The organism is Dactylosporangium cerinum (assembly GCF_042653625.1).
In the GTDB taxonomy this organism is placed as follows: domain Bacteria; phylum Actinomycetota; class Actinomycetes; order Mycobacteriales; family Micromonosporaceae; genus Dactylosporangium; species Dactylosporangium cerinum.
Window position 1 is genome coordinate 91,135 of sequence record NZ_JBHSIU010000030.1, and the last position, 55,332, is coordinate 146,466.

The following is a 55,332-nucleotide window of genomic DNA, read 5'->3' on the forward strand; positions in this document are numbered from 1 at the left end:
GAGCGGGCCGCGCCGAGCGCCGGGATCAGGCCCGCGATCAGCGACAGCACCACCGCGGTCGGCACGGCGAGGAGCGCCTGCGTCCAGGTGGTGTGCACGTCCAGCAGCGCCCCGAGCGGCCCGGCGAGGGCGAGGGCACCGAGACCGGCGACGGTGCCGATGGCCGCGACCTCGCCGAGGACGGCGGCGAAGATCCGGTGCGCGGGCCAGCCGAGCGCGGACAGTGTCGCCAGTTCGGTGCGCCGGTCGCGGACCCCGGCGGCGACGGCATTGGCGAGGAAGAGCGCGCAGACGACCAGGACGAGGACGAACAGCACGGCGCTCTTGCGGTCGATCGCGGTGATGATGCTCGCCGCGACGCCCTTCTTCACCCAGTGCTCGGTGACGCGCAGCTCGGGTCGCTGATACTTGCCGGCGACCAGGGTCACGGTCTGCGGGGCGGGCGACGAGCCATACGTGATGTCGACGTCGAGGCCGGTCCGGGCGGAGATCTCCTCGGCGACCAGGCGGACCCGCTCGCGGGAGGTGTCGGAGAAGCCGTGCACACCGGCGACACGGACCCGGATGGCGCTCAGCGGCGCGTCCTTGTTGGTGCCCTGCGTGTCGCTGAGCAGGTCCGGCAGGTCGGCGATGCTGGTCAACAGCATCGGCGGCGAGGACAGGTAGCCGGCGGGGTTGCCGTTCGGCGCGAGGGTGCGGTCGCCGAGCAGGTCGCGGGTGTGCTGGTCGGCGCCGACGACCAGGGGTGGTTCGTAGGTCTCCATCGGCACCCGGCTGAGCGGGTTGAACGTGGTGAGCCGGGACGGGTCGAAGGTGCCGACGACGCCGAACTCGGTCGCCGTCGGGTCGCCGTCCGCGCGCACCGACACGTTGCGCACCGTGCGGAAGGACGTGTCGTCGATCTGCCAGGGCGCCGGGAAGCCGAACGAGTGCGGCAAGACGTAGGCCTGTGCGTCGTAAGGCACCGGCACGGCGGCGAGGCTGCCGTCGGGGGCCTGCAGGTAGGTGACGCCGCCGACCTGCAGGAGCCACTCGTGGCTGTACGCGAAGCCGTAGCCCTCGCCACTGCGGGCCACCTGGACGGCGGTGGTGTGCCGGTAGGCGGCCTCGGTGTCGAGGAGGGCGTCGCGGAGGTGGGTCGCCGGTGCGGCCGCCATCGCGGCGAGCACGCCGTCGGGGGCGCCCGCCGGCAGCGGGGTGTCCAGCCGGGCCCGGGAGAGGCCGATCGACGCGGTGGTGTCCGCATATCGGCGCGAGGTGGCCAGGACGGGCACCACCTTCCTTGATGGCATGCCACCCTCGGTGCCGGTCGTGCGGGGCGGCGCGTCGCTGAGGAAGGTGCCCTGGGTCGCGCCCCGGAGCCCGACGAGCCGGTCCTCGGACTCGGGGTCGACGGCGGCGATGAGCATCGGCTCCCGCCACGTAACGGAGATGACCAGGCGGTCCCCCGTCGGCGGTCCGTTCCAGGCTCCCGTCTCGAACCGCCCGTCGGGGCGCAGCCGGGCCAGGAACACGACCTGGCCGGTGGCGTCGGTGATCTGGCCCTGCTCCGGGAACGGGCACACCTGCCGGCCGTCCTCCAGGATGCCGATATTGCCGTCGCAGAACTGCTGGAACGGGATCTTCTGCCCGCCGGTGAACTCCAGGTCTGCGCCGCCACCCAGCTTCGGCCAGGAGACCTCGTGCTTGGTCACGTAGACCCAGATCGGGGTGGCCGGGGCCCGGCTGAGACCCCGGTCGGCGAGCAGGGTCCGGTCGACCCGGAAGACCTGTCGGTCCAGCGTCGGGTCGACGAGGTCGGTGATGTCGACCGGTGCGGCGACCCCGGCGTTGATCGAGCCGGCCATCGCGATCGGCGCCGCGACGTCGATGCCGGGCACGGCGCGGACCTTGGCCCAGTCGTCCATGGTCAGGCCGCCGTAGATACCTGAGACCGCGTTGGGTCGCAGCAGCGCCCGGTCGTCTTCGAGGGGCAGCCGGCTGCCCTTGGGGCGCACGAGAATGTCATACGCCGCGCGTACATTGGCGTCGACGGTGCCGGTGACCTCGAGGCGTGCGGTGGCGGTGGCGCCGGTGAGCACGGTGAATCCGGTGGTGGCGGTGAGCACCCCGACGAGGAGTGCCACCGACCTCCCCGCCCGCCCCCGTAGGTGTCTCCAGACGAATCGGATCACGTCCACACCTTGGCGCATACATTGTCACAATGCAAGGCCGGTTTTCCGTGATGGTGAGGTGCGGGTGGGTATTGCGCTGGGGTGACCACACCGATCGAGCAGGATGACGAGGCGGCCCGGCTGCGTGCTGACATCGCCCGGACCAGGGCGCGCCTCGTGGAGAGCGTCGACGCGCTCACCGCCCGCCTCGACGTGCCCGGCCGGGTCCACGACGCGGCGTCCCGGCGGGTCGAGCCGGTGCGACGGCTCGCCGACGCCGCCGCCACGAAAGCCGCCAAGGCCACCGGCGCCGCCACAAGAGCCGCGAACGCCGCCGGCAAAGCCAGGACCACCGCCGCGAAGGCGACGGGCGTCGCCTGGGGCCTCGCGCGGGACGGGGTCGGCATCGGTGTCGCCCTCGCCCGCTGGGGCGCCGGCAGCGTCGTCGACGCGTTGCGCGCCGCGGGTGACCAGAGCCGCGACCGGCCACCGGTGCCGCCACGAAAGCCGCGCGCATCGCACGACGGCTCACCCGGGACAAGGCGCCGGCAGCATGTTCACGCACCGCAGATGACCAAGGCCGCCACCGAGGCCAACCGGGCTGCGCACGAGGGCTCACCCGGGACCGGGTGACGGCTCACGCGGGACACGGTGCCGGCAGCGCGTTCACGCGCCGGGGGTGAAGCCCCGGGGGCGAGACGTCGGCAAGGTCGACGGGTGGGAGAACCGACGCCGCCCGGGCTCGGCCGGCGGCTCGCCGTCGAGCTGATCGGCACGTTCTGGCTCGTGTTCGCCGGCTGCGGCACCGCGGTGCTCAGCGTCCGCTTCGACGACGTCGGGGTGGGCCTGCTCGGCGTCGCCCTGGCGTTCGGGTTGGCGGTGCTGACCGGGGCGTACGCGTTCGGGCACATCTCCGGCGGCCACTTCAACCCGGCGGTCACCGTCGCGCTGTGGCTCGGCCGGCGCACCCCGACCGCCGACGTCCTACCCTATGTCGTGGTCCAGCTGGCCGGCGCCCTCGCCGCGGCGGCCGTGGTGTTCGCCGTCGCCGAGGGCCGGGCCGGGTACAGCCTCGCGCGGGACGGCCTGGCCACCAACGGCTACGGCACGCACTCCCCCGGCGGCTACGGCCTCGGCGCCGCGCTGCTGATCGAGGCCGTCCTGACGGCTATGTTCGCGCTGGTGATCCTCGGCGCGACCGACCGCCGGGCGCCGCGTGGCATGGGCCCGCTGGCGATCGGCCTGACCCTCACCGTCATCCACCTGATCAGCATCCCGGTCACGAACACATCGGTGAACCCGGCCCGTTCGACCGGCCCGGCGCTCATCGCCGGCGGCGCCGCGCTGTCGCAGTTGTGGCTGTTCTGGGTCGCGCCACTCGTCGGTGCGGTCATCGCCGGGATCGGATACCGGTACGTGACGGGCGGCACCGGCACCGTCGAAGCCGCCGAAGAGGCACAGGACGTCGACGACCGTCCACTGTGAACACAACGCGCGCGACCTGAGGGTGTCCTCAGGGGCGCTCTGGGGGATCACCCCAGGTCGAAGTCGGGGGATCTCCGGATCGTTTCGGGCCGGTTGACCGCCGAATAATCCAGCACATGACGGAAAAGCCCAGGTTCAGCGTCGTCATCCCGTGCTTCAACGAGGAGCGGTACCTCGCCGACGCGCTCCTCTCCCTGCGCAAGCAGGACTTCGACGGGCTGTGCGAGGTCATCGTCGTCGACAACAACTGCACCGACGAGACCGCGGCGATCGCCCTCGAGCTCGGCGCGCGGGTCGTGACCGAGCCGGTGGCCGGGGTGTGCAACGCCCGCCAGCGCGGCACGGAGGCGGCCCGCGGTGAGATCGTCGTCTCGGCCGACGCCGACACGGTCTACGACCGCGACTGGCTCAGCCGTATCGACGCGCACTTCCGCGCCGACGCGGGCGTCGTCGCGGTCGTCGGCCCCTGCACGTACGCCGACGGCCCACAGTGGGGCCGGCAGTACGGCCGGATGCTGTTCGCGGCGGTGGACGGCGTCTACCGGCTGACCGGCCGCGCCGTGTACGCCAGCGCGACGAACATCGCCTTCCGCCGCGACGCCTGGACCGGTTACGACACCAGCCTGACGCAGGGCGGCGACGAACTGGACCAGCTGCGCCGGCTGCGCAAGCGGGGCCGGGTCGTCTACGACCACGGCAACCCGACCTACACGTCGGGTCGCCGGCTCAGCCGTGGGCTCGCGTACAACCTCTTCGTGACCCTTCCCGTGCACTACCTGCTGACCTACGCCGTCAACCGGGCCGCGGGGCGCCGGGTGCTGGGATCGGCGCCGGCGTTCCGGGAAACCGTGGAGGTCCGGTGATCCTCCTGCTCGGGCTGGTGTCCCTCGCCGTGCTCGGCGCGGCGTACTGGCTGCTGATGTCGCCGTTCGCCCCGTCCGCTCGGGACTACCCGTACCATGGGCCGACCGGCGAGCGGCTCGTGGCGCTGACGTTCGACGACGGCCCGAACGAGCCGTACACCTCCCAGATCCTCGACATCCTGGCGGCGCACGACGTCCGCGCGACCTTCTTCCAGGTCGGCAGGTGCGTCGAGCGCCATCCGGGGACCGCCCGGCGCACCGTCGAGGCCGGTCATGTGCTGGGCAACCATTCGCTGAGCCACCGGTTCGGCACCTACCTGCGGCCGGGGGCGTACGAGCGGGAGGTCGGGCAGACCCAGCGCATCCTGGCCCGGGTCACCGGCCGGACCCCGGCGCTGGCCCGCACGCCCTGGCTGTGGCGCCGGCCGGCGCTGCTGCGCATGCTGCGCCGCGGCGGCCTGCACCCGGTTGCCGGGGAGTTCGGCCACGCGCTGGAGGTGTTCCAGCCGTCCGGTGTCCGCATGGCCCGCCGCGCCGTCGCCAAGGCGCGCCCCGGCTCGATCCTGATCTTCCACGACGGGTTCGACGGCCGGGGCGGCAACCGCGCCGAGACGGTCGTCGCGGTGCGGGAGACGGTCGAGGGGCTGCTGGCCCGGGGCTTCCGGTTCGTGACGGTGGACGAACTGCTGGGCGTGCCGGCGTACCAGGGCTGACCGTGGTCGGCGGTGCCGCGTCTCAGCCGTATGGGCGAAGCGGTCGCGTGGGTGCGGGGACGGTGCGGGATGGCGTGATCGTTCAGGTTCACCGCGGCCATGCCGATCTGACCTGCTGGCGATGATCAACGGCACCGGGAGGCACGACATGCGGCGGCCCCGGGGTGTCGACGCGCTGCTCCCGGCCGGCGCGACCGCCGCGGTCGTGGCGGTGCTCGCGGCGCTGATCCTGCCGTCGCGGGTGGCCGAACCGGCGATCGTCGTCGTCGACCTCGCGCTCATCAGCGCGCTGACCTACATGTTCCACCGCACGGCCCGGGTGCCGGGCCTGCCGCCGCCGACCGCGCGGTTCTGGGCCAGTCGGCATGGCGGTCGACCTCACCGCGCTGCTGGTGACGGCGGCCGGCGGCCGGACCGTGCCGATGTACGGCGCGCAGCTGGTCTACCCCGTCGCCGGCCTGCTCATCATGTACGCCGTGTTCAAGTACCCGACAACGGCACAGCACCGGTCGGAACGGCTGCGGCTGGGGCTGGACGCCGCCATCGTGCTGGTGGGCGTCGCCACCCGCCGCCCGTTCAGCGTCCTGCCCTACGGCGCCTCGGCCGCCGCGTTCGGACTGCTGGTGATCGTCGTCGGACCCGACCTGGACTGGCGCCGGTGGGGGGTCCTGGCCGGCACCGGCGTCCTGCTGGCCCTGGTCACGACGCGGCAGCTCACCGCGCTGCGGGAGAACGGGCACCTGCTCGCGCGGAACCGGCTCCTCACCGAGCAGCTGCAGCACCAGGCGTGGCACGACGAGCTGACCGATCTGGCGAACCGTGCCTACCTCGGCCGGCACGTCGAGGAGGCGATCCAGCGGTACACCACCACGGGCGCCGACACCGCGCTGCTGCTCATCGACCTCGACGGGTTCAAGGCCGTCAACGACACCCTGGGCCACGAGGTCGGCGACCGGTTGCTGTGCGAGATCGCGGACCGCCTGGTCAGCGTGGCGCACGAGGGCGTCGTGTGCCGGCTCGGCGGCGACGAGTTCGTCGTGCTCATCGAGCGCAGACCGGCCGGCCCGCTGGCCGACCGGCTGGTCCGGGCCGTCGCGGCCCCGGCCGTCATCGGCGCGCACACCACCAGGGTCGGCGCGAGCATCGGGGTCGCGTACATCAGCCACTCCCCGACCGGCATCGTCGACCTGCTGCGCCGGGCGGACGCCGCCATGTACGCCGTCAAGTCCGCCGGCAAGAACAACTGGCGCCTCAGCGAACCGGAACGGGTGTCGGCGTCCTAGGCCGCGCCCAGGTGCACCGTTGCGCCCCCGGACGGCGTAAATGCCGCGCGCCACCATCGCGCCGCGCATACCGTACGAATCCGCGCCGGCCCACAGGCGACCGGCATTGATCGAACGGGGCGGATCCATGCCGGAGGTCACCAGGCCCGGCGCGGCTGACCGCATGAGCGGGGACGCGGTGGCCGTTGACGGGCGCGCACCTGTCGGCGGGCTGCTGCGAACGCGGAACTTCGCCCTGCTCTGGATCGGGCAGTCCACCAGCGCGGTCGGCTCCGCGATCACGTCGGTGGCGCTCCCGCTGGTGGCCATCTCGACCCTGCAGGCCGGTCCGGCCACGGTCGCCCTGCTCACGGCCGCCACCTGGCTGCCGTGGCTGGTGATCGGGCTGCCGGTCGGCGTCTGGGTCGACCGGTGGCCGCGCCGGCGCACCCTGCTGATCGCCGACATCGTCTCCGCGGCGGTGCTCGTCGTCATCCCGATCGCGGCCTGGACCAACGTGCTCACCGTCGCCATGCTGCTGGTGGCCGCGCTGCTGGCCGGGACCGCCGGGGTCTTCGCCAACGTAGCGTTCAACGCGTTCCTGCCTCATCTCGTCCGCGCGGACGAGATGATGGAAGGCAACGCCAGGCTGCAGACCAGCGCGTCGGTCGCGCTGGTCGTCGGACCGGGCCTCGGCGGCCTGCTGGCCCAGGTGGCCGGCGCGGTCAGCGGTGTCCTCATCGACGCCGGCACCTTCCTGGTGTCGGCGGCCTGCCTGCTCGCCCTGCGGTCGGCGCCGGAGCCACGCCCCGCCCCGGGCGACCGCCCGGGCATGCTGCGCCAGATCGCCGACGGCATCGGTTTCATCATGCGCGGACGGCTGCTGCAGGCCATGCTGGTGGTGGCGGCGGTGACCAACTTCGCGATGCTGGGCATCACGGCACTGCGCATCGTCTTCCTGGTGCGCACCGAAGGCGCCGCGCCGGGCACCGCGGGCCTGGTGATCGGCGTCGGCAGCCTCGGTGCCATCCTCGGTGCCGCGCTCGCGTCGCTGGCGTCCCGGCGTTTCGGCAGCGCCCGCACCTACCTGGTGGCGAACGTCGCGGCCGCCCCGTTCGTGCTGCTGCTGCCGCTCGGCGGCCACGGCTGGCGCCTGGCGCTGTTCGCGGCGGGCTCCTTCGTCGCCCTGGCCGGGGCCACGATGTCCAACGTGATGACCATGACGTACCGCGGCACGTTCGTGCCCGCGCGCCTGCTCGGCCGGGTCACCGCCGCGTCGCGGATCTTCGTGTTCGGCAGCATCCCGCTGGGTGCGGCCACCGCCGGCCTGCTGGCCTCGGCACTCGGCATCCGGTCGGCCATGTGGGCACTCGCCGTCCTCTACGTCATCGCCCCCCTGCCCCTGCTCGCCACCGAGGCCCGCACACTGCGCGACCTCCCGGGCCGATCATCCCCCTGAGCCTGCCGACGTCGCGGGAAGCACCAGCTCGGCGACACGTACTGGCCCGCCAGACATCGACGATGTTAACCTGAGACGGCGCTCGATTGAAAGGTTTCAACCGCCGGAACCGTTCCGTGAAAGGACACCGCCATGTTCGTTCACACCCGGGCCGGACTGTGCCTGGCCGCCGCCGTCCTCGCCCTGCCGGCCGTCATCGCCCCGGCCCTGCCCGCCGCCGCGGCGGCCGCCGCGATCGCCGTCTCCGACCTGCGCGTCAACAACGTGACCGACCCGCTCGGCATCGACAACGTCCGGCCCAGCCTCAGCTGGCGGCTCACGTCGCCGGTCAACGGCGAGCGGCAGACCGCGTACCGGATCCTCGTCGCCAGCAGCCCGGGCCGGCTCAGCCCCGGCAGCGCGGACGTCTGGGACAGCGGCAAGGTGGCCGCGGCCGACTCGATCGCCGTGCCCTACGGCGGCCCCGCGCTGCAGCCGGCACGGACGTACCACTGGACCGTGCAGGCCTGGGACGCCGGCGACCAGCCGTCGGCGTGGAGCCCGGCCGCCCGCTGGGAGACCGGGCTGTTCACGACGCAGGACTGGAAGGGCGCCCAGTGGATCAGCCCCGACGCGGCCACAGCCGCGGCGCCGATGCTGCGGGCCTCCTTCACGCTGCCGGCCAAGGCCATCACCGCCGCCCGGGCGTACGTCGACGGGCTCGGCTTCTACGAGCTGCGGCTCAACGGCGCCAAGGTCGGCGGCCAGGTGCTGGCACCCGCGAACACGCCCTACGGCGAGCGCAACCTGTACAGCACCTACGACGTCACGTCGGCCCTGCGCGCCGGCGGCAACGCGGTCGGGCTGTGGCTCGGCGACGGCTACGGCCCGCGGTTCAGCCCGTACGGCTTCCGCTGGTCCGGCCCGAAGCAGGCGATCCTGCTGCTCGACGTCACGTTCGCCGACGGCACCCACCAGACGGTCACCACCGACCCGTCGTGGAAATGGCAGACCGGCCCGATCACCGCGAACGACCTCTACGCCGGCGAGGCCTACGACGCGCGGCTCGAGCGCGGCGGTTGGGACCAGCCCGGCTACGCCGACGCGGGCTTGCGGGCCGTGCGCGCCGTCACCGCACCGTCGACCGCGTTGACCGCGGCCGCGCTGCCGCCGGTCCGGGTCGTGGCCACGCTGCCGGCCGTGCGCCTCAGCCAGCCCCAACCCGGCGTCTGGGTGTATGACTTCGGCCAGAACATCGCCGGCTGGGCGCGCCTGCGCGTGCAGGGCGCGGCCGGGACCACGGTGCGGCTGCGCACCGCCGAGGAGCTCCTGCCCAGCGGCCTGCTCGACACCGCCACGAACCGCAGCGCCGCGTCCACCGACACCTATGTTCTGGCCGGCACGGGCGGCGTCGAGACCTGGGAGCCACGGTTCACCTACCACGGCTTCCGCTACGTCGAGGTCACCGGCTACCCGGGCACGCCGGCCATCGGCAGCCTCGACGCCCGCGTCGTGCACGCCGACGTGCGGTCCACCGGCACCTTCAGCTCGTCCGACCCGCTGCTGAACCAGATCTGGCAGAACAACCGCTGGGCGATCCTGAACAACTCGATGAGCATCCCGACCGACAACCCGGTCCGCGACGAGCGCACGCCGCCCGGCATGGACGTCCAGGCGTATCACGACGCGTCGATCCGCGAGTTCGGGATGAACGGCTTCTACGCCAACTACCTCGCCGACATGCCGGCCGGCACGGCGCTGCCGAACGACGCCGGCAACGCGCAGCAGCCGGACATGGGCGGCAACCAGGTCGTCCTCGCCTGGGCGCTGTTCGAGCAGTACGGCGACCGTGACACCCTCGCCGCCACGTACCCTGCGATGCGACGGTTCGTCGACACCAACGGGGCGAAGATCTGGACCACCGGGTTCGGTGACTGGTGCCCGCCGGACCTCGGCCCGAACGCCAACGGCGGCCAGGGCAACCCGAGCGCCGGCGCCTGCCAGAGCGAGGTGTCCATTGTGAACACCGCGCTGTCGTTCCGGCAGGCACAGGCCGTGGCGAAGGCCGCCGCTGCGCTGGGCCAGACCGCCGACGCGACCCGCTACAACCAGCTCGCCGGCAGCATCAAGGACGCGTTCAACGCCCGGTTCCTCAACGCCGACGGCGCGAGCTACGGCAGCGGCCGGCAGACCACGAGCGTGCTGCCGCTCGCGTTCGGGCTGGTGCCGGACGCCAACGTGACCGCGGTCGGCGCGCGGCTCGTCGACACGATCCTCAACCGCAACGGCGGGCACCTCGACACCGGCATCTTCGGCACCCGGTTCCTCATGGACGCGCTCGTGCGGGCCGGCCGCGTCGACGTGGCGATGACCGTGCTGGACGCCACGTCGTACCCCGGGTTCGGCTACGAGATCGGCCGGGGCGCCACGACGCCGTGGGAGCAGTGGACCTACGTGTCCAACATGGAGACGCACGACCACGCCATGTTCGCCGGGATCAACGCCTCCCTCTACACCCAGCTCGCCGGCATCCAGCCGACCGGGCCGGGATACGCCACGCTGGTCGTCGACCCGCAGGTCCCGGCCGGGCTGCAACGCGCCGCCGCGTCCATCGACACGGTGCGAGGCACCGTCGCCAGCTCCTGGACCGTCGCCGGCAGCCAGTTCGCGCTCGACGTCACCGTGCCGGTCGGGGCGACGGCGACGGTGCACGTGCCGAACTTCGGCCGCGGCGCCGCCACGGTGAGCCCGTCCGCCGGCGCGACCCAGATGTCCGCGGACGGCCGGGAGACGGTGTTTGCCGTCGGCTCCGGCGGCTGGCACTTCACCGGATCGGTGGCGCCGGCCGGGACGTCGGCGCTGCCGGGGGCGTGGCCCCGCTGCGCGGCCGAGACCGGCACCTGCGCGTTCACCGGCGCCCAGACGGTGGCCTTCGGCGCCGCCGGCCGGTTCGGCTACGCGACGCTCACCGGCGGCACCACGTGCGGCAACGGGGTGTTCGGCGACCCGGCGCCGAACGTCTCCAAGGCCTGCTACCGCACCGCTCCCCCGCCGGCCGCGGACACCTGGACGCAGTGCGCGACCGAGACCGGCACCTGCGCGTTCGCCGGCACCGCCACGGTGGCGTACGGCGCGGCGGGCCAGTTCCGCCACGCCACCCTGACCGGTGGGACGGCCTGCACCAACGCGGTCTTCGGCGACCCCATTCCCGGCACCGCGAAGGCCTGCCACCTCACCGCCCCGCCGCCGGGGACCACGACCTGGACGCCGTGCGCCGACGAGACCACGACGTGCGCGTTCACCGGCACCCGCGAGGTCGCGTTCGGCGCGGCCGGCCGGTACACCTACCGCCGCGTCACCGGCGGCACACCGTGCACCAACACGGTCTTCGGCGACCCGGTCCCGGGCACCCCGAAGGCCTGCTACGTCCAATGACGGGGAATCGGCTTGGTCCGCTCGTCCGTGGGCCGTAGCGTGCTCGGCATGCAGACGACGCTGCACGGCGCCCTGGTGACGCTGCGGCCCGCCACGGCCACCGACATCCCCGCGCTGGCCGGCATCCGCGCCACGCCGGAGGTCTACGAGCGCTGGCGGGGCGGTGCGGACCTCGCCGCCGCGGTGGCCGAGGACCTCGCCGACCCGGACACCCACCCTCTGGTCATCGAGCACCACGACCAGGTGGTCGGCATGATCCAGTGGAGCGCCGAGACCGACCCTGACTACCGGCACGCGGGCATCGACATCTACCTCGATCCCAAGGTCCACGGCCAGGGACTGGGCACCGACGCCGTCCGCACCCTGGCCCAGCACCTGTTCGCCGACCACGGCCACCACCGCATCGTCATCGACCCCGCCGCCGACAACACGGCCGCCATCCGGTGCTACGGCAAGGTCGGCTTCCAGCCCGTCGGCGTCATGCGGCGCTACGAGCGCGACCCCGACGGCAGCTGGCACGACGGGCTCCTCATGGACCTCCTGGCCGACGAGCTGACCGGCGCCTGATCCCGCCGCCGTACTCATCCGCGACCGGGCAGGGTACTCAACGGCGCCCCGGCGGCGTGCTCAGGCCCGCCGCCGGGTCCGGCTGCTACAACCGAGTCATGCGCGAAAGCATGATGGATGTCGATCGGGAGGCGCCCGGCGCACCCGCCCGGCCGGACGTGGTGATTCTCGTTCACGGCACGTTCGCGGGGCCGAAGGACGACACCGACGACGAACCCGGCGATGCCTGGTGGCAGCGGGACAGCGACTACTGCCGGTGGCTGCGGGCGAACCTTCCGCCGGGTGCCGCCCTGCCCGACGACGTCCAGGTGTTCCGCTGGACGGGGCACAACAGTCAGGTCCGCCGTCTGGAGGCGGCCAACCGCCTGCTGGCGTTGATGATCGAGCTCGAGGCTCAGGGTCGCGGCTACCACCTCGTGGGCCACAGCCACGGCGGCTCGCTCATCTGGGAGGCGCTGATCAGCGCCGAGGTGCCCCGGACGCACGGGGTGGTCTACGCGCAGCTGCGCCGGGCGTTGAACGACCCGTCGGTGCGGCTGGCCCCCGAGCCGATCATACCGTTGCGCGACGACGAGCACGCGCCGTGGTTCGTGAAGCACAAGACGCGGTACCTGCCGCGAACGTCGGAGTTCCGGGCGATCGAGGCGGCGATCCAGCTGCGTGGCCTGCGCAGCTGGACGACGGTCGGCAGCCCGTTCCTGCGGTATCTGCCGGCGCGGCGCCCGGCCGTGCCCGGCTGGGGCAGCCAGGCGCTGTCCCTGCGCCCGGCCACCGGGTGGCGCGCCGTGCGCCGGCAGCTGCTCGACCTGCTGGTGACGACGACCATCACGGCGCCGTTCTCCTTCCTGGCCGTGTTGATCGTCGCGGGAGCGATGTTCCACGCGCGCTGGCCGGGCGCCGTGATGCACAGCGGCGTGGCCAACGCGCTGGCGCTGCCCGTCGTGCTGTGCTGGGCGGCGGCGTACTGGCTGCTCGGTGCCCAGGGGTACGCCAACACGCTGCTGGCCCGGGAGCGCGCGGCGCAGCGGGCCTTCCGCCGGCACGCACCACGGTGGCTCGGGCTCTGGGCGCCGACCGACGAGGCCATCAACGTCCTGTCGGCCTCGGCGCCGACCGGCGTCGACTACGAGTGGTTGTGCGCGCCGGCCGACCGCCGCGACCGGCGCGACTTCGGCGCACCGTCCGATCCTGTCCCGTTGCCGCGGCTGAGGATCCGGGCGCCGCGCTCGGCCACGCATCTGCTGCCGGACGTCGTCCGGATCGCGCCCAGGCGGGCCGCCGTGCCGCTGGTGTGGCTGGCCAACCGGCTGCTGGAGCCGTGGTGGCGCCGCCGGATCGCGGCGGCGCTGCACGGGATGGCGCAGGGCTCGGACCTGCCGGCGGCGGTGCTCGCGTTCGCGTCGCCGTGGCCGCTGCCATTGCGCGGGGCACGAACGGTGACCGGCCTGCCGGACGAGGTCGCGGCGCGGCTCGCCGACCGCGCCGCCGGCCAGAACGCCGCGCTCGGACCGGCCCTGCGGGAACTGCTGATGGCGGCGGCGCTCGACGGGGTCCCCGCGGCGATGCGCGGCCTGCACGGTTCGCTGACCGAGGCCGGCGCGATGGTCCACACGTCGTACTTCGCCGACCCCGACGTGCGGGAGTTGATCCGGCTGCACATCGAACGGACGTGCACGATCTCGCGGGACACCACCGCCGGCCCGCTCGCGGCCTGGCTCACGGAGCATCAGGCCGCCGTGGCCGCACGGGTCGCGGCGTTCGCCGTGACACCGCCCTCGCCGTGACACTGCCCGAGAGGCCATGACGGGCGACGGACCCGCCGGAGGGGGCTGCCTCCGGCGGGTCCTGCCTGATCAGCACCAGCCGGTGGACACCGGGGCGCTCTGGAACGTTCCGGAGACCGCGGACACCGTCGTGCGGCAGTCCGATCCCCAGGTCTCGGCCGTGAACGTGACCTCGGCCGTGCCGGCCTGCGCCGGGACCGTGATCTGCCGGTCGACGTAGTAGGCACGGTAGAGCTGGCCCCAGCGCGGGTCGGTGTACGGCTCCCAGTACTGCCGGGTGATGGTGACCCGGAAGGACGTCTCCTCGACGGAGTTGTCCTTGAAACCGATCACCGTGGTGCCGTCCTGCGCCCTGGAGATGGTGCGCGGGTTGCTCGGGGCGGCGGGGACACCGGTGTACGTCTTGCAGCCGAGCAACGGGTTGCCCGGGTTCGGCGCGCCGGCCGGCACCACGCTGATCGCCCACGCACACACCTGATGGGTGCCGAGGCCGGCCGGGACGGTGGCGTCGTAGCCGCGGTAGGCGCCGTAGGCCGGGTAGGCGTCGGCGACGTCCTGGCGGTACACGTCGGCGGTGAGCGTCCGCTTCCACGCACCGTCGACGTAGATGTCGACGACGAGCGGCGCGCTGCCGCTGTCGCGGTCGATGCCCCAGCCGCTGACCCGCACGGCGTTGCCGACGTAGGTGACCGCGTCGAGCGTGCCGTGGACGGGGGTGTCCCGCGGCGCCGGCGGCGGGTCGTCCCCGCCGCCGTCACCACACGCGGGCGGCGGCACCGGCCGGTCGCACATCGGCTCGGCGCTGGCCGGGCCGGACGGGATGACGACCGCGCCGAGCAAACCGGCCAGCGCGACCGCGCCGGCTCGAAGAAGGTGTCGTTTCACGTTGTTCTCTCCTCTGGACCAGTCACCCGTAGTGATGACGGAGGGAATCTAGAAACCCGGCCCGGCCGCCGATCCGGTCCACCGTGGACCCTGGCACGAACTGGGGAGAGGTCCCGGCTGCCGGGACACACGTCGGGACACAACTCGGGACAACTGTCCCTGTTCACCCAGGTCAGGCGGCTGTTCTACTACAACGAGCGGGTCCGGCGATCCACTGTGGACTCCATTGTGGACCCGGCGTGGATCCGTCCATGCCGGCCGGCGAGCCAGGCCTGATCCGATTACGGACGGTAATCTGATTGGCGAGGGGTCGCGACGGATAACATCCACGGGTGGAAATCTTTGACGGCAACGACGGCGCCCGGCTCGCGTACCACCGCATCGGCGCCGGCAGCCCGCTCATCTGCGTGCCGGGCGGCCCGATGCGGGCCTCGGCGTATCTCGGTGACCTCGGCGGGCTGTCGGCGCGGCACGCCCTCGTCCGGCTGGACCTGCGCGGCACCGGCGGGTCGGCCGCCGCGGACGACCCGGACGGCTACCGGTGCGACCGGCTCGTCGAGGACGTCGAGGCGCTGCGGGCGCACCTCGGCCTGGACCGGATCGACCTGCTCGGGCACTCCGCCGGATCGGCCGTGGCGGTGCTGTACGCCGTGCGCCACCCCGACCGGATCGGCCGGCTCGTGCTGCTCAACCCGTCCCCGCGGGTGGTCGGCCTGGACATCAGCGACGCCGACCGCCGCGAGGTCGCCGAACCGCGCCGCGGCGAGGCGTGGTTCGCGGACGCGTTCGCCGCGTTCGAGCGGATCTGGGCGGGCACGCAGACCGTCACCGACTGGGACGCGATCACGCCGTTCACCTACGGCCGGTGGGACGACGCCGCGCGGGTGGACGCCACCCGGCAGAAGGACGACCGCAACGACGCCGCCGCGGCCGCCTACTACACCGGTTACGACCCGGCCCCGGCCCGGGCCGCCGTCGCCGACCTGCGGACCCGGGTGCTGCTCGTCGCCGGTGAGCACGACGTGGCGCTGCCACCGAAGGTCGCCGCCGAGTACGCCGGGCTGTTCCCGCACGCGGAGGTCGCCGTCCTGGCCCGTGGCGGGCACTCCCCCTGGCTCGACGACCCGGCCTGGCTCGCCACGACCGTCGCCGCCTTCCTCCGCTGAGCCACCATCCGGCCCGGCCGCGCAACGACGCCGGCCCACGACGACGCCGACCCGCGACGACGACGGCCCACGACGACGCGGGCAGGCCGGCATCCGCAGCCTCCCGGTGCGGGCGTCACACCGCCGGGTCGACCCGCTGCATCACGCAGAACTCATGACCGGCAGGGTCGGCCAGCACGACCCAGTGCACGTCGCGCTGGCCGATGTCGACGCGGGTCGCGCCGAGCGCGACGAGCCGCTCGACCTCGTCGGCCTGGTCCCGGTCGGTCGGCCAGAGGTCGAAGTGGATCGGCGTCTTGCCCCGCTTGGGGTCGGTGTTGCCGATCAGCAGGATCGCCGGGCTCGACGGCGGGCCGGCGATGGCGACGCCGGTCTCGTCGCGCTCGGTGATCCGGTAGTCCAGTGCCGCGCACCAGAACGCCGCGGAAGCCTCCGGGTCGGCACAGTCCATGATGATGTCGCCGATCTTCGATGCCACGCCGACGATTCTCGCAGACGTCACCCGCTGGGTAAGCTCGAAGCGGCACCGGCACCCCCGCGACGTGAGGCAGACGAACGATGGATGAGCGGGAAACGCTGGACTGGCAGACGTTCGGCACCGCCTCGCGAGCCCTCGCCCAGGCGGTCGCCGACGACGGGTTCCGCCCCGACGTGGTCCTGTGCGTGGCGCGCGGCGGGCTGCTCCTGGCCGGGGCGCTGGGATACGCACTGGACGTGAAGCACCTCGTGATGATGAACGTCCTGTATTACACCGGCGTCGACGAGCGGCTCGCCGCCCCGGTGGTGCTGCGGCCCACGCCCGACGGGGAGGATCTGGCCGGGAAGCAGGTGCTCATCGCCGACGACGTGTCCGACACCGGGGCGACACTGCGGGTGGTTCGCGACTTCTGCGTCCAGCACGCCGCGGACGTGCGCTGCGCCGTGCTGTACGAGAAGCCGCAGACCACCGTCCGGTGCGAGTACGTGTGGCGGCGCACCGACCGCTGGATCAACTTCCCGTGGTCGGACGAACCACCGGTGGTCCAGTCTCGCTGAGCTGGGCCGCAGAGCTCAGGACAGCGTGCGGGTGCGGTGCAGGACCTGCCGCAGCTGGTGGAGCAGTTCGTCGGTGGTGAAGGGCTTGCGCAGCAGCGGGTCGTCGGTCAGGGTCCGCCCGCCGGGCAGGTTGCCCGCGGTGTAGCCGGACATGTAGAGCACCGGCAGCTGCGGGCGCAGGAGCCGGGCGGCGTTGGCGAGCTGCGGCCCCGCGATGTCGGGCATGATCACGTCGGTGAGGAGCGCGTCGACGGTGAAGGCCGGGTCGGCGCACAGTTCGAGAGCGGCGGTCGCCGACGCCGGGGCGGTGACCCGGTAGCCGGCTCTCGTCAGGATCCGCACGACGATGTCGCGGACGTCCTCGTCGTCCTCGACCACGAGAATGTGTCCGCCCGGCTCGCCGGTGGTAGCGGGGGCGGCAGCGCCGGTGGCGGTCGCGGTGTCGGGCAGTTCCGCCGACGGCAACAGGACCGTGATCGTGGTGCCGCGGCCCGGCAGGCTGTCGATGTGGATGTCGCCGCCGGCCTCGGTGATGACGCCGTAGGCGGTGGCCAGGCCCAGCCCCGTGCCGTTGCCGGGGCCCTTGGTGGTGAAGAACGGTTCGAACGCGCGGGCGACGACGTCGGCCGGCATACCGCAGCCGGTGTCGGTGACGGTGAGGCTGACCGTGCCGGCACCCGGAACGCCTGGAACAAACGGCACGACGCGCGTGGTGGTGACGGTGAGCCGGCCGCCGTCGGTCATCGCGGCGCGGGCGTTGACGACCAGGTTGACGATGACCTGTTCGAGCTTGCTGCGGTCGATGGTGACCGGCGGCAGGTCCGGGTCGAGGTCGGTGGTGAACGTGATGTCCTCGCCGATGGTGCGCTGCAGCAGCTGTTCGGTGTCGGCGACGACCTGGTTGAGGTCCAGGACCTCCGGCTGGGACGGCACGAGGCGGCTGAAGATGAGCAGCTGCCGGGTGAGCGCGGCGGCGCGTTCCGCGGCGTGGCTGATCCGCAGGATGTCGGGCTGGCTCGGATGCGCCGGTCCGAGGGCGTCGGTGATGTCGCTGGCGTACGCGGTGATGATCGCGAGGAGGTTGTTGAAGTCGTGGGCGATGCCGCCGGCGAGGTGGCCGAGGGAGTCGAGCCGCTCGGCCTGCCGCAGCTCGTGGTCGAGGCGCTGCTGCTCGGTGACGTCGCGGAGGGTGCCTTCGACCGCGATCGGGGTGCCGGCTCCGTCGGTGATGAGGATGGCCCGCTGCTCGATCCACAGCTGCCGGCCGTCGGGGTGGTGGGCCCGCACGACGAGCGGTCTGGGCCGGGGCAGCAACCACGACGTCCGGAACGCCTCCCGGTCCTCCTCGTCGACGGTCGCGACGAGCAGCGACGGGTCGGCGTACACCTCGGCGGGTTCGTGGCCGGTGATGGCGGTGATCGCCGGGCTGATGTATTCGAGCCGGCGGTCCGGCTGCAGGCGGAACCGGAAGATGATGTCGATGGAGTGTTCGGCGAGGAGCCGGAAGCGTTGCTCGCTCTCCCGCAGCGCCGCCTCGGCGGCCCGCCGCTGCCGTCGTTCGTCGGCGTCGCGCAGCTCGCGTTGCACCGCGGGCACGAGGCGGCTGCTGCGGTCCTTGAGGACGAAGTCGCTGGCGCCGGCCTTCATCATCGCGGCCGCGGTCTCCTCGCCGACCTGCCCGGACACCAGGATGAACGGCGCGTCGCCGCTGTGCTCGCGCAGTGTCCGCAGCGCCTCCTCGGCGGTGAAGGACGGCAGGTTGTAGTCGGAGATGACGAGGTCCGGCGGGTGCTCGCGGAGCGCGGCGCGGAACTGCTCGGCGGTGGTGACGATGTCGACGGTGAGGTCGAGTCCGCCGCGGTGCAGCCGGGTGACGATGAGGCGGGCGTCGTCGGGGTCGTCCTCGACGATCAGGACGCGGGTCTGCGACATCAGAGGCTGCCTGGGCGGGCCGGGACGGGTTCGTTGACCAGCAGCCAGTACATGCCGAGCACGTTGGTGGCGTTGACGAAGTCCGCGAACACGACGGGTTTTCGCACGTAGCTGTTGGCGCCGAGCCGGTAGCTCTCGACGATGTCGCGTTCCTCGCTGGAGGTGGTGAGGACCACGACCGGCAGCGGCTGGGTGGCCGGGTCGGCGCGGATGCGCCGCAGCACCTCCAGGCCGTCGTACTTCGGCAGCTTCATGTCGAGCAGGATCAGCGCGGGTCGCAGCGGCGCGGTGCCGGCGGGGGGCTGCAGCAGGTCGATCGCCTCGGCGCCGTCGGACGCGACGACGACCCGGTTGCCGATGTTGTTCTTCGCGAAGGCGCGCAGGGTGAAGGTCACGTCGTCGGGGTTGTCCTCGACAAGCAGGATGACCCCGTCGTTCATGGTGTCTCCGGTGCGAGCTGGGCCGGGCCGCCCCGGTTCGGGGCGAGCGTGAACCGGAAGACGGCGCCCTCACCGACCGTGCCGTCGGCCCAGATCCGGCCGCCGTGGCGGGTGACGACGCGGTGGACGATGGCCAGCCCGATGCCGGTGCCCTCGAAGTCGCTGGCGGCGTGCAGCCGCTGGAACGGCTCGAACAGCTTGCCGGCGAAGCGCATGTCGAACCCGGCGCCGTTGTCGCGCACGAACAGCACGGCGGCGGGTTCGGCTCCGACCTCGACGGCGGCGGCGTCGCGTTTGGCGGTGAACTTCCACGCGTTGCCGAGCAGGTTCTGCAGCACGAGCCGGATCAGGTCGGCGTCGCCGGCGGCGGTGAGCCCGTCGGCGACGCTCACCCGCACCTGCCGGTCCGGTTCGGCGGCGCGCAGCTCGGCGACGACGTCGCGGGCGATGGCGGTGACGTCGACGGGGCCGCGGTGCAGTTCGGTGCGGGTGGCGCGGGACAGGTTGAGCAGGTCGTCGATCATCGCGGCCATCCGCGCCACGTTGGCCTGCAGGCGTTCGAGGTATTCGCGGCCGTCGCCGTCGAGCCGGTCGCCGTAGTCCTCCAGCAGCAGCTGGCTGTAGCCGTCCAGGGAACGCAGCGGCGCGCGCAGGTCGTGCGACACCGAGTACGCGAACGCGTCGAGCTCCTGGTTGGACGCGTGCAGCTCGGCGGTGCGTTGCAGGACCCGGTCCTCCAGTTCCGCGTTGAGCCGCCGCACCTGCTCCTCGGCGCGTTTGCGTTCGGTGATGTCGGTGGAGATGCCGCAGACCGCGTACGGCGCGCCGTCGGCGCCGATGAGCGGGAACTTCACCGTCACGTAGGTGTGCGGACCGTCGTCGCCGGGCGCCTCCTCCTCCATCTGCACCGGCCGGCCGCGCCGCGCCGCCTGCAGGTCGTTGGCCCGGAACTCGTCGGCGATCGCGGTGGGGAACAGGTCATGGTCGGTGAGCCCGACGATCGCGTCCCGGCTGACCTCGAACAGCCGCTCGTATTCGCGGTTGACGAGCATGTACCGGCCGTCGAGGTCACGCATGTAGATGACCGCGGACGTGTTGTCGATCAGTGCCAGCAGCTGGTCGTGCCCGACCCGGGGGTCGTAGCCGGCGGGTGCGTCGGCGTCGGCGTTCACGGCTGCCCCGCCGGCCGGTCGCCGGTCGCGCCGCCGTCCGGCGGGTCACCGCCCCGGGTGTCGTCGTCCCGGGTGTCGTCGTCGGAGGTGCGTGGTCGTACCAACGCCGCCGCCGAGAAGGCGAACCGGGCCTCCGCGCGCCCGTGGGACCGCAGGACGTCCACGCCGGCCAGGGACTCCAGGTCGGCCGTCGGCAGCCGGCGCAGCGCCGTCAGCGGGTGCCGGCCGCGGATCCTGGTCAGGCGCTCCAGCGCCGCCTCGTCCATGCCGGTGGTGCCGCGCCGGTTGGACACCACGCCGGTGTCGCCGACGCCCGCGCGGTCCCGGTCGCGTTGCGGCGTGAACAGGTACTTCTTGGCGAGCATGAGGTGCGCGCTGGAGACCCGCGCGTGCGCCCGCAGCACCAGGTACAGCGCGCCGAGCGCCGGGCAGGAGCCCAGCAGCACCCGCAGCCCGGCCGGCGACTGCTCGGCCAGGTCGCCGGCCGGCCGCAGCCGCGCCAGCAGCAGCTCGGGCAGGCCGGGGCGGTCCATGACCACGCCGAGCCGGTCCCACTCGCCGTCGAGCAGGCCGGGGCGCAGCCGGGCGATGTGCCGGCGGTAGCCCGGCGGGTCGACGCCGAGCAGGAGGTCACGTTCGAGGGCCTCGGGGTCCAGCGCGCCGCTCGGCGGCACGTCGCCGGGCCGCCAGTGCACGGCGAACTGGCGGAACACGTCCAGGAAGTGCCCGACCCGCAGCCCGTCGGCCGGTGGCAGCGCGGCGAAGGCGGTGTTGAGCCGGCGGATCGCGTCCAGCAGTTCCGCGGCGACCCCGAGCCGGTGCACCGCCTCGGCGCCGCACACGTCGACGGTCTCCTCGGCCAGGGGCGCGAGGGTGCCGTTGACGGCCCGCTCGAGCGTCTCCGAGAGCTTGATCAGCTCGAGGAACCTGACTTCGTCGCGTTCGCCGGTGTACGTGCGGATCAGCCCGTCGTCGAATTCGCCCGGCAGCGTGGCGAGCCGGGTGTCGCCCCACCACGCCTCGCTGACCGGCAGGTTCCAGCGGGTCAGGGAGGCGTACGCGTCGCGCTGCGGGTGCCCGGTGCGCGCTGCGAGCCTCGCGAAGTAGTCGAGGAAGGGCACCCGGTCCGGGCCGGCGGTCAGGTCGAACGCCCGCTCGGGCCGCTGCCGGTGCGCCGGGTCCTGCTCCTGGTGATGCCGGCCCAGCCCGGCGCCGACGAGGCCGAGCAGGACCACGAGGCGCCGGGCCTCCTGCGGCGTGCACCGCTCCGGCACCACCGCCAGGGTCGACAGTGCCGTGGCGACCGCCGCCGGGAACTCCCCCGCCGGTCGGCGCCTCGCGATGATGTCGCGGTTGAGCTCGGCCATCGGCCCGTGGACCCACGCCGCCACCGCCGGCACACCCGCTTCAACACGCAACGCAGCCGAGTGACTACGTTCGGTATGCACGTGATCGAACGTACCACGCGCGGACCGCGGCCGGCCGCACGCGGCTGGTTCCCAGAAACCTCCCAGGTCAGGCTGATAGCGTCAGAACATGGACGGCTGCAGTACGGAGCCGGGCGTCGCCCCGGCTCCCCTTTGTCCGGTCAGCGGTGGACGCCGACCGTGTTGATCCTGCTCGGACTCGCACTCATCGTGGTCCTCACCGCGGCCACCGGCTACTTCGTGGCGGCCGAGTTCGCCTACGTGGCCGTGGACCGCGACAAACTCAAACGCGCCGCCGCGGGCGGTGACCAGTCGTCCCGGCGGGCGCTGCGCATCACCGAACGGCTGTCGTTCATGCTGTCCGGCGCGCAGCTCGGCATCACCGTCACGGCACTGCTCGCCGGTTTCGTGGCCGAGCCGTTTCTCGGCCGCGGCCTGGCCGACCTCCTCGGCGTCGCCGGTGTCCCCCGGGCCGCCAGCACGTCGATCTCCGTGGTCCTGGCGCTGCTGACCGCGACCGTGGTGCAGATGGTCCTCGGCGAGCTCGGCCCGAAGAACTGGGCGATCGCCCAGCCGGAGGTCCTCTCCCGGGCCCTGGCCCGGGTCACGCTGGTGTACCTCGCGGTGGCCGGGCCGGTGATCCGGATGTTCGACGCGGCCGCGAACCGGCTGCTGCGCCGGGTCGGCATCGAGCCCATCGAGGAACTGCCCGAGGGCGCGACCCCGGAGGACCTGGAGCGCATCATCGCCGAGTCCCGCAGCGGCGGGCTGCTCGACGCCGACACCTCGCAGCTGCTGCAGCGCGGACTGGCGTTCCGGGCCCGCACCGCCGAAGAGGCGATGATCGCCCGGGTCGACGTCGTCACCGTGGCCGCGACCGACCCGGCGATCCGCCTGGTCGAGCTGTTCGACACCGGGCACACCCGCTTCCCGGTCATCGGCGACAGCGTCGACGACCTGATCGGCGTCGTCGGCGGCGCCGACCTCGTGGCGCTGCCCGCCGCGGACCGGCACCGCGTCACGATGGCCGAGATCGCGGCACCGCCCGTCCTGGTGCCGTCCACCGCGGCGCTGCCCACGGTGCTGGAGCGGCTGCGCACCGAGCACCGGCAGCTGGCCTGCGTCATCGACGAATACGGCGGCTTCGCCGGCATCATCACCCTGGAGGACGTCGCCGAGGAGCTGGTCGGCTCGATCCGGGACGAGGACGACGCACCCGAACCGGCGGCGGTCCGCCAGCAGGACGGCTCGTGGCTGGTCCCGGGGCGCTGGCGGGTCGACGAGATCGCCCGCACGACCGGCGTGACCCTGCCGGAGAGCGACGACTACGACACCGTCTCCGGTCTCGTGCTGCAACAGCTCGGCCGGATCCCGCGCCCCGGCGACGTCGTGGACGTCACCACGCCGCCGGTCCGCCTCGAGGTGGTCTCCGTGCACCGGCACGTGCCGGACACCGTGCGCATCGGGGCTTCCTCATGAGCACCGGCTGGGCCCTGCTCGTGTCGTTGCTGCTGCTCGCGGCCAACGGTTTTTTCGTCGCCGCCGAGTTCGCGCTCGTGGCCAGCAAGCGGCACCGCCTGGAGCAGGCCGCCGCCGAGGGGAGCCGGGCCGCCGCCGCGGCGCTCGCCGGCAGCCGGGAGCTGTCGCTGATGCTGGCCGGCGCGCAGCTGGGCATCACCCTGTGCTCGCTGGGCCTGGGCGCCCTCGCCGAGCCCGCCATCGCGCACCTGCTCGACCCGCTGTTCACCGCGGCCGGCCTGCCGGAGCGGTTCAGCTACCCGATCGCGTTCGTCATCGCCCTCGCCGTCGTGGTGTTCCTGCACATGGTGGTCGGGGAGATGGCACCGAAGTCATGGGCGATCAGCGATCCGGAGCGCTCCGCGCGGGGGCTCGCGCTGCCGTTCCGGGCCTTCACCCGGCTCGTGCGCCCGCTCCTCGCCGTCCTCAACGGCCTCGCCAACGCCTGCCTGCGCCTGGTCAAGGTGCACCCGCAGGACGAGCTGTCGGCGGCACACGGGCCGGAGGAGCTGATGATGCTGCTGGAGTCCTCCCGCCAGCACGGCACCCTCGCGCAGGACCAGCATCAGCTGCTCAGCCGGATGCTGCAGCTGCAGGACACCACGATCGCGCAGGTGATGACGCCGTCGGCGGCGGTCGTCACGGTCCCGGCCGACGCCACCGCCGCCGACGTCGAACAGGCCAACCAGGCGACCGGCCGGTCCCGGTTCCCGGTGGTGGACGGCGGCGGCACCGTGCACGGCGTCGTGCACGTCCGCGACGCGCTGCGGGCCACCACGGCGGGCCGGCCGGCCCTGGCGCGGGACCTGATGATCCCCGCGTTCACGCTGCCCGCCGGCACCAGCGTGCTGGCCGCCGTGCGGGCCATGCGGGAGTCCAGGGCGCAGCTCGCGGTCGCCGGCGACGGCGGCAACCCGGTCGGGGTGGTCTCCCTCGAGGACCTGCTCGAAGAGGTCATCGGCGAGTTCGACGACGAGACCGACCCGGTCACGACGTAGCGGAGACGCACCGTAGGCGGACCGGTCCGCCTACGGTGCGGCGGCCACGGCGGAGCGGTCCGAGTAGGGCGCGCTGCGCCGGGCCGCCACCGGGGACCACTCCGCCAGCACCAGCGTCGCGTCGTCGGCCGGGGCACCGCCCTGATGCTCCGCGACGGCACGGGCCAGCCGGCGCAGCGTCTCCGGGGCGGGCAGCCCGGAGCCGGCGTGCCGGTCGACGAGGTCGATGAGCCGGTCCACGCCGAACTCGTCACCGTCGGCGTCGCGGGCCTCGGTCACGCCGTCGGTGTAGAGCAGCAGCCGGTCACCGCCCTCCAGGTCCTCCTCGGCGACCTCCACATCGTCGTGGAGGCCGAGCGGCATGCGCCGGCCGGCGGCGAGGTCCCGCACGACCCGGCCGGTCCGCAGCAGCAGCGGCCGCGGGTGGCCGGCGTTGATGTAGCGAAGCCGCCCCGCGTCCAGGTCCAGCTCCGCCAGGACGGCGGTCACGAACCGGCTGTCGGGGAACTGCTCCGTCAGCGCGGTGTCCGCGGCCCTAGCCTGGTCCCGCAGGTCCCCACCGGCGCGGCGGACCGCCCGCATCGCCGACATCGCCACCCCGCTCGCGAGGCTCGCCGCCAGCCCGTGCCCGACCGCGTCGAGGATGACGATCCTCGCCCGGGCGCCGTCGATCGCGTAGTCGAACCCGTCGCCGCCGACGTCGTAGCAGGGCTCCAGGATCGCGCTGATCACCATCCGCTCGCAGGCCGACGTCAGCGGCGGCATCAGCTGCCGCAGCAGCTCCGCGCCCGGCGTCATCGGCCTGGTGCGGCGCACCTGGGCCAGGAAGTCACCCTTGTGCGAGGTGACGGTGACCAGGTGGCCGATCAGGCCCGCGACGGTCTCGCAGCGGGCCCGCAGCGACCCGTCGCGCAGCTGCGCCTCGTCGGCCGCGACGGCGAACTCGACCACACCGAGCCGGTCGGTGCCGTTGACCATCGGCACGCACCACCCGCCGCCCGCCGTCGGCGCCGACGTGACCAGCGCGAACGCCCGCCCCGCCGGGGTCGCCTCCAGCGGCTGCGGCGCCGGCAGGGGACGTCCCGGCCGCGGCACCGGCCGCAACGTGCGCTGCTCCTCGTCGACGAGATAGATGGTGGCCCCGATCCCCAACGGGGCCAGTGCCTCGTCCACCGCCGTGGCCAACCCGTCGGGCTGGAACAGGTGCGATCCGTCCAGGATCGCACTGAACGCCTCCAGCCAGCGCGCTTCCACCGTCGCCGCCATGTCCCGCTCACCCCTCGGCAAACCAAACACGGTCGCGTCCTGCGACCCACCTGTCACTCCGGCCGCACGTGACCCGCGACCGGTGTAACGGATTCCCATCCGCGCCGCGCCGGAAACGAGCCCCGCGTCACGCCCGTTACGCTCGGGGGCGTGGAGTTCTCTCTGGACCGCGACGAGTCGCACCACCTCACCGACGAACGGGCCACCGTTGACGTCACGGAGCGTGACGGCGCCGTGATCGTCATGGTGCGGGGCAAGGTCCTCTTCGACACCCTCACCCCGCTGTCCGAGGCCGTGTCACGGCTGACCGACGGCCCGGCCCGGCGTGTCGTGCTGGACCTGTCCGGCGTGTCGATGTGCGACTCCAGCGGCCTGAACCTGTTCGTCAGGATCCGCTCGGAGCTCACCTCGTCGGGTGGCTGGCTGCGCCTGGCCGGCACCCGCCCGCTGGTCGACAACGTCCTGCACATCACCAACCTCGACCGCATCCTGCCCCGCTACGACACCGTCGAGGACGCCCTCACCGCGTGACGGTGTGGTTCGTGTACCGCTCGCCGTACGACGGCCCGCTCAGCAAACGCGTCCGGCGGCTGGCCGACGCGTCGGTGCTCGACTGGTTCCGGCGTGGCTGGCCACATCCCGGCCCCCGGGCCTGGGTCAGGGGGGAGCTGGGCGGGGACGTCTACGGCCTCGACTCGATCTTCGTGGCCGCCCGCGAGCACGGCCTGCCCCCGCCGCGGAGCACCGGTGAACTGCGCGAACTGCTGCACGCGCACCTGTACGTCGAAGGCGGCGAGGACTACATCCGCCTCGACGAGCACAGCCTGCGGGTCCGGACCGACGACGACGAGGTCGACCTGGCGTACTACTTCCTCGACGACGCCGCCCTCGCGGCCGAGCCGGACCGGCTGGCGTACCTCGTCCACGAGGCGTGGCCGCTGCCGTCGGCCGCCGCCGACGCCGCCGACGCGCCGGTCACGTACGCGGTGTTCCTCGACTCCCACGACGACCAGCGGATCGCCGGCACCCCGCCGGTGGAGCTGCCCGGCGTCCGGTTGCCGGACCTCGCCGCGCACCTGCGGTTCGCCGACCCCCGCCGCCACCCCAGCTGGCCGACCGCGCTGCTCGTGCTGCGGGCGCTGATCGGGCCGGACGAGCCCGGCATCGACGCGGCGCTGGCCCGGTGCAACCGGTGGCCGGGGTTCGACCACTGGGATCCGCCGGAGCTGCCGGCCGAGCACGGCGCGGCGCACCGCCACGCGCTGCGGGTGCTCGATGAGGGCGGGACGGTCGGGCACCGCCGGCCCGCGGCGTCGCTGCTGCGGGTCACGGACCACCTGGCCCAGTTCGCGATGCACCGCGGCGACGATCTCGGGCACGTGCAGTGGTTCCTGTTCGACACCGCGTGGGCGGCGGCGCAGCCGGCCCTGGCGCGGTCGTTGCTGCACTACGCCGGGCACTGGGACCCGCTGGACGGGTCAGGCTGAGGCGCCGAGCAGCCGGTGGTGCAGCGTCTCGGTGAGCCAGGCCGTGAACGTGTCGCCTGGACCGGCTGCCGGCCACGGTGCGCGGGACCGAGATCGCCGGGCTACATCGAGCAGGAGTTCATCGTCTCGGGTGCCGCCGCCGGCTGGGACACCGCCGGCAACCAGGTCGCCACCGGCGTGCCGTTCCGGACCCGGGTCGTGGTCCGCCGCCCAGCGCCGGTCGCGCCGCCGCTGCTGTTCAACGCCGACGGGACGACGAAGACCCGAGACGCGCTCGGCCTCGCCGCCGGCGGGATCCGGTTGTCGCAGGTGTCGGTGCCGACCGCACGCAACACACCGGCGACAACACGGGCGAGACGTTCTGCCGGCTGTTCGGCACGCACGAGCCGTTCGACGCCGCGACCCTCGACCGCCTATACCCGCACCGCGGCGGCTACCTCGCCAAGGTGGTCCTCGCCGACGTGGCCAACGTCCGCGCCGGCTACCTGCTGCCCGCCGACGCGTGGCAGAACCTGACCACCTGAGCCGGGCATACTGGGTTCATACCAACCGCACTCAGCAGACGCGCCCGCAGTTTCATCTCCTGCCACGGGCACCGGGTCCACACCGGCATGAGCCCGCAGACCCGTGGGCACTGGATCAGGCAGGGCACCCCGCCCGAGATCATCGAGCGGCTGGCCGGCTTCGAGGACGAGTGGGGCGGCCTGCTCCTGCCGCCGTCGCCCCGCTACAACGGCGGCCCGAAGTTCTTCCGGTCGGACGTGCCGGAGCCGGCCCCCGGCGGCGGCTGGTGGTTCGAGGCCGGCGACCAGCGGGCGTCCGTGCCGTACGGGTTCATGGTCGGCCCCGGCGACGAGTTCGGCATCCTCGGCCTCGGGGACCGCTGGGTGGCCCTGCACGCCTCGGTGGCGGGCTGGGTCGAGGCGGTCGCCCTGGCGTACCACGTCCGGTTCTGGGCGGCGAACGTCACGACGGTCACGGGCGCCGCCGTCGACGGCCTCGACCTCACCGGCCTGGAGCCGGTCGCCGAGGTCGCGGGGCTCGCGGACACCTGGTGGTGGGGCGAGGACACGGTGGTCGCCGTCCACCGCGGGGAGATGTTGGCGCTCGGCCCCCCGGACCGGCAGTCCGCCACCGTCTACACCGGTTTCCGGGACCCGCCCGTCGTCCCGGACCGATGAGCTTCTTATGAAACCTTTAGCGGCGCCCGACGGTCCTCTCACGTGCCGGCCCGATCGTTGGGACCATGACAACACGAGCCGGCACGCCCCGCTGGTGGGCGGACGCGGCCGGCGCCGCGGCGGTGGTCAGCCTGCTCGTCGTCACCGCGCTGTGGGTCGCGAACCGCGGCGTCCAGGAGACCCTCGGCGGTGGCGCCGGGGCGCTGTCCGCGACGGGCCGGCTCACCGGCCTGCTCGCCTCGGACCTGCTGCTGCTCCAGGTGCTGCTGATGGCCCGCATCCCCCTCGTCGAGCGGGCGTTCGGCCAGGACCGGCTGGCCCGCTGGCACCGGTGGACCGGGTTCAGCTCGCTGCACCTGATGCTGGCGCACATCGTGCTCATCACGCTCGGGTACGCCGCCGCGGCCGACGCGAACGCCTTCGCCGAGCTGTGGAACATGGTGGTGGACTACCCCGGGATGCTCCTCGCGACCGCCGGCACGGTCCTCGTGGTCATGGTCGCGGTGACCTCGATGCGGGCCGCGCGCCGCCGCCTGCGGTATGAGTCGTGGCACCTGCTGCACCTCTACGCCTACCTCGGCGTCGGGCTCGCGTTGCCGCACCAGCTCTGGACCGGCGCGGACTTCCTCGCCTCGCCGCTGTCCACGGTGTACTGGTGGACGCTCTACGCGGTGTCCGCCGGCGCGGTGCTGGTGTACCGGCTGGGCCTGCCGGTGTGGCGCAACGCCCGGCACCGGCTGACCGTGAGTCACGTCGTGCCGGAGGGTCCGGGGCTGACGTCGGTGTACCTGACCGGCCGGCACCTCGACGAGCTGCCGGTGCGGGCCGGGCAGTTCCTGCAGTGGCGGTTCCTGGACGGTCCCGGCTGGACCCGCTCGCACCCGTTCTCGCTGTCGGCGACCCCGCACACCGGCGTCCTGCGCATCACCGTCAAGGATCTCGGCGACGGCAGCGCCCGGGTCGCCACGCTCGCCCCTGGCACCCGCGCGTTGGTCGAGGGGCCCTACGGGCGGCTCACCGGCGAGTCGTACCCCGGCGGCCCGGTCCTGATGCTGGCCTGCGGCATCGGCGTGACGCCGCTGCTGGCGCTGCTCGGCGAGCTGCCCTACGGCTTCCGCGAGGCGACGCTGATCTACCGGTCGCGCAGCGCGGCCGACGTGGCGTTCCGCGACGAGCTGGACTGGCTGGCCCGGGAGCGCGGCGTCCGGGTCGTCCACCTGCACGGCCCGCGCGCCCGGAGCGGCTCGTGGCTGCCCCGGGACCTGTCCGGGTCCGGTGACGTCGCGGCGTTGCGCCGGCTCGCGCCGCGGATCGCCGACTCCCAGGTCTACGTCTGCGGGCCGGACGAGTGGACCGCCGCCGTGCGGGACGCCGCCCGCGGTGCCGGCGTCCCGGCCGGACGCGTGCACACCGAACAGTTCGCCTGGTAACCGGAAAGGACCCTCCCGTTGCGACGGATCACCTTGTGGCTGCTGTCGACGCTGACTGCGGTGGTGCTGCTGTTCAGCTACCGCACCAGCACCATGGGCGGCGACGCCGCGACGACCGCGACCGCCACCGGCCCCGCCACGTCCGGCGGCGGCACCACAAGCGGCGGGACGAGCGGCACCACAAGCGGCGGCACCACAGACAGCGGCAGCGGGACCGCCTACAACGGTTCGGTCGCGCCGACCCGGTGGGGCGACGTCCAGGTCACCATCACCGTCTCCGGCGGGAAGATCACCGCCGTGACCGTGCCCGTCTACCCGCAGGCCAACGGCAGGGACCGCCAGATCAACGCGCGGGCCCTGCCGATCCTCACCCAGGAGACCCTCGCCGCGCAGAGCGCCGACATCGACGCCGTGTCCGGCGCCACCGTCACCAGCGAGGGCTACAAGGAGTCGCTGCAGGCCGCCCTCGACGCCGCGCACCTGTCATGACCGTCCCCGCTCGTGGCCGCGATGGGGTATAGCTGGCAGATGCGGATCCTGGTCGTGGACGACGACGCCGCCGTGCGGGACTCCCTCGCGCGGACGCTGCGGTTCGAGGGGTACCAGGTCGACACCGCCCGGGACGGGCAGGAGGCCCTCGACGCGGCCCGCGCCGACGAGCCTGACGCGGTGATCCTCGACGTGAGCATGCCGCGGATGGACGGGCTGCAGGCGTGCCGGCGGCTGCGGGGCGAGGGCCTGCTGGTGCCGGTGCTGATGCTGACCGCCCGGGACAGCGTCGGCGACCGGGTCGCCGGGCTCGACGCGGGCGCCGACGACTACCTCGTCAAACCGTTCGCGTTGCAGGAGCTCCTGGCCAGGATCCGGGCGCTGCTGCGCCGCTCCCTGCTCACCGCGCCGCCCTCGGGCGCACCGGGCCCGCCCGGCCCGCTGGCCTTCGCGGATCTGCGCCTGGACCCGGCGACCCGGGAGGTGTGGCGGGGTGCGCAGCCGCTGCGGCTGACCCGCACCGAGTTCACCATCCTCGAGGTGTTCCTGCGCCACCCGCGGCAGGTCCTGACCCGCAGCGTCCTGTTCGAGCTCGTCTGGGGCTACGACTTCGGCGAGACGTCCAACAGCATCCACGTGTACCTCGGCTACCTGCGCCGCAAGCTGGAGGCCGACGGCAGTCCCCGGCTGCTGCACACGGTGCGCGGGGTCGGGTTCGTGCTGCGCGAGGAACCGCTGTGAAGGGACCGTTCCGGCAGTGGTGGCGCCGGCGCACCCTGCACGACCGGCTGTCGCTGCTGGTCACCGCGGCCGTCGCGGCGGCGGTGCTGACCGTCGCCGGGATCGCGTTCGCGGCGGTCAGCCAGATCCAGCACCAGCAGCTGGAGGCGCAGCTGGACACCGACGCGCGGGAGATCGCCGCGCAGCCGGAGCAGTGGCGCGACGGCGGGCCGCCGCTGGGCCCCGGCGGCCGGCGGGACCTGCGGCACCGGCGCGACATCGGCCCCCGGTGGCAGGTCCTCGGCCGGGACGCCACCGTCGTGGCCGGCTCCACGAACGGGCTGCCGGTCACCGACGGCGCCCGGCGGGTCGCGGCCGGCCAGTCGCCGCGGCAGCAGGAGCCGGTGTACCTGGACGGGCACAGCTACCTGATGCTGACCGTCCCGGCGGAGCGTGGCGGCGGCGCCGTGCAGGTGGCCGCCGACCAGGGCCCGGCGAACCGGACGCTGACCGTCTTCGGCCTGCTCATGGCCGCCGGCTGCATCCTCGGCATCGGTGGCGCCGCCGCGCTCGGCCGCACCGTCGCCCGGGCCGGTCTGGTGCCGGTGCAGCAGCTGACGAAGGCCGTCGAGGACGTCGCGGTCACCATGGACCTGAACCGGCCCGTGCCGATCCACGGCGTCGACGAGATCGCCCGCCTCGGCCAGTCCGTGAACACGATGCTCGCCGCGATCGACGCCGCCCGCCAGTCGCAGCGGACCCTGGTCGAGGACGCCAGCCATGAGCTGCGGACCCCGCTGACCAGCATCCGGACCAACATCGAGCTGCTGCTCGCGGTCGAGCGGCAGCCGGAGCTGGCGCACCGGCTGCCGCCGGAGGAGCGGGCGAAGCTGCTGCGGGACCTCGACGCGCAGGTCGGTGAGCTGGCCGCGCTCACCACCGAGCTGGTCGAGCTGGCCCGGGAGGAGACCACCCGGGAGCCGGCCGAGGACGTCGAGCTGACCGACGTCGCCGATGCTGCGATCGACCGGGTCCGCATCCGGGTCCCGGCGGTCACGTTCAGCACGGACCTGCGGCCGGTGACCGTGCACGGGCGGCCGAACGAGCTGGAGCGGATGCTCGTCAACGTCCTCGACAACGCCGCGAAGTGGAGCCCGCCGGGCGGCGTCGTGCACACCGAGCTGGCCACCGACGGCGACGGCTGGGCCCGTCTGGTGGTGACCGACGGCGGGCCGGGGATCGACGCCGCCGACCTGCCGCACGTCTTCGACCGCTTCTACCGCGCGGCCACCGCCCGGGGCATGCCGGGCTCCGGTCTCGGGCTGGCGATCGTCGCGCAGACCGCAGCCCAGCACGGCGGCACGGTGACCGCCGGCCCGAACGACCCCCACGGGACGGTCATCACTGTCCGGTTCCCGCCCGCCTGACCGCTTCTTGATATAGTGTCCGGATAAATTCGTGCAGGGGCCGGCCTTCACCATCGAGTTCGCGCACCAGCAGGGCCAGGGCGCCAACGCCGGCGGGATCACCCACATCCACTCGATCTATCGCGAGCCCGGCAACGACTACGGCGCCGGTCTCCCCGCATGACCGGCCAGCGAAGCGTCTCGGGCCGGTCATCAGCAGCCCAGCGTCGGGTCAGGCGCCCGGAACGAAGTGAGGACGCATGACCCGGCTGGGCTGGGCCGCGGCGCTCCTGGGCGGGCTCGGGCCGCTGCTGCTCGCCGGGCCGGCCGCGGCGCACCCGACCGATGAGGTGATCCAGCAGGCGTACCTGACCCCGGCGACGTCGGGGCTCACCGTCGAGCTGGACCTCACCCCGAGGCGCTGAGCGTCCTGCTCCTCGCGATCGCGCTCAACCGCACCGCCCTGGGCCTCGGGATGATCCTCGCGTTCAGCCTGGGCCTCGCCGCTGTGCTCGTCGCGCTCGGCCTGATCCTGGTGCGCGCCCGGACCACCCTGCACCGTTTCCGGGGCAGGCCACTGCGCTGGCTACCGGTGGTGTCGGCGGCGGTGGTCGCCGGGCTCGGCCTGATGATGGCGGCCACCGGTATGGCGCACCTCACGCAGTAGCGTCCGCGTCCTTCCACAGCACCACGCCGGCGCTGGCCGCCACGACGAGCCCGATCGCCACGATCTGCGCCGGGTGCAGCTCCTGGCCCAGGAGCACGAAGCCGGCGAGGGCCGCGATCGCCGGGCCCAGGCTCATCAGCACCGCGAACGTCGACGTCGGCAGGCGCCGCAGCGCGGTCAGCTCGAACGTGTAGGGCAGCACCGACGACAGCACCGCCACCGCCGCGCCGAGGGCCAGCACCCGCGGGTCGAGCAGCGCCCCGCCCGCGCCGAGGAGCCCGGCGGGCAGGGCGAGGACCGCGGCGACGAGCATGGCCAGGGTGAGGCCGTCCCGCTTCGGGAAGTTCGCGCCGGCCCGCGCCGACAGCATGATGTAGCCGGCCCACGCCGTGCCGGCCAGGAACGCGCAGCCGACCCCGATCGGGTCGAGCTGGTCGAACCCGCCGCTGCCGAGCAGCGCGACACCGCCGAGGGCGAGCAGCGCCCACAGCCACGCGACCCGGCGCCGGGCGGTGACCACGGACAGCGTCAGCGGCCCGAGGACCTCCAGGGTGACCACCGGGCCGATCGGCATGCGCGCGATGGCGGCGTAGAACGCCAGGTTCATGCCGGCGAGGACGGCCCCGAAGACGCCGACGAGCAGCCATTGGCGGGAGGTGTACCCCTTGAGCCTGGGCCGCCCGATCGCCACCAGCAGTGCCGCACCGATGAGCAGCCGCAGCGAGACGACCCCGGCCGCACCGGCGAGCGGGAAGAGCGTGGTGGCCACCGCGGCTCCACTGTGGACGGACGTCTGGGACGCGAGGACCCGCCACACCCCGCCGCCCCGGCGGGTGGCTTCGGCGGCGATCGGGGCGGGCGCGGCGAGGACGTCGGTCACGCGGGCAACGCTATGCACCGCGACGGATCTTGTGAAATGCCGCTTCGCCAATGGTTATGCTGCTCACGCATGACCATCGAGCTGCGGCACCTCAGAGGGTTCCTCGCCATCGCGGAGGAGGGCAACCTCACCCGAGCGGCGGCCCGGCTGCACCTGACGCAGCCGGCGCTGACCCGCACCCTGCAGCAGCTCGAGGCGCACCTCGGGGTCCGGCTCGTGGACCGCTCCACGCACCACCTGGCGCTGACCCCGGCGGGCCACGAGTTCCGTCGCAACGCCGCCGCGGCGATCGCCGCCGTCGAGCATGCCCTGGACCCGGACCGGTCGCGGCGGCTCCCGGTCCGGCTGGGGCACGCGTGGTCGGCGCTCGGGGCGTACACCACCTCGCTGCAACGCCGGTGGAAGCGGGCGCATCCCGAGACGGTCCTCGAGGTGCTCCGCCTCGACGAGCGCAGTGCGGGCCTCGCCTCCGGCGCGGTCGACGTCGCCGTCCTGCGCGGCCCGGTGACCGTGCCCGATGTGCCCGGTGTCACCGTGGCGCTCCTGATGCGGGAGCCGCGCCTCGCCGCCGTGGCCGACGACAGCCCTCTCGCCGGGCGGGCCGCGCTCACCCTCGCCGACCTCGCCTCGCACCCCCTCGCCCTGAACACGGTCACCGGCAGCACGAGCCTCGCGCTGTGGCCGCCGGACGCCGGGCCGACGCAGGTGGTGCCGGTGAAGAACACCGACGACTGGCTGGCGGTCATCATCGCCGGCGACGCGGTCGGGGTGACCGCCGCCGGGACCGCGGCGATGCACCCGAGCCCGGCGGTGCGCTACATCCCGCTCACCGACGCCCCGCCCGTCGACGTGATCCTCGCCTGGCGCGAGCCGGTCACCCACCCCTCCGTCCCGGACCTGCTGCGCCTGGCCCACGACGTCGTCAGGCGTTGATCCGGTACGCCTGGGCCGGGTTCGTCAGCGCGCCACGGATCCCGCCGACCGCCTCGCCGAACCGCGGCACCCAGCCGAGCCCGCGCAACCGGCCGGCATCCAGCGCGGCGTCCATGGCGAGGTACCCGGCGAGCGGCCCGTGGGTCTGCAGCGCCTCCTCCAGCGACCACGGGCGCACCGGCACCCCGGCCGCGCCACCGACCGCCGCGACGATGTCCGCCATCGGCTCCGGCGTGTGCTCCGCCACGTGGAACACTCCCGTGTCGCGCTGTTCGAGCACGGTCGCGTACGCCACCGCGAGATCGGCCACGTGCACGGTGGACCAGCGGTTCAGGCCGTCCCCGGCGTACCGGGCGACGCCGTCCTCCCGGGCCCGCCCGACGAGCCCGGCGACGGGTCCGCCGCCGTCGCCGTAGACCATCGGCGGCCGGATGACCGCGCCGCGCACCCCGGCGGCGGTCAGGACCCGGGCCTCCGCGGCGGCGAGCCACGCCAGGGGCCCGGCCTCGGCGGCGGTGTCGTCCTCGGCGACCGGCGCCCGCGACGAGCGCGCCCGGGGCGCTCCTGTCGTCGTGACGAAGTGCTTGCCGGGCATCGCGGCCAGCATCGCGGCCACGGCGGCGGCGTCGACCGCCGGGCGGTCCGCTCCGGTGGTCGCCGCGGTGTGCACGACCCCGTCCCCTGCGCCGGCCGCCGCCGCGAGCACGCCGAGGTCGGTGAGGTCGCCGTGGACCGGCTCGCCGCCGGCGGCACGGACCTTGGCCGCGGCGGTGGCACTGCGGGCCAGCCCCCGCACGCGGTGCCCACGGGCGACGAGGATGCGGGTGAGCGCCGAGCCGATGTATCCACTGGCGCCCGTCACGAAGATGTCCATTGTGTACTCCCAGGTGAGGTGTCGCCCCACGCTACGAATCACCCGGCCGCCGCGACATGTGGCAGAGTTCGGATGCCATGCGTGACCGTCCGGCTCCCGATGTCCTCGCCGCGCTGCTGCGCCACGTGCGGATCAGCGCGGTCGTGTTCGGCCGCGTCGAGCTCGGCGCCCCGTGGGCCGCCCGCCTCCCGGCCCGCGACACCGTGTCGCTGCACCACGTGCTCGAGGGCTCGCTGTGGCTGCCCGAGGCGGGCGCCCAGGTCCAGGTCGGGCCGGGTGACCTGCTGATGCTGCCGCACGGCACGCCCTGCACCCTCCGGCACGCACCCGGCGGCGCCGGCGATGACCGCGGTCTTGTCGTCGCGCCGCCGGCCGCGCAGGACACGCTGTCGGTGTTTCGCCGGCTGGGCGGCGACGGCCCGCGCACGGTCGTGCTGTGCGCGGAGCTGACCGTGGCCGGCGCGGCCAGGGATCGCCTCATCCGTGCCCTCCCGCGCGTCGTCCACTTCCCCGCCACCGGCACACCCACCACCGCCGGCGCGGCCGTGCCCGGGTTGACGGCGCTGCTGGATCTGCTGCGCGACGAACTGCGGCAACCGGGCCCCGGCGCGGCCACCATCGCCGCCCGCCTCGCCGAGCTGCTGCTCCTCCAGGCGATCCGGGGCGCCGCGACCCGCCCGGCGGAGCCCGGCTCGTGGCGGGCCGCGCTCGCCGACGACCGGATCGCCCGCGCCCTGGACGCCGCGTACGCCGAACCCCACCGCCCCTGGACCCTGCACGCCCTCGCCCGTGTCGCCGGGATGGGCCGCACCGCGTTCACGGCGCGCTTCCGCGAACTCGTCGGCGAGAGCCCGTTCGCGCACCTGACCCGCTGGCGGATGGACCTCGCCGCCACGATGCTGCGCGACGAGCCCGGCCGCACCCTCGCCGAGGTGGCCGCGGCGGTCGGCTACAGCGACGAGTTCGCGTTCGGCGCCGCCTTCCGCCGCGAGGTCGGCACCCCGCCCGGCACGTACCGCACGCCCGGCTGAGGCACCGCCGGATCATTGCGGCAGCCGCTGTCAGCCGCCGCCCCCGCCGCCGTCTCCCCCGCCGCCACCACCACCGTCGCTGTGGCCGGAGCCGCCGTCCCCCCAGGTGCCGCCCCACCAGGTGTCGCGGGCGCCGCCGGTCTCGCTCCAGAAGATGGGGCCGGTCGGGCCGCCGCTGTACATCGACTCGTCCAGGTCGCTGCCGGAGCGGGCCGGGTGGGCGGTGCCGTACTCGACCGGTTTGCCGTGCCAGCGGGTGCACAGCGCGAACAGCTCCGGGTCGATGCTGCGCAGGTGCTCGAGGCCGAACATGGCCACGGCGAGCCCGGCGGTCTCCGGACCGTGCGCCGTCCAGTCCGGTCCGGCGGCCGGCGACAGGAAGGCGGCCTCCTCGCGGGCCCTGGTCAGGAACGCGCGGGTGCGGGCCGGCAGCCGGTCGACCCGCAGGAACAGCGCGCCCGCGACGGCCGTGACCGCGGCGCACCCCAGCACGGTGCCGCCGTCGTGGGGTGCGAAGACGCCGACGAGCAGGCCGAGGAGCGCGAGGGCGAACACCGGGATCGTGGCCTCGCGGACCGAGCGGCGCTCCCGGGCGCCGAGCAGCAGCCCGGTGTCGATCAGGACCCGGCCCGCGCCGCCGATCACCAGCCGGACCTGCGGGTCGGCGGACATGCTCTGCGGCGAGTGGCCGCGCCCCACGGCGTCGTGCACGGCGAGGTCCAGGGGCGAGGCGAGCTCGTGCGGGACCGCGTCCGGGCGCAGCGAACCGTCGACGACCCGCACCGCGCCGGCCACCCGCAGGGCGGCCAGGGAGGCCGCGACGGCCTGGTCGGAGCCGCCGTTGAGCAGCGCCACCTGCAGCGGGTTCAGGTCCTGGAAGGCCGGCCCGCGGGTGTAGTTGTGCCGGCGCCACCACAGCAGGCCAGCGATCGCGCAGCAGGCCAGGCCCGCGTAGATCCACACGTATGCGTCGCCGGCCACAGCCAGCGGGTTCGACGCCCCCGTCAGCGCTCCCATGACCGATGATGCGAACATCAACGGCCGGCTGCACACCTGCCGGTCAAGGTCTTGCCGATATCTTGCGAGGGGCGATGCGGACAACTGCGGGCTGGCCGTTGCGCAACCGGCGGCTCCAGGAGGCTCCGGCGCGGGTCCTGGCGTATGCCGAAGCCGCCGAAAGCGCATCTGCAGCGGCCGGCGAAAGCGCATCTGCAGTGGCCGCTGGGAGCGCATCTGCAGTGGGCGGCGGAAGCGCATCTGCAGTGGCCGCCGGGAGCGCGGACGCAGCGGCCGCGGACGGGCTGCGCACGCACGGGCGGCGCACGGCCCGGTCGGTCCTGCTGCTGCACGGCTACACCCACAGCCCGGCCCAGGTCGCCGGCCTCGCCGAGGTGTTCTTCCAGCACGGTTTCAACGTGTACGCGCCGACGGCCCCACAGCACGGCCCGGGCGGCGGGCACAAGGGGTTCACGGCGGCGCAGCTGCTGCGGTACGCCGGTGACGGCCTCGACGTGGCGGCCGCCCTGGGCGACGAGGTCGGCGTCGTCGGGGTCTCCGCCGGCGCGGCCCTGGCGACCTGGCTCGGCGCCCACCGTGGCGACGTGGTGTCCCGGCTGCTGCTGATCACGCCGCTGTTCGCGCCGCGGCCGCGACCGGCGCTGCGCCCCCTGACCGTCCTGTACGGGCTGCGCCTGCCGCCGGACCGGATCAACGACCGCGGCTACTCGTTCACCGCCGTCGCCCAGTACCTGCGGGTCGCGGCGAACCTCCCGGCGGCGCCGGTGACCGGTGCGCTGCGGCACGTGGCGGTCGTGACGTCGCCGGGTGACACGGTCGTCGACGCGGACCTGGCCGGGGCGGTGCCGGCGCGGCTCGCGGCGCAGGCCGGCGCGACCTTCACCCACCACACGTTGCCGGCGGATGCGGGCCACGCCCACAACGTGATCGGCGGGCACGCGGCCGCACTGAATCCGCTCTACTTCGACCTGTACGACGGCTGACCGCTCACCCGGCGTGCCGCCCCGGCACCCCTGATGCTCCCGAGGCGACGTGCCGCCCGCCCTCCTCGGCGACGTGCCGGGCCTCCGGCGCTGAAGCCGATGCGGCGGCCGGCCTGGCGGGCCACCAGAACCGCTCGCCGAGCAGCAGCGCGATCGCCGGCACGACCACGGTCCGCACGACCAGGGTGTCCAGGACCACGCCGATGCCGACGATGACGCCGATCTGCGTCAGCACGATGACCGGCAGCACCCCGAGCACCGTGAACACCGCGGCGAGCAGGATCCCCGCGGACGTGATGACCCCGCCGGTGGCACCGAGCGCGCGGATCATCCCGGCCCGGGTGTCGCCGCGCGCCGCCGCCTCTTCCCGGGCCCGGGTGACGAGGAAGATGTTGTAGTCCACGCCGAGCGCCACCAGGAACAGGAAGCTCAGCAGCGGCACGCCCGCGTCGAGCGCCGGGATGCCCAGGACGTGCCGCAGCACGAGACCGGCGGCGCCGACGCTGGCGGCGAAGCTGACGATGACGGTGAGCAGGAGCAGCAGCGGCGCGACCACGGAGCGCAGCAGCAGGACCAGCACGAGCAGCACGACGAGCAGCACGAGGGGCACGACGACGGCGTTGTCGCGGGCGTACGCGTCGCGCTTGTCGAGGTCCCCGGCCGGCGCCCCACCAACAAGAGCGCCGGGCAGAGCCGCACGGATCCGCCGCACCGCATCGTCGGCGGCCGCGGTGCCGGACGCTTCCCGCAGGTCGACGCGCAGCTTGGCGAGGGTGCCGTCGTCGGAGCGCTCCGGCTTGGCGACCGCGGCCACCCCCGCGAGGCCCTGGACCGCCGCGACGGCCTGGTCGGTGGCGCCGGCGGCGACGATGACGGTCACCGGCTGCGACGATCCGGCCGGGAAGTGCCGGGCGAGGGCCTCCTGCGCGGTGACGGACTCGACCTCGGTGCGGAACTGCTCGGTCTGCGCCAGCCCGATCGACGTGCCGAGCAGGCCGGTGGCCAGGACGGCGAGGGCGACCGCGGCGCCGGCGAGGACCCTGGCGGGATGCCGCCCGACGGCGTGCGCCACGCGGGACCACACGCCCTTCGTCGTCGGGTCGTCCCCGCCGAGCCGCGGCACGAACGGCCAGAAGATCCCGCGCGGCAGGCTGACCAGCGCGGCGGGCAGCACGACGAGGCCGAAGAGCAGCGCCACGCCGACCCCGATCGCGGCGGCCACGCCGAGGGTCCGGTTGGCCGTGAGCACGGCCGCGAGCAGGGTGAGCAGGGCGAGGATCACGGTCCCGGCGCTGGCGACGACGGCCGGGGCGGCGTTGCGCACCGCGACGGCCATCGCCTCGCGCCGGTGCGGCGTGTGCCGGAGTTCTTCGCGGTACCGCGAGATCAGCAGCAGGGCGTAGTCGGTGCCGGCGCCGAAGACCAGCACGGACACGATGCCGCTGACGGAGGCGTCGGTGCGCTCGCCGACCAGCTTGGCGACCCACGGCAGCAGCTTCGCGACGACCTGGTCGCCGGCGCCGATGACGACGAGCGGGACGATCCAGAGCAGTGGGCTGCGATACGTGATGAGCAGCAGCACCGCGACCACGCTGGCGGTCGCGATCAGCAACGTGACGTCGGCACCGTCGAAGGCGGCGGAGATGTCACGGCCGAACGCGGGCCCGCCGGTGACCTGCGCGCTCAGCCCTTCGGGCAGCGCTCCTCCGGCGTGCACGACTTCCCGCAGCCGGTCCACCTCCGACGACGGCGCGTCGCCGGCGAGGGTGACGGCGACCAGCGCGGCCCGGCCGTCCTCGGCGATCGCGGCCGGTGGCACCTGTCCCGTGGCGGTGCCGGCGAGGGCCACGCGGGCCTGCTCGACCGCGGCCCGGTCGGCGTCGGTGAGTGGTGCGTCGCGGCGTTCGTAGACCACCACGGCGACGTCGGTGCGGCCGCTGGCGAACCGGTCGGCCAGCTCCGTCACCCGGGTCGACTGCTTGCCGGCCGGCAGCCCGTCGCCGGGCTCCGCGTCGGGCTGGGCGGGCGAGGTCAGGAACACCAGCGCCGTCAGCCCCACCGTGACGAGGAGGATCAGGACCGCGCCGAGCCGGCTGGTGACGGCGGCTGCCACTCGTGTGCCCACGCTCTACGTACCTCTCGAAGACAGATAGTTCGACGATCGAACTTCTGCCCTCTTGATACCCGTCGCACGCAGATCGCCGCAAAAATCGACGCAGCCCCGGCCTTCAGCAGACGGGCGGGGCGACGGACGCGACCGCGCCCACCTGGGTCGCCGCGGCCGACGGCGACGCGGCCGGCTCGGACGGGGAGGGCGACGGGGACGGCGACGGGGGTGCCGGGCTGTACATCAGCGTGCCCGTCTGCTGGAACGCCGACGAGCCCAGCGCCACCCCGGCGAGGGTGACCTGGTGCCCGGCCGTGTCCGTGACGCGCAGCGTGATCGGCCCGGTGAGCCCCGACGGCCCGGTCCAGGTGTTGTCGGTGCTGCGCTGCAGCGGGGTCCAGCCGGCACCGGCCTGCAGCTCCACGGTGGACAGCCGGTTGCCGTGGTTGTCCAGGACGACCGACAGCGACGAGTAGCCGCTGCCGCCCTTCGCCCGGACCTTCAGCGGGCCGGGCAGCACGGGGTCGCGCACGGTGCCGTAGGTGATCTGGATGATCCCGGCACTCACCGCGCCGATGCGGCCGAACGCGGCCCGGCTCAGGTCGATCTTCCCGGCCGGGCACGACGGGCACTGGTCGACGACCTGGACCATGGTCGTCTGCCCGTTGGGCCCGGTCACCGCGAGATACGACCCGCAGGCCGCGCCGCCCGCCCACTCCGCCGGGCCGATGGCGGCGTAGCCGTCGCTGGACGGGGCGCCGAGGTTGCACATGCCGTTGCGGTTGGTGCTGTAGTACGAGGCACTGCCACCGCGCACGTTCTCCACCACCGGCTCGCGCGCCGGCGGCACCACGGCGGCGCAGGCGGCGTTGCCGCTGTCCTGCATGACGAGCACGATCGACACGACGACGGCAAGGACGCCGCCCGCGGCGGCGGGGATCATCCAACGCAGGTGACGGCGGTCCATGGGTCCGGGAGTTTAGAAGCCCTTTCGGGTTTCCGGAAATCGAAAAAACAAGCACGCCGGGTGCACACTTTTCGTTGACACAGAGGCATCGACGGGCGTTCCATGTGTGGATGCGCAGCGTTGCGTCGTTGGCACTCGTCGTGGGGATCCTCGCCGCCCCCTCGCCCGCTTCGGCGGACCCGCCGGTGTGCGGGCCGCCCGTCGTCAGCACCACCCAGCCCGGCTACACCGTCGCCGACCCCGATTGCGACGTCAACGGCACCCCGTTCGCGCCGCTCGGCGGGTCCAGCGTGTGGACCGGGATCACCGACGGCGCCGCGTACCGCATCGAACGGCCCGCCGCCTGGAACGGCGAGCTGGTGCTGTACGCACACGGCTTCCGGGGCTCCGGCACCACGGTCTTCGTCGACAACCCGTCGCTGCGCGCACACTACCTGTCGCGCGGGTTCGCCTGGGCGGCGTCGAGCTACCAGACCAACGGCTATGACGTCGGGCAGGGCGTGCGGGACTCGTACACCCTGATCCAACGCTTCAAGGAACGCACCGGGCAGCCCGCCAGAGCCGTCTACATGACCGGCGCGTCCATGGGCGGGCACGTCACCGCGGTCGCGATCGAGGAGCACCCGTCGGCGTTCGTCGGCGCGATGCCCGTCTGCGGCGTCCTCGGCGACGCCGAACTGTTCGACTACTTCCTGGACGCCAACGTCACCGCCGCGGCCCTGACCGGCACCAGCATCACGTTTCCGAAGGCGCCCGTCGATCCGACGTTCCAGGAGGTGTACCGCCAGCAGGTCGCGCAGGAGGTGCCGCTGCTGGGCACCGGGGCCGGGCTGACCGCACTGGGCCGCCAGTGGGGTGACTACGTCGAGCAGCGCAGCGGCGGCACGCGCCCCGGCTTCGACGCCGCGTTCGCCTACTGGAGCGCCGCGCCCGCGATCCCACCCCTGTCCTCCGTGCCGTTCCTGTTCGGCGTCTACCCCGGCCTGTCCGGCGGCACCGCCGGCATCGCCGAGGGCAACATCACGTCCAACCGCTTCACCCTGTACCAGGCCGACGACAACCCGTGGCTGACCCGCGACGAACTGCGGCTCAACCGCGACGTCCTGCGCGTCGACCGCACCGACCGCCCGTCCCGGGACCTGTCCGGTGTGCCCCGCGTCGACGGCCGCCCACGGATCCCGGTCCTGTCGATGCACACGATCGGCGACCTGTTCGTGCCACTGTCGATGGAGCAGGAGTACGCCCGCCGCGCCACCCTGCAGGGCCGCGGCAAGCTGTTCGTCTCCCGCGCGATCCGGGCCCTCGGGCATTGCGAGTTCACCGGACCGGAGCTCGCGCAGGGCTTCGACGACCTGGTCACGTGGGTCCGGACCGGCCACCGCCCGGCCGGCGACGCGATCCTGGACCGCCGGACGGTCGCCGCCACGGACTTCGGCTGCCGGTTCACCCTGACCAACCGGCCCTCGTTCGGCGCCGCCTGCCCGTCGTGAACCCCCGGGTGCGCCGGGCGTGCGCTTTACGGGTCGTCCAGACCTTCAAATATTCGCCCAACGTTGCGGGGACTTGATGGCACCGCCCGGCCTTCGGCCGTGCGACAGGGTTGCGTGGTCCCGGTCCGTGCCGACTTGCGGTGATGCCAAGCCAGGTCCGCACTCACATGATCCAGGCCCGTCGAGGTCATCATTCGGTGCTACAACACCGTCTTTGGTTGAAGAACGAAAACCATCGATCACTGGACTGGCCGGTACCAGCGCTCCCGAACAGAAATCTTGGCTCTGGCGCAGAAACGGCGGTCTCGGCCGGTCTCATGCGAGCAGGATTCGTTGGCGTAGCAGAGCGAACCCGGCTCGGCCGTACATCTGCCGTTTCAGGAATTTGACCTTGGTGTTGGCGCCCTCGATCGGGCCGTTGCTGTAGGGCAGGGTAAGGCCGGCGACGACGGCGGGCAGGTCCATGCGCAGGCCCTGGACGAAGCCGTGCAGGGCGGGCAGGTCATCGGCGTCGACGGTGGCCATCCAGGCGTCGAGGTCGTGGCCTCGGCGTTCCGTGAGCATGCCGGCGAACTGTTCTACCCGCTCGGCGAGGACGGTCAGGTGCGCGCAAGCGGTGAGCAGATCCCGACGATGCGCCTGATGCTGGGCGAGAAGATCGCTGTTCCTCGACATCAGCCACGAGACCAGCCGGCGCGGCGACGGTGGCGTGCGTGCTGCGTCTGCGCGGCCTTGGTTGAGGTACCGGACGAGGAGGTTCGCGCTGCCGGTGTAGCCCAGTTCGCGGATCTCGGCCAGCAGCCGCGTCACCGGCACGCCGGGGTCTTCGGCGCGGCGGCGCCGCAGATGATCCCGGAACGGGTCGACGAGCGTGTCGCGGTAGCGCGGCGGTCGTTGCAGTTGCTCGGCGGAGGCCGCGCGGGCGTAGCGCTTCACGGTGTTCAGCGCCCAACCGAGTAGCCGAGCGCATTCCAGCAGGCCATGACCTTGACCGAGGAGAACGTGCACGGCCCGGTGCCGCTCGAGGGTGCGTTCGTCCAACGGCTGTTGCGGCCGGACCGGACCGTCACGCCAGCAGCTGCTGTGCGCGATCACCGTTTTCTCCACGGCCTTGGCCAGGTTCGACCACAGATGCTACCGGTCGCTGACCTGCACCGCGTGTGGTGCTCCGGCGCGGATCGCCTCGGCATACGCTGCGGAACCGTCGCGGCAGACGACCTGCACTTCGGGGTGCTGGCGCAGCCATGCGGCCAGGGTGTCCGCCCTGCGGTCGGGCAGGACGTCGACCCGACGGTGGGTGACCGCGTCGATCAGCAACGTCGCATACCTGCGACCGCGACGCAGCGCGAAGTCATCAACGCTCAGCACCGCCGGAACCGGCCCGGCCGGGACAGGTAAACCGATCAGGACCCGCAGCACGGTGCAACGCGAGATCCCGCACGCCGAGGCGGTGCAGCACCGCTGCGCCGGCCCGCCCCGCCACGACGACGGCGAGGTCGCCGACCAACGCGGTCAGCTGCCGGGTCCGCCGCGCCCACCGGGTCGTCAGCTCGGGCACCTGCTCACGGAACGTCTGCTGCGAGCAGTCTGCGGTCAGGCACCGCAGCCGCCGGACCCGCACCTCGACCACGACCCCACGCCCCGCAACCGGCAGCGCAGCAAGCCGACGGCGGTGATACGCATGCACCCGCCTGGTCAGCGCACCACACACCGGGCACCCGACCGGCGTCCGCTGCGTCCTCGCCGACACCTTCACAACCCGGCCCTGATCGACCACCTCATCGATGACCAGCGAAGACAGCTCCGGCAGCAACGCTCTGACCCAGGCAAGATCGCACCACCGTCAGTCTTCCGTCCGGCCATCGACCGCAATCGACCGGGGCACCACCGTTTCTGCGCCAGAGCCGTTTTTTTCTTACAGTCCCTTTCGGCAAGATCACCTGCATATCAGATATGAGTGCGTGTGGAACCATCGTTCGTCATGACGGTCGGCGTCCATGGAGCGTGACTCAACTGGAGGAGCTCTGCACCGGACTCCGGGCGGCCCTGGTGCACCGAACACCGTGGTCGGGTGACGAGTACCGGATCGTCGGCGGTGGGGTCGGGTGGAGTGACCCGGGTCCCACCCGGTTCGGCGATGTCGGCCATCACCCGCGATACGCAAACCGCACCCGGGGCTAAACTGCCGCTGGCCGGCCGTCAGCGGCCGGTGTTCTCGCGGACAGCCGACCAGGATGACCCGGCGGCTGGACGTCAGTGGGAGGTGGGGTGTGGCCGACCGCAGTCGGCGGGAGTCGACCGGCGCGGCCACGGCACCGCCGGCGCAGCAGGTGTGGCTGGACGAGGTGGCCACCGCGGCCGCTCGGGACGCCGGGAGCGTGCCGGTGCAGCTGCTCGGCGACTACCTGCCGATGCTCGCCGACGCGGCGGTCAGCGGCCGCCGGCCCGAACGCGCCGAGCTCGACGCGGTGGCGCTGCTCGGCCGGCAGGCCGCCGAGCAGGGCATCTCCGCCGGACGGGTGGTGCAGCTGTACCTGTCTGCGGCCCGCAGGTTGTGGCAGGACCTGCCCATGGTGGTGCGCTCCGGCGACAGCGAGGTCGTGCGGGCCGCGGCGGCCGCGGTGTTGCACGTCATCGACGACGCCGTCGCCACGCTCGCCGAAGGCTACGCGGTCGCGCGGCGGGACCTGGTCAGGCGGGAGGAGGCGCTGCGCCGGGAACTCGTCGACGACCTGCTGCGCGGCGACTCCGACCTGGGCAGCGTGGTGGAACGGGCGGAACCGTTCGGGCTCGACCTCGCCCAGGTACACCAGGTGGCGCTGGCCGCGCCGAGCCGGCGGCTGCCGGACGCGGACGCGGCGATCAGCGCCCTCGAGGCGGTCATCTTCGACCGGCTCGGCGACCGCGACGTGCTCGTCGCCACCAAGGAGCACCTCCTGGTCGTCCTCGCTCCGGCCGAACCCGCCGCGGCCGGCGCGACCGTGCCCGCGGGCCGCGACAGCGAGCTGGGCGAGCTGATGCACGGCGAGCTCGAGCGGTTGCGGCACGGACGGCCGTGGCGGGTCGCGGTCGGCCGCCCGCACCCCGGCCTGTACGGCATCGCCCGCTCCTACGAGGAGGCCCGCGAAGCCCTGACCATGGCGGGACGGCTGCACGTGGACAAGCCCGTCATCACCGCGCACGACCTGCTCGTGTACCGCGTCCTGCTGCGCGACCAGCCTGCCATCGTCGACCTGGTCGCGGCCGTGCTTAGCCCCCTGCTGCAGGCCCGCGTCGGCGTCGGGCCGCTGCTGGACACGCTGGACGCCTACTTCGCCACCGGTGGGGTCGCCACTGAGTCCGCGAAGCGGCTGCACGTATCGGTGCGCACCGTGACGTACCGCCTGGGCCGGGTCAAGGCCCTCACCGGCTACGACGCGGCCGACCCCGCCCACCGGTTCACCCTGCAGGCCGCGGTCCTCGGCGCCAAGCTCCTCAGCTGGCCGGCCGAGACCCGCAGGAGCACGACCTGACCTGTCGGCAGCCGGAACGCGCGAGGGCGTTCAGCGCGGCTCCCGGTCGCCGGTGACGTCGAAGACGCCGAGCAGCCCGGCCAGGACGATCGCCTCTTCCCGGGTGAGGGTGAGGCGGCAACAGCCGTCCGGTTCGCCGGCGCCGTGGATGAGCTCCCGGCGGCCGCCGGCGTGGTGCGCGATGACGGTGACGCGGCGCCCGGTGGCACTGGTTAACGACCGGCACGTGCCGATGCCGGGCAGTGAAATCCGTTCGATCTCCATGCGGGCTCCGCGCTACATCCGGTGCCGGTGATCGGCGTCGGCGCAGCCGGGACAGCGGCTCGCCGCCGGCTGCCGGAGCAAGTGGTCGATGCGAATGTCGGCCGTGCATGCGGTACACACGCCGTAGCGGCCGCGTTCGAACGAGTCCAGCGCGTGCTCAAGGTCGCGGAGCCGACGCCGGGTGAGTGCGGCCAGCGCCGGCTGTTCGGTGCCGCCGTCGCCGTCCGGCGGTGGCTGGTTGAGCAGGCGCAGCTGGGTGCGGCAGCGGTCGCGGTGCTCGTACAGCAGCACCCGCAACACCTCGAGCTCCCGCTGCCTGCTCAGGACGCTTGTCATGGCCGGGCCGTCGTGGCCGTCGCGATCCGGCGGATCGCATCGGCTGTCTCGGCGACCGCCGCACGTGCCGCCTCGATCGCGGCCTCGTCCTCGGCCGTCCTGCGCGGGCGGTTCGTCAGGGCCGTCAGCCCCGCCGCGTGCAGCGCGAACTGCGACTCCAGCTGCTCGTGCAGCATCGCATCGACGGGGCTGGTGGGCCTGCGGCATGATGGCCTCGCTTTCTTCGTTCATGGGAGCGCTCGGCGGCGGACGGTCAGCACCCGCTGGCCTGGCAGGGCACGCAGAGCCGGGCGTGTGGCAGGATCTCCAGCCGCTCGGCCGGGATCGGGCCGGTGCAGCGTTCGCAACGGCCGTAGCTGCCCTCGGCGATGCGTGACAGCGCGGCGGTGACCTCCTCGATCGCGCGGCGGGCCGTGGCCGTGCGCGTGGCGATCGCGTGCGGGTCCTCGCCGGTGGCGCTCGGGTCGGCGCCGGCGGCGACGAGGGCCGCGAGGGTCTCGGTGTGCTGTCGCAGCTGATCCTGCAGCGTCTGCCGCACCGTGTCGATGCTCGGGCCGGTGTCGACGTTCATGTGGATCTCCCATCAGCGTGTCGGAAACGGTGTGCCACGCCGGTCCGGGCCGGCGTGACGGAACTGGTGTGCTGCGCCGGTCAGAACCGCACGGCGCTGCGGCGCAGTGCGGCGAGCGCGGCCAGGCCGGCGCCACGTGCCGCGGCCAGATGCGGTGCGGCGGGACGGCGCACCGGGGTGCCTGCGGCGCCGGCGATGCGGGCGGCCAGCCGCGGCCGGGCCGCACCGCCACCGACGAGGAGCAGGCCACCACGGACCGCCGCGGCGATGGCCTCGCGGTCACCGGCCTGCCGGCACACGTGACGGACGAGGTCGGTGACGGCGGTGACGACGGCCGCGTCAGGATCCGGCCCGTCGGTGTCGTCGTGCAGCCCGACATCGCGCCGCCGGGCCGCGACGGTCACGCCGTCCGCGAGCACGGCGACCTCGGTCAGGTGCGCACCGATGTCGGCGATCAGCAGCGGCGCCGAGGCCGCGCCCGCACCGATCGCGGCCGCGCGTACGGTGTCGATGAACAGCAGCCGTGCCGGTTCGAACGCCGCCGTCAGCAGGCCGCGTACCGCCTCCAGCTGGGGGTCGCTGCCCACGGGCCGGCACGCCACGATCACGGCGCCGCCGGGCAGCGGGCGCCGCCGGCCGGTCCGAAGGCCCGACAGCAACGCCCACATCGCCTCCGGGTCGGTGATCCGGCCCCGGACGACCGGACCATGACCCGGCGTCCTCGGCGTCCCGGGATAGCCGACCTGCAGCAGGCCGTGGCCCGATGCCCAGATCCTGGTGCTCGCGCCGCCGAGGTCGAGCCCGACGGCCGAAGGCTCGTGCGGTGCTGCGTCGCCGGAAAGCTGGGTGAACATGGGGCTCTCCTCTCGGATGCCAGGACGCGGCCCATGACGGGGACGGGGGATTGCCGGGCCGCACGGGCCACGGGTCAATCGACCGAGGGTTACCGCGTGCGGCTGTAGACGGACCGGCGGTCAGCGAACGGCGGTCGTCACGCCGTGCCGGCCGGGGCCGGGCGGTGACGACGGCCGCAACGGGCGCGCGAGTCCGAGCCGTCCCCTCGACGCGCGGCATGCGGCGACCGGGACAGCGGTTCGCCCGCCGTGCACCACACCAGTCGCCATGATCACCACCCCGCGTGCGTAGTACCGAAGGAACCTCCAGCATCGGCGACCGGCCGGCGGCCGACATCGTGAGCGGTCGGCAAACCTCACGCCGCTCCGATTGCCGACCACCGGCAATGTCGTCGACCCCGGGCCGACGAACAGGGCGGCGAGCGGCTGTCCCCGCGAACCCCAGGCAGGCGCCGGCCCGCTCGCAGAGTCGTACGTGTCTGCGGCCGTGACGGCGGCCCGCAGCTGCCGGCCATCAGAACCGCGACGCCTGCAGCCGATGCGGAAAACGCCGGGGTGGCAGCGGCCGCGAGATCGAGGGAACGACCGCCGTCAGCGTCAACGTCCACCTGGCGAATCTGCCTTCACCGCAGCGTTGACCCGAGCGGGGAAGCGGACGGGTCGGCGTGTCGGATCGGAATGGCGGCCGCCAAGGATGTCCCGCCGTCCGTAGGACTCGTGATCGTCATTTGACCGCCGGGTTTGGAGGGGTGCCGGGGTCAGCGGGGCGTCTGCGGGGTCGGGGTGAACGCGGGGCCGTGGCCCGGCACCACGACGTCGGCGACCGCGAGGACCCGGGCCCGGCCCACGTGCAGCGCCGCCAGGTCGGTGGCGTAGTCGTCGCCGACCGAGGTGGCGGTGTTCCACAGGTGGGTGAACGCGACCACGCCGTCCGCGGTGCCGACGAGGGTGGTGATGTCCTCGGGGGTGTGCCCCGGGGTCCGGATCAGCCGGATCGAATCGGTCAGCTCGTAGCCCTCGGCGTCCCGGTCGTCCCACTGGTCGCCCTGGTACACCGCCCAATGGTCGTGGAAGCGCGCGTTGGGGAACAACGCGGCGTTGAGGGTGTGGTCCGGGTGGTGGTGGCTGAAGACGACGTCGGTGATCGACGCGGGGTCGACGCCGAGCGCGGTCAGCGGGTCCAGGATCAGCGACCGGTCCCGGACCATGCCGGGGTCGGTGACGAGCAGGACGTCGCCGTCCCGGACGAACCCGACGGTCGAGGCGACACCGTCGCCCGCGTAACCGGTGTGCAGCAGCTCGTAGGTGGCGGTGGCGGCCCTTGGGTGATCACTCATGCCCACCAGCATCGCCGGTCGGGCGCCGCCGGGCGAGACGCAAAGCGGTGTCTCATCGCAAGATTCACGCCACCTCGCGGCGGCCTGCGGGCTTGCGCTCAAGTGCGCTTGAGCTCCTAGTCTCCGCGGCATGACCTACGTGATCGCGTTGCCGTGCGTGGACCTGATGGACAAGGCCTGCGTCGACGAGTGCCCGGTGGACTGCATCTACGAGGGCGACCGGATGCTCTACATCCAGCCCGACGAGTGCACCGACTGCGGCGCCTGCGAGCCGGTCTGCCCGGTCGAGGCCATCTACTACGAGGACGACCTCCCCACCGAGTTCAGCGTGTTCACCGCCGTCAACGCCGGGTTCTTCGCCACCGTCGGCTCCCCCGGCGGCGCTTCGAGGACCGGACCGATCCCGGGCGACCATCCGTACGTGGCGGCCCTGCCGGCGCAGGTCCACGACGGCGTGACGGCGTGAGCTCAGTCCGGCTCGTCGAGCCGGACCGGGCCCTGGCCGCGCGTGCCGAGCTCGTCGGCCGGATTGAGCAGGTCGCACGACCGCATCGACAGGCAGCCGCAGCCGATGCACGCGATGAGCTGCCGTTCGAGATTCATGATGTAGCGGCGCCGGTCCTCGAGCTCGCTCTTCCACACCCGGGACACCCGCACCCAGTCCCGGTGGCTCGGCGCCCGGTCGGCGGGCAGGGTCCCGAAGACCACCGCGACCTCGGCGAGCGGGATGCCGAGCCGCCGGGCCGCGAGGATCAGTGAGATGCGCCGCAGCATGTGCCGCCGGTACATCCGCTGGTTGCCGCTGTTGCGCTCGGCCGTGATGAGTCCTTCCGCCTCGTAGAACCGCAGGGCGGACGGCGCCACCCCGGTACGTGCGGCGACCTCACCAACGGTGAGCAGGTCTTTCAGCTCCGGTGACACCCGTCGACCGTAGAACTTCAACCTGGGTTGAGATCAAGCGCTCAGCTCTGGCCGTCGGGTCCGTCGGCCACTGCCAGCTGCCGGCGGAACTCGGTGAACTCCGGGAACGGGAAGTGGCCGTGGCTGTCGTTGCGGATGGAGTACCCCGCGTACTCGCCGCTGAGCAGCCAGCCGCGCTCGGCGTCCCACCTCCACGCGTAGTCGTCCTCCGGCACGGCCTGCATGAGCTGCGCGGCCATCCGGGCCGCCTCGGCGCCGTGGAACAGGCCGAGCCGCTCGAACGTCCCGGCGAGGACCGCGCGGCGCTCGGCGAGCAGCTCCGCCTCGTCGGAGCCGTGCCCGACCCAGCGGGCCAGCAGCAGCAGGCCCACCTCGGGCGGGAGCGGATGCCGGTCGGGTGCGGCCCGCAGCTGCGCCACGACCGCTTCGAGCTCGCTCCACCGCAGACAGAACGGATGCCACCGGGCCTGGTCCCAGTGGCCCAGCTCCACCGAGACGTCCGGCACGTCGTAGTCCTCGTCCTCGTCCCAGTCGTCGCCCTCGTCGTCGGGCTCGTCATCGGGCTCGTCGTCGTCCTTCTGCAGGTACAACACATGCAGGGCCAGCTCGAAGTTCAGCTCGAGCTTGAGCCACCAGCCACGGCGGGCGGGCAGGATCACCCGGGCCGAGGAGAGGTCGTCCTCGTCGTCCTCGTCCCAGTCCTCATCGGCGACGTCGACCTCGTTGAGCTGCCGCGCCAGCCGCTCGCCGGCCGCCTCGAAGTCGAACCCGTCGTCCCCGTCGAACGCGTAGCACCGCCAGAACTGCGGGTCCCGGGTCGCGGCGATCAACGTCCGCCAAGCCAGCTCCATGCGGTGACGCTCCTTCGACGACGGCTGCACCGGACTCTATCGACCGGTCGCACGCTCACCTGCCCGGCTGGTCGGTGGCGCCGAGAGCGATCACGACGGGCAGACCGGCCAGCGCGATCAACCAGCAGGACAGCAGCCGGTACGTCAGGACGGCCGCCGTGGCGGTCGCCGGCTCGGCACCGGAGGTGATCAGCGCGGCCAGGAGCCCGGCCTCGACGAGCCCGGCACCGCCGGCGACGAGCGGGATCTGCCGGATGAGCTGGCCGGTGAGGTACGCGCCGACGAGCGCGGACGTGGCGGTGTCGAGCCGGAACGCGTGCGCGGCCGCGACGAAGCACGCCAGGTCGAACAGCCGGCGAGCGACCGCGGCGCCGCCGGCCGTGAGCCAGTATCGGCCCGGCAGCGACCAGCAGGCCCGGGACGTGTCCGCGCCGAGGCGGAGCACGGCATGGGCGCCGCGGTGCAGCGGCCCGGCGGGCCGCGCCGGTCCGCCCGCCGGGCCCCGGACGGTGCGCCGCCAGACCGGGCGGCGTCCCAGCCGCACCCGCCGGACCAGGAGGACGGCCGGGCACAGCAGGGCCGCCGCGGCGGCGGCGCGCACCAGCTCGCCGGTGCTCAGGCCGGTGAGCCACCAGGCGAGGTACACCAGCACGATGGCCGCGCTGGCCTGCGCGCTGGCCAGCGCCGTGGTGGCCAGGGCGTGCGCGCCGGAGAGGCCGTGCGCGCGGAACTGCCGGACGGCGAACGCGGTCGACACGGGGCCACCGGCCGGCATCGCGGTGGACAGCGCCGTGCGGGCGAGCGACACGCCGACGGCCTTGACCCTGGACATCGCGCCGCCGTAGGCGGCCAGGAGGCGGCGCTGCTGCACGGCGTACATGAGGACGGACCCGGCCTGGACGAGCAGCGCCACGGCGAGCCACCACCACTGGGCGTCCACCAGCGACCGCAGGACGGTGCCGGGGTCCGGCAGGGACCGGCGGAGCAGGACGAACGCCACCGTCACCGCGGCCAGGGTGAGCGCGAAACCCACCCACCGCGGCCAGACCCGCGTCCGCCTCGCGGCGGTCACCCACATCAGGGCAGTGCTCATCCGCGTACAGTGCGCCAGCGAGATGGAGACCGCCTGAACGTGACGAGTCCCGTCGATATCCAGGCCGCAGCCGCCGGACTGCGGCCTCAGCGCCTCCGCCGCCGGTGGTCGTGCCGCCGCCGGCAGCCGCAGGCCGGTGCGATCGGCGGCGGCGAGCAGGTGCCGGCCGTCGACGGTCGCCCGGCCGTGGCCCTCGACGGCGACCCGGCCGTCGGTGTCGCAGACGGCGCACTGCCCCGACGCGGCGATCGCGCCGACCATGCGCCCGTCCGCCCACAGTGCGGTGACCGGACCGCGCAGCGCGATCAGGGTGCGGTGCGGGGTCTCCTCGACCGGGAGCAGCCACCGCGCGGTCCACGGCAGGCCACCCTCGTGCGCGAGGCGGTCCGCGACCTGGTCCGCGCCGATGTGCCGGGTCGCGAACTGCACCTGCGCACGGGCGTCGTCGCCGCGCAGATAGGCACCGGCGCGCTGGACGGCAGCTGACTCGTCCACGCTTCCCAGTATCCACCGGCCGGCGGGCTGATCAGCGCGGCAGCGGCACCGGGTGCACGGTGACGTAGGTCAGCCCGTCGTCGTGCCGGACGGTGCAGCTCACCTCGTAGGCATCGGGTGAGCCGGTGCGGAACTCATAGGTCGTGCGGTCGCTGACGTAGGTCCGGGTCGCCTTCGGCGGTCCGAGGACGGCGGTCACCTCCCTGGCCGTCATGCCGGGACGGAGCGGAAGCCGGAGCGCGGCCAGCATCGCCACGCCGGCCGGCGCAGACAGGGCAACGAGATCGACGGCGGCCGAGCGCAGTGTGTGCGGGTCGGACTCCAGGCACAGCCACTCGGTGAAGCCGTTCGCCTCGCCGCACCAGGAGCGGTCCAGATACTCCCACGACTCGATCCTCGTCACGTCGTCCGCGGGCAGGAAGTCGGCCAGGCGCAGGCGTCCGAACACGTCATGAGTCAGCGGCTGCGCGATCAATCCGGCACTCCCTGTCGGCTCGCGAGGCAGCTCGTCGGGGCCATGTTGGGCGATGAGCACGGCACCGGATCCACTGGGCAGTCCTCCGGCGACATCGTCCGCTCACACCACCCGCACACCAGGTCGGCTCGAGCGCCGATCGCGGTGCGGCGTCTCGCAGTGTCCACCGCGGCCTCGAACCAGGCCCGCCCACCGTCGCCGCCGCGGCTTCGAACCAGGCCCCGCCCACCACCGTCGCCGGCGCGGCCTCGAACCCAGTCCCGCCCACCACCGTCGCCGGCGCGGCCTCGATCAGCCCGATCACTGACCGCACCGCCTGGACCAGGTCGATCCCCCGGCCGCCGCTCGCGGCCAGCACCACGGCGCATTCCGGCTATTCCATGCGAACCGGGTCAGGCCGCCGGGGCGTCGGCGGGCTCCCGGTGGGCGAGCTCCCGCCGGTACCAGCCGATCTTCTCCTTGATCCTCGTCTGTTCCTCGCGCAGTTCGGCGATCTTGCGTTCGATGTCCTGGTCGTGCTCCTCGAGCAGTTCGGCGCGTTCCTCGAACGTGCCGTCGCCGTCGCGGGCAAGCTCCGCGTAGCGGCGCATCCTGGCGATCGGCATGCCCGTGTCGCGCAGGCAGCGCAGGACGCCGAGCCAGTCGAGGTCGTCGTCGGTGAACAGGCGCTGCCCACCGGAGGTGCGGTCGATGCCGTCGAGGAGGCCGATGCGCTCGTAGTAGCGCAGCGTGTCGAGGCTGAACCCGGTCTTCTGGACGGTCTCCCGTGGCGAGTACGGCATACCGCTATTTTCCCACGGTCACGCGGATCGCATCACCCAGCGCACGCATCGTCGCGAGGACCTCACCGACCGTCGCCGACTCCGGCGGCCAGTTCGCCAGGACCGCGTAGCTGACCGTCGTCGAAGGGCCGGTGACCACACCGACGTCGGCCCGGACCCCGTCGTCGGTGCCGGTCTTGTTGCGCAGGGTGACACCGTTGTGTGACAGCGGGTCCAGGTCGAACGCCGACGCGACCATCGACAGGTCCGCCGACGTCCGCATCCAGTCCAGCACCCGCGGCCCGCCCTCGATCGAGGGCAGCCGGTGCAGCAGCAGCGACAGCTCTGCGGCGGTGCCGGAGGACAGCCGCGGCGCATGGTCGGCGGTGCGCACGTCGCGGACAATGTCGTGCAGCGCCGTCGCGGTCAGGCCCAGCGACGCGGCGAGCGCCGCGACCCGGTCGAGGCCGACCCGGTGCAGCAGCACGTTCGTGGCGAGGTTGTCGCTGACCGACGCCACCAGGACCGCCAGGTCCCCGACGGGCAGCACGTCAGTGCCCAGAAACCGCCACAGACCGGAATCGGCGACGGGTGCCACGTCCCGCCGGTCAGCCGGCAGGTCCAGCGGCAGGCTGCGGGCCACCTCCAGCAGGAGCAGCAG

At 73.4% G+C, this 55,332-nt stretch carries 55 protein-coding genes and 2 pseudogenes (1 of these 57 only partly in view); 31 read left to right on the forward strand and 26 right to left on the reverse strand.

Annotated features, from left to right (window positions below):
• The coding region (locus tag ACFPIJ_RS25520; protein ID WP_380117936.1) for an FtsX-like permease family protein at positions 1 to 2,126 on the reverse strand (2,126 nt) is incomplete at its 3' end.
• Positions 2,127 to 2,255: 129 nt separating this feature from the next.
• Here ACFPIJ_RS25520 and ACFPIJ_RS25525 point away from each other — a divergent pair.
• From ACFPIJ_RS25525 to ACFPIJ_RS25565, 9 genes are all read left to right on the forward strand, one after another.
• Positions 2,256 to 2,786 (forward strand): DUF3618 domain-containing protein, encoded by a 531-nt coding sequence (locus ACFPIJ_RS25525; protein ID WP_380117938.1) that lies wholly within the window; start codon positions 2,256 to 2,258, stop codon positions 2,784 to 2,786.
• A gap of 84 nt (positions 2,787 to 2,870) precedes the next feature.
• Entirely contained in the window at positions 2,871 to 3,638 is a 768-nt protein-coding gene (gene aqpZ, locus ACFPIJ_RS25530) for an aquaporin Z (protein ID WP_380117940.1), read from the forward strand.
• 116 nt (positions 3,639 to 3,754) lie between these two features.
• Positions 3,755 to 4,501 carry a glycosyltransferase family 2 protein gene (locus ACFPIJ_RS25535; protein WP_380117942.1) on the forward strand — a complete coding sequence of 249 codons (747 nt, stop codon included), beginning with the start codon at positions 3,755 to 3,757 and terminating at the stop codon, positions 4,499 to 4,501.
• The gene (locus ACFPIJ_RS25540) at positions 4,498 to 5,214 is read left to right on the forward strand and encodes a polysaccharide deacetylase family protein (protein WP_380117944.1); all 717 of its coding nucleotides are present in this window, start codon (positions 4,498 to 4,500) and stop codon (positions 5,212 to 5,214) included. Before ACFPIJ_RS25535 ends, ACFPIJ_RS25540 begins: the two co-directional genes overlap by 4 nt.
• Positions 5,215 to 5,579: 365 nt before the next feature.
• Entirely contained in the window at positions 5,580 to 6,497 is a 918-nt protein-coding gene (locus tag ACFPIJ_RS25545) for a diguanylate cyclase domain-containing protein (RefSeq protein WP_380117946.1), read from the forward strand.
• A 163-nt stretch (positions 6,498 to 6,660) separates the two neighbouring features.
• Positions 6,661 to 7,935 (forward strand): MFS transporter, encoded by a 1,275-nt coding sequence (locus ACFPIJ_RS25550; protein WP_380117948.1) that lies wholly within the window; start codon positions 6,661 to 6,663, stop codon positions 7,933 to 7,935.
• A gap of 132 nt (positions 7,936 to 8,067) precedes the next feature.
• Positions 8,068 to 11,349, forward strand: a complete 3,282-nt coding sequence (locus ACFPIJ_RS25555; RefSeq protein WP_380117950.1) for a family 78 glycoside hydrolase catalytic domain — start codon at positions 8,068 to 8,070, stop codon at positions 11,347 to 11,349.
• Between the two features lie 48 nt (positions 11,350 to 11,397).
• Positions 11,398 to 11,916 carry a GNAT family N-acetyltransferase gene (locus ACFPIJ_RS25560; RefSeq protein WP_380117952.1) on the forward strand — a complete coding sequence of 173 codons (519 nt, stop codon included), beginning with the start codon at positions 11,398 to 11,400 and terminating at the stop codon, positions 11,914 to 11,916.
• A gap of 98 nt (positions 11,917 to 12,014) precedes the next feature.
• Complete coding sequence (locus ACFPIJ_RS25565) at positions 12,015 to 13,700, forward strand: hypothetical protein (protein ID WP_380117954.1); 1,686 nt, start codon at positions 12,015 to 12,017, stop codon at positions 13,698 to 13,700.
• 69 nt (positions 13,701 to 13,769) lie between these two features.
• Here the strand turns inward: ACFPIJ_RS25565 and ACFPIJ_RS25570 are convergent, their stop codons facing one another.
• Positions 13,770 to 14,585: a hypothetical protein gene (locus tag ACFPIJ_RS25570; protein WP_380117956.1), complete on the reverse strand. Its 816-nt coding sequence runs from the start codon at positions 14,583 to 14,585 to the stop codon at positions 13,770 to 13,772.
• A 332-nt stretch (positions 14,586 to 14,917) separates the two neighbouring features.
• Between ACFPIJ_RS25570 and ACFPIJ_RS25575 the strand changes: the two genes are divergently transcribed.
• On the forward strand, positions 14,918 to 15,751 hold the full coding sequence (locus tag ACFPIJ_RS25575) for an alpha/beta fold hydrolase (protein ID WP_380117958.1): 834 nt from the start codon (positions 14,918 to 14,920) through the stop codon (positions 15,749 to 15,751).
• Between the two features lie 115 nt (positions 15,752 to 15,866).
• On the opposite strand, the gene ACFPIJ_RS25580 is transcribed toward ACFPIJ_RS25575, so the two are convergent.
• Positions 15,867 to 16,229: a VOC family protein gene (locus ACFPIJ_RS25580; RefSeq protein WP_380117960.1), complete on the reverse strand. Its 363-nt coding sequence runs from the start codon at positions 16,227 to 16,229 to the stop codon at positions 15,867 to 15,869.
• 80 nt (positions 16,230 to 16,309) lie between these two features.
• Between ACFPIJ_RS25580 and ACFPIJ_RS25585 the strand changes: the two genes are divergently transcribed.
• Positions 16,310 to 16,786: a phosphoribosyltransferase gene (locus ACFPIJ_RS25585; protein ID WP_380117962.1), complete on the forward strand. Its 477-nt coding sequence runs from the start codon at positions 16,310 to 16,312 to the stop codon at positions 16,784 to 16,786.
• 15 nt (positions 16,787 to 16,801) lie between these two features.
• On the opposite strand, the gene ACFPIJ_RS25590 is transcribed toward ACFPIJ_RS25585, so the two are convergent.
• From ACFPIJ_RS25590 to ACFPIJ_RS25605, 4 genes are read right to left on the reverse strand one after another with little or no spacing between them, the layout of a single operon-like run.
• Complete coding sequence (locus ACFPIJ_RS25590; protein ID WP_380117964.1) at positions 16,802 to 18,718, reverse strand: response regulator; 1,917 nt, start codon at positions 18,716 to 18,718, stop codon at positions 16,802 to 16,804.
• Positions 18,718 to 19,158 (reverse strand): response regulator, encoded by a 441-nt coding sequence (locus ACFPIJ_RS25595; RefSeq protein ID WP_380117966.1) that lies wholly within the window; start codon positions 19,156 to 19,158, stop codon positions 18,718 to 18,720. Before ACFPIJ_RS25595 ends, ACFPIJ_RS25590 begins: the two co-directional genes overlap by 1 nt.
• The gene (locus ACFPIJ_RS25600; protein WP_380117968.1) at positions 19,155 to 20,330 is read right to left on the reverse strand and encodes a sensor histidine kinase; all 1,176 of its coding nucleotides are present in this window, start codon (positions 20,328 to 20,330) and stop codon (positions 19,155 to 19,157) included. The genes ACFPIJ_RS25595 and ACFPIJ_RS25600 overlap by 4 nt, the downstream gene beginning before the upstream one ends.
• Positions 20,327 to 21,778, reverse strand: coding sequence for a hypothetical protein (locus ACFPIJ_RS25605; RefSeq protein ID WP_380117970.1), 1,452 nt, complete (start codon positions 21,776 to 21,778; stop codon positions 20,327 to 20,329). The genes ACFPIJ_RS25600 and ACFPIJ_RS25605 overlap by 4 nt, the downstream gene beginning before the upstream one ends.
• A 159-nt stretch (positions 21,779 to 21,937) precedes the next feature.
• On the opposite strand from ACFPIJ_RS25605, the gene ACFPIJ_RS25610 reads away from it, so the two are divergent.
• On the forward strand, positions 21,938 to 23,236 hold the full coding sequence (locus tag ACFPIJ_RS25610) for a hemolysin family protein (protein WP_380117972.1): 1,299 nt from the start codon (positions 21,938 to 21,940) through the stop codon (positions 23,234 to 23,236).
• Positions 23,233 to 24,273, forward strand: coding sequence for a hemolysin family protein (locus ACFPIJ_RS25615; RefSeq protein WP_380117974.1), 1,041 nt, complete (start codon positions 23,233 to 23,235; stop codon positions 24,271 to 24,273). Before ACFPIJ_RS25610 ends, ACFPIJ_RS25615 begins: the two co-directional genes overlap by 4 nt.
• A gap of 30 nt (positions 24,274 to 24,303) precedes the next feature.
• Here ACFPIJ_RS25615 and ACFPIJ_RS25620 read toward each other — a convergent pair whose 3' ends face one another.
• Positions 24,304 to 25,539: a PP2C family protein-serine/threonine phosphatase gene (locus ACFPIJ_RS25620; protein WP_380117976.1), complete on the reverse strand. Its 1,236-nt coding sequence runs from the start codon at positions 25,537 to 25,539 to the stop codon at positions 24,304 to 24,306.
• 150 nt (positions 25,540 to 25,689) lie between these two features.
• On the opposite strand from ACFPIJ_RS25620, the gene ACFPIJ_RS25625 reads away from it, so the two are divergent.
• The 12 genes and pseudogenes from ACFPIJ_RS25625 (at position 25,690) to ACFPIJ_RS25680 (ending at position 32,919) form a co-directional block, all read left to right on the forward strand.
• The gene (locus ACFPIJ_RS25625; RefSeq protein WP_380117978.1) at positions 25,690 to 26,070 is read left to right on the forward strand and encodes an STAS domain-containing protein; all 381 of its coding nucleotides are present in this window, start codon (positions 25,690 to 25,692) and stop codon (positions 26,068 to 26,070) included.
• A gap of 2 nt (positions 26,071 to 26,072) precedes the next feature.
• Positions 26,073 to 27,026: a hypothetical protein gene (locus ACFPIJ_RS25630; protein ID WP_465252336.1), complete on the forward strand. Its 954-nt coding sequence runs from the start codon at positions 26,073 to 26,075 to the stop codon at positions 27,024 to 27,026.
• 18 nt (positions 27,027 to 27,044) lie between these two features.
• A pseudogene (locus ACFPIJ_RS25635) lies at positions 27,045 to 27,299 on the forward strand (alpha/beta hydrolase domain-containing protein); the annotation flags it as partial.
• 95 nt (positions 27,300 to 27,394) lie between these two features.
• Complete coding sequence (locus tag ACFPIJ_RS25640) at positions 27,395 to 27,550, forward strand: alpha/beta hydrolase domain-containing protein (protein ID WP_380118140.1); 156 nt, start codon at positions 27,395 to 27,397, stop codon at positions 27,548 to 27,550.
• An 87-nt stretch (positions 27,551 to 27,637) separates the two neighbouring features.
• Positions 27,638 to 28,207 carry a hypothetical protein gene (locus ACFPIJ_RS25645; protein ID WP_380117983.1) on the forward strand — a complete coding sequence of 190 codons (570 nt, stop codon included), beginning with the start codon at positions 27,638 to 27,640 and terminating at the stop codon, positions 28,205 to 28,207.
• 65 nt (positions 28,208 to 28,272) lie between these two features.
• The gene (locus tag ACFPIJ_RS25650) at positions 28,273 to 29,637 is read left to right on the forward strand and encodes a ferredoxin reductase family protein (protein ID WP_380117985.1); all 1,365 of its coding nucleotides are present in this window, start codon (positions 28,273 to 28,275) and stop codon (positions 29,635 to 29,637) included.
• 18 nt (positions 29,638 to 29,655) lie between these two features.
• Entirely contained in the window at positions 29,656 to 30,126 is a 471-nt protein-coding gene (locus tag ACFPIJ_RS25655; RefSeq protein WP_380117987.1) for an FMN-binding protein, read from the forward strand.
• A gap of 39 nt (positions 30,127 to 30,165) precedes the next feature.
• Positions 30,166 to 30,867, forward strand: a complete 702-nt coding sequence (locus tag ACFPIJ_RS25660) for a response regulator transcription factor (protein ID WP_380117990.1) — start codon at positions 30,166 to 30,168, stop codon at positions 30,865 to 30,867.
• Positions 30,864 to 32,273 (forward strand): HAMP domain-containing sensor histidine kinase, encoded by a 1,410-nt coding sequence (locus tag ACFPIJ_RS25665; protein ID WP_380117992.1) that lies wholly within the window; start codon positions 30,864 to 30,866, stop codon positions 32,271 to 32,273. Before ACFPIJ_RS25660 ends, ACFPIJ_RS25665 begins: the two co-directional genes overlap by 4 nt.
• Positions 32,274 to 32,304: 31 nt before the next feature.
• Positions 32,305 to 32,436: a DUF3500 domain-containing protein gene (locus tag ACFPIJ_RS25670; protein WP_380117994.1), complete on the forward strand. Its 132-nt coding sequence runs from the start codon at positions 32,305 to 32,307 to the stop codon at positions 32,434 to 32,436.
• A 76-nt stretch (positions 32,437 to 32,512) separates the two neighbouring features.
• Positions 32,513 to 32,677: a hypothetical protein gene (locus ACFPIJ_RS25675; protein ID WP_380117996.1), complete on the forward strand. Its 165-nt coding sequence runs from the start codon at positions 32,513 to 32,515 to the stop codon at positions 32,675 to 32,677.
• Positions 32,678 to 32,727: 50 nt separating this feature from the next.
• Positions 32,728 to 32,919, forward strand: coding sequence for a hypothetical protein (locus tag ACFPIJ_RS25680; protein ID WP_380117998.1), 192 nt, complete (start codon positions 32,728 to 32,730; stop codon positions 32,917 to 32,919).
• On the opposite strand, the gene ACFPIJ_RS25685 is transcribed toward ACFPIJ_RS25680, so the two are convergent.
• Positions 32,909 to 33,799 (reverse strand): EamA family transporter, encoded by an 891-nt coding sequence (locus ACFPIJ_RS25685; protein WP_380118000.1) that lies wholly within the window; start codon positions 33,797 to 33,799, stop codon positions 32,909 to 32,911. The two genes, ACFPIJ_RS25680 and ACFPIJ_RS25685, sit on opposite strands and share 11 nt — an antisense overlap.
• A 69-nt stretch (positions 33,800 to 33,868) precedes the next feature.
• On the opposite strand from ACFPIJ_RS25685, the gene ACFPIJ_RS25690 reads away from it, so the two are divergent.
• Positions 33,869 to 34,732 carry a LysR family transcriptional regulator gene (locus ACFPIJ_RS25690; RefSeq protein WP_380118002.1) on the forward strand — a complete coding sequence of 288 codons (864 nt, stop codon included), beginning with the start codon at positions 33,869 to 33,871 and terminating at the stop codon, positions 34,730 to 34,732.
• On the opposite strand, the gene ACFPIJ_RS25695 is transcribed toward ACFPIJ_RS25690, so the two are convergent.
• Positions 34,722 to 35,606 carry an NAD-dependent epimerase/dehydratase family protein gene (locus tag ACFPIJ_RS25695; RefSeq protein WP_380118004.1) on the reverse strand — a complete coding sequence of 295 codons (885 nt, stop codon included), beginning with the start codon at positions 35,604 to 35,606 and terminating at the stop codon, positions 34,722 to 34,724. The two genes, ACFPIJ_RS25690 and ACFPIJ_RS25695, sit on opposite strands and share 11 nt — an antisense overlap.
• Positions 35,607 to 35,683: 77 nt before the next feature.
• Between ACFPIJ_RS25695 and ACFPIJ_RS25700 the strand changes: the two genes are divergently transcribed.
• On the forward strand, positions 35,684 to 36,637 hold the full coding sequence (locus tag ACFPIJ_RS25700; RefSeq protein ID WP_380118006.1) for an AraC family transcriptional regulator: 954 nt from the start codon (positions 35,684 to 35,686) through the stop codon (positions 36,635 to 36,637).
• A 30-nt stretch (positions 36,638 to 36,667) separates the two neighbouring features.
• Here ACFPIJ_RS25700 and ACFPIJ_RS25705 read toward each other — a convergent pair whose 3' ends face one another.
• Positions 36,668 to 37,654, reverse strand: coding sequence for a TIGR04222 domain-containing membrane protein (locus ACFPIJ_RS25705; RefSeq protein WP_380118008.1), 987 nt, complete (start codon positions 37,652 to 37,654; stop codon positions 36,668 to 36,670).
• A 245-nt stretch (positions 37,655 to 37,899) separates the two neighbouring features.
• Here ACFPIJ_RS25705 and ACFPIJ_RS25710 point away from each other — a divergent pair, with 245 nt between their 5' ends.
• A complete protein-coding gene (locus ACFPIJ_RS25710) occupies positions 37,900 to 38,637 on the forward strand; it encodes an alpha/beta hydrolase (RefSeq protein ID WP_380118010.1) in 738 nt (245 codons plus the stop codon).
• Positions 38,638 to 38,641: 4 nt separating this feature from the next.
• On the opposite strand, the gene ACFPIJ_RS25715 is transcribed toward ACFPIJ_RS25710, so the two are convergent.
• Positions 38,642 to 40,762 carry an MMPL family transporter gene (locus tag ACFPIJ_RS25715; RefSeq protein WP_380118012.1) on the reverse strand — a complete coding sequence of 707 codons (2,121 nt, stop codon included), beginning with the start codon at positions 40,760 to 40,762 and terminating at the stop codon, positions 38,642 to 38,644.
• 103 nt (positions 40,763 to 40,865) lie between these two features.
• A complete protein-coding gene (locus ACFPIJ_RS25720) occupies positions 40,866 to 41,711 on the reverse strand; it encodes an expansin EXLX1 family cellulose-binding protein (RefSeq protein ID WP_380118015.1) in 846 nt (281 codons plus the stop codon).
• 110 nt (positions 41,712 to 41,821) lie between these two features.
• Between ACFPIJ_RS25720 and ACFPIJ_RS25725 the strand changes: the two genes are divergently transcribed.
• Positions 41,822 to 43,201, forward strand: a complete 1,380-nt coding sequence (locus tag ACFPIJ_RS25725; RefSeq protein WP_380118017.1) for an alpha/beta hydrolase family protein — start codon at positions 41,822 to 41,824, stop codon at positions 43,199 to 43,201.
• Positions 43,202 to 43,516: 315 nt separating this feature from the next.
• Here the strand turns inward: ACFPIJ_RS25725 and ACFPIJ_RS25730 are convergent.
• Positions 43,517 to 45,014, reverse strand: a pseudogene (locus tag ACFPIJ_RS25730) (ISL3 family transposase).
• A 457-nt stretch (positions 45,015 to 45,471) separates the two neighbouring features.
• On the opposite strand from ACFPIJ_RS25730, the gene ACFPIJ_RS25735 reads away from it, so the two are divergent.
• On the forward strand, positions 45,472 to 46,713 hold the full coding sequence (locus ACFPIJ_RS25735) for a PucR family transcriptional regulator (protein WP_380118019.1): 1,242 nt from the start codon (positions 45,472 to 45,474) through the stop codon (positions 46,711 to 46,713).
• Between the two features lie 30 nt (positions 46,714 to 46,743).
• Here ACFPIJ_RS25735 and ACFPIJ_RS25740 read toward each other — a convergent pair whose 3' ends face one another.
• The 6 genes from ACFPIJ_RS25740 to ACFPIJ_RS25765 form a co-directional block, all read right to left on the reverse strand.
• Positions 46,744 to 46,977: a potassium transporter TrkA gene (locus ACFPIJ_RS25740; RefSeq protein WP_380118022.1), complete on the reverse strand. Its 234-nt coding sequence runs from the start codon at positions 46,975 to 46,977 to the stop codon at positions 46,744 to 46,746.
• A gap of 12 nt (positions 46,978 to 46,989) precedes the next feature.
• On the reverse strand, positions 46,990 to 47,313 hold the full coding sequence (locus ACFPIJ_RS25745; protein ID WP_203850663.1) for a hypothetical protein: 324 nt from the start codon (positions 47,311 to 47,313) through the stop codon (positions 46,990 to 46,992).
• Positions 47,310 to 47,489 (reverse strand): hypothetical protein, encoded by a 180-nt coding sequence (locus ACFPIJ_RS25750; protein ID WP_380118025.1) that lies wholly within the window; start codon positions 47,487 to 47,489, stop codon positions 47,310 to 47,312. Before ACFPIJ_RS25750 ends, ACFPIJ_RS25745 begins: the two co-directional genes overlap by 4 nt.
• 77 nt (positions 47,490 to 47,566) lie before the next feature.
• The gene (locus ACFPIJ_RS25755; RefSeq protein ID WP_380118028.1) at positions 47,567 to 47,884 is read right to left on the reverse strand and encodes a TraR/DksA family transcriptional regulator; all 318 of its coding nucleotides are present in this window, start codon (positions 47,882 to 47,884) and stop codon (positions 47,567 to 47,569) included.
• Between the two features lie 80 nt (positions 47,885 to 47,964).
• Positions 47,965 to 48,738 carry a cell shape-determining protein MreB gene (locus tag ACFPIJ_RS25760; protein WP_380118030.1) on the reverse strand — a complete coding sequence of 258 codons (774 nt, stop codon included), beginning with the start codon at positions 48,736 to 48,738 and terminating at the stop codon, positions 47,965 to 47,967.
• A 758-nt stretch (positions 48,739 to 49,496) separates the two neighbouring features.
• Positions 49,497 to 50,075 carry an MBL fold metallo-hydrolase gene (locus tag ACFPIJ_RS25765; RefSeq protein WP_380118032.1) on the reverse strand — a complete coding sequence of 193 codons (579 nt, stop codon included), beginning with the start codon at positions 50,073 to 50,075 and terminating at the stop codon, positions 49,497 to 49,499.
• 130 nt (positions 50,076 to 50,205) lie between these two features.
• On the opposite strand from ACFPIJ_RS25765, the gene fdxA reads away from it, so the two are divergent.
• The gene (fdxA, locus tag ACFPIJ_RS25770; RefSeq protein WP_380118034.1) at positions 50,206 to 50,541 is read left to right on the forward strand and encodes a ferredoxin; all 336 of its coding nucleotides are present in this window, start codon (positions 50,206 to 50,208) and stop codon (positions 50,539 to 50,541) included.
• Between the two features lie 2 nt (positions 50,542 to 50,543).
• Here the strand turns inward: fdxA and soxR are convergent, their stop codons facing one another.
• The 6 genes from soxR to ACFPIJ_RS25800 form a co-directional block, all read right to left on the reverse strand.
• Positions 50,544 to 50,996 carry a redox-sensitive transcriptional activator SoxR gene (gene soxR, locus ACFPIJ_RS25775; protein ID WP_380118036.1) on the reverse strand — a complete coding sequence of 151 codons (453 nt, stop codon included), beginning with the start codon at positions 50,994 to 50,996 and terminating at the stop codon, positions 50,544 to 50,546.
• A 41-nt stretch (positions 50,997 to 51,037) separates the two neighbouring features.
• Positions 51,038 to 51,847, reverse strand: a complete 810-nt coding sequence (locus ACFPIJ_RS25780) for a hypothetical protein (RefSeq protein ID WP_380118038.1) — start codon at positions 51,845 to 51,847, stop codon at positions 51,038 to 51,040.
• A gap of 55 nt (positions 51,848 to 51,902) precedes the next feature.
• Positions 51,903 to 53,435, reverse strand: coding sequence for a lysylphosphatidylglycerol synthase transmembrane domain-containing protein (locus ACFPIJ_RS25785; RefSeq protein WP_380118040.1), 1,533 nt, complete (start codon positions 53,433 to 53,435; stop codon positions 51,903 to 51,905).
• Positions 53,436 to 53,466: 31 nt separating this feature from the next.
• A complete protein-coding gene (locus ACFPIJ_RS25790; RefSeq protein WP_380118042.1) occupies positions 53,467 to 53,883 on the reverse strand; it encodes a hypothetical protein in 417 nt (138 codons plus the stop codon).
• Positions 53,884 to 54,302: 419 nt separating this feature from the next.
• Positions 54,303 to 54,692 carry a MerR family transcriptional regulator gene (locus ACFPIJ_RS25795; protein WP_380118044.1) on the reverse strand — a complete coding sequence of 130 codons (390 nt, stop codon included), beginning with the start codon at positions 54,690 to 54,692 and terminating at the stop codon, positions 54,303 to 54,305.
• 4 nt (positions 54,693 to 54,696) lie between these two features.
• A protein-coding gene (locus ACFPIJ_RS25800; RefSeq protein ID WP_380118046.1) for a serine hydrolase crosses the window boundary here: on the reverse strand, positions 54,697 to 55,332 show its 3' portion. 177 nt of this gene lie beyond the right edge of the window; only the last 636 of its 813 coding nucleotides appear in the window; the start codon falls outside the window, past its right edge; it ends in the stop codon at positions 54,697 to 54,699.

Bases quoted from the DNA above. Each gene is read 5' to 3' on its own strand.
- ACFPIJ_RS25780 (WP_380118038.1), bottom strand. From the start codon at position 51,847: ATGGAGCTGGCTTGGCGGACGTTGATCGCCGCGACCCGGGACCCGCAG.
- fdxA (WP_380118034.1), top strand. From the start codon at position 50,206: ATGACCTACGTGATCGCGTTGCCGTGCGTGGACCTGATGGACAAGGCC.
- ACFPIJ_RS25750 (WP_380118025.1), bottom strand. From the start codon at position 47,489: ATGCTGCACGAGCAGCTGGAGTCGCAGTTCGCGCTGCACGCGGCGGGG.
- ACFPIJ_RS25695 (WP_380118004.1), bottom strand. From the start codon at position 35,606: ATGGACATCTTCGTGACGGGCGCCAGTGGATACATCGGCTCGGCGCTC.
- ACFPIJ_RS25620 (WP_380117976.1), bottom strand. From the start codon at position 25,539: ATGGCGGCGACGGTGGAAGCGCGCTGGCTGGAGGCGTTCAGTGCGATC.
- ACFPIJ_RS25585 (WP_380117962.1), top strand. From the start codon at position 16,310: ATGGATGAGCGGGAAACGCTGGACTGGCAGACGTTCGGCACCGCCTCG.
- ACFPIJ_RS25795 (WP_380118044.1), bottom strand. From the start codon at position 54,692: ATGCCGTACTCGCCACGGGAGACCGTCCAGAAGACCGGGTTCAGCCTC.
- ACFPIJ_RS25660 (WP_380117990.1), top strand. From the start codon at position 30,166: ATGCGGATCCTGGTCGTGGACGACGACGCCGCCGTGCGGGACTCCCTC.
- ACFPIJ_RS25535 (WP_380117942.1), top strand. From the start codon at position 3,755: ATGACGGAAAAGCCCAGGTTCAGCGTCGTCATCCCGTGCTTCAACGAG.
- ACFPIJ_RS25555 (WP_380117950.1), top strand. From the start codon at position 8,068: ATGTTCGTTCACACCCGGGCCGGACTGTGCCTGGCCGCCGCCGTCCTC.
- ACFPIJ_RS25595 (WP_380117966.1), bottom strand. From the start codon at position 19,158: ATGAACGACGGGGTCATCCTGCTTGTCGAGGACAACCCCGACGACGTG.
- ACFPIJ_RS25755 (WP_380118028.1), bottom strand. From the start codon at position 47,884: ATGAACGTCGACACCGGCCCGAGCATCGACACGGTGCGGCAGACGCTG.
- ACFPIJ_RS25690 (WP_380118002.1), top strand. From the start codon at position 33,869: ATGACCATCGAGCTGCGGCACCTCAGAGGGTTCCTCGCCATCGCGGAG.
- ACFPIJ_RS25565 (WP_380117954.1), top strand. From the start codon at position 12,015: ATGCGCGAAAGCATGATGGATGTCGATCGGGAGGCGCCCGGCGCACCC.
- ACFPIJ_RS25560 (WP_380117952.1), top strand. From the start codon at position 11,398: ATGCAGACGACGCTGCACGGCGCCCTGGTGACGCTGCGGCCCGCCACG.
- ACFPIJ_RS25700 (WP_380118006.1), top strand. From the start codon at position 35,684: ATGCGTGACCGTCCGGCTCCCGATGTCCTCGCCGCGCTGCTGCGCCAC.
- ACFPIJ_RS25550 (WP_380117948.1), top strand. From the start codon at position 6,661: ATGAGCGGGGACGCGGTGGCCGTTGACGGGCGCGCACCTGTCGGCGGG.
- ACFPIJ_RS25745 (WP_203850663.1), bottom strand. From the start codon at position 47,313: ATGACAAGCGTCCTGAGCAGGCAGCGGGAGCTCGAGGTGTTGCGGGTG.
- ACFPIJ_RS25765 (WP_380118032.1), bottom strand. From the start codon at position 50,075: ATGAGTGATCACCCAAGGGCCGCCACCGCCACCTACGAGCTGCTGCAC.
- ACFPIJ_RS25545 (WP_380117946.1), top strand. From the start codon at position 5,580: ATGGCGGTCGACCTCACCGCGCTGCTGGTGACGGCGGCCGGCGGCCGG.
- ACFPIJ_RS25760 (WP_380118030.1), bottom strand. From the start codon at position 48,738: ATGTTCACCCAGCTTTCCGGCGACGCAGCACCGCACGAGCCTTCGGCC.
- ACFPIJ_RS25740 (WP_380118022.1), bottom strand. From the start codon at position 46,977: ATGGAGATCGAACGGATTTCACTGCCCGGCATCGGCACGTGCCGGTCG.
- ACFPIJ_RS25720 (WP_380118015.1), bottom strand. From the start codon at position 41,711: ATGGACCGCCGTCACCTGCGTTGGATGATCCCCGCCGCCGCGGGCGGC.
- ACFPIJ_RS25680 (WP_380117998.1), top strand. From the start codon at position 32,728: ATGATCCTCGCGTTCAGCCTGGGCCTCGCCGCTGTGCTCGTCGCGCTC.
- ACFPIJ_RS25590 (WP_380117964.1), bottom strand. From the start codon at position 18,718: ATGTCGCAGACCCGCGTCCTGATCGTCGAGGACGACCCCGACGACGCC.
- ACFPIJ_RS25615 (WP_380117974.1), top strand. From the start codon at position 23,233: ATGAGCACCGGCTGGGCCCTGCTCGTGTCGTTGCTGCTGCTCGCGGCC.
- ACFPIJ_RS25645 (WP_380117983.1), top strand. From the start codon at position 27,638: ATGAGCCCGCAGACCCGTGGGCACTGGATCAGGCAGGGCACCCCGCCC.
- ACFPIJ_RS25650 (WP_380117985.1), top strand. From the start codon at position 28,273: ATGACAACACGAGCCGGCACGCCCCGCTGGTGGGCGGACGCGGCCGGC.
- ACFPIJ_RS25675 (WP_380117996.1), top strand. From the start codon at position 32,513: ATGACCCGGCTGGGCTGGGCCGCGGCGCTCCTGGGCGGGCTCGGGCCG.
- ACFPIJ_RS25725 (WP_380118017.1), top strand. From the start codon at position 41,822: ATGCGCAGCGTTGCGTCGTTGGCACTCGTCGTGGGGATCCTCGCCGCC.
- ACFPIJ_RS25705 (WP_380118008.1), bottom strand. From the start codon at position 37,654: ATGGGAGCGCTGACGGGGGCGTCGAACCCGCTGGCTGTGGCCGGCGAC.